This window comes from Paenibacillus sp. P46E (assembly GCF_001909095.1).
Lineage (GTDB): Bacteria > Bacillota > Bacilli > Paenibacillales > Paenibacillaceae > Paenibacillus_AQ > Paenibacillus_AQ helianthi.
Map to the genome: position 1 here is coordinate 57,672 of NZ_LVYZ01000036.1, position 57,671 is coordinate 115,342.

Below are 57,671 nucleotides of genomic sequence, written 5' to 3' on the forward strand. Positions count from 1 at the left end.
CCAGCGCCAGGACATTCGGGCAAGCGGTTACGCCGGAACCGCAGTAGACGATGATCTCGGCATCCTTGTCCAGCTCAGCAAAATGCTCCTGCAGCTGCTCAGTGCTCTTGAAGCTTCCATCTTCATTTTGTGTGTTTTTCCAGAAGAAGTTCACCGCGCCGGGGATATGGCCGGCTTTCTTGTCCATCGTCTCATTCTGGCCGTGATAGCGGTCATTGGCTCGGGAGTCAATCAGAATAGGGAGGACGGGGGACGAATCCGCAGTTGAAGACGGATCGTGCACTGCAGCATCAATCGTCCGTTCAGATATCCGGCGCACCTCCTCAACACCAACCAGCATCTGGACCTGAACCTTTGGCACAAAAGTACTCGGAACGCGCACCGGCTGATGAACCGTGACCGGGAACTTCTCGGTTTTCCAGGCACTGAATCCGCCTTCCAGTATATATACTTGTTCATGCCCCAGATAACGAAGCAGCCACCAGAACCGCGCAGCGTTCATTCCGTTCTCATCATCGTAGGCAACAACACGTGAATCGTTACCTATCCCGAGTTTGGCCAGTCGTGCAGCAAGCACCTCCGGGTCGGGTAGAGGGTGGCGTCCACCGTGCTCCCCTAACGGGCTGGACAGATCCAGCTCCAAATCGAGATAAATGGCACCCGGAATATGCTCCTGCTTATAACACTCCCGACCAGCATCTGGTTTACCGAGCGTAAACCGGCAATCTACAATTGTCTGCTCTGGCTCATATAGCCTTGCCAGCAGCCATCGTTTGGAAACAGTTGCGTCCATAGGTATCCCATCCTTTGTGTATATCAATATGGAATTTATTATAGCGGAAAAATCAGAGGAGCCTCAAGGTAAGCTCCAAATATTCTATTTCCGGTCCACAAACTGAGCTTCGACGGCAGCGGTTGCCGGCAGTAGTCCCATGATCAGTGAAGTAAGTGTTTTTTGGCGATTTGACATAACCAGACACTGATTTTACAATTGCCCTTGAACTGATTAATATTTTTCAACTGAAAATACGGCCCATAGATTTGTGCAACATCGGCCACATCTTCACCACCTTACATATAAGGCCTGCTCATGGGAGATTCGTTACACAACAATTAAGAGAGGGGCATCAGCCTATGGAGAAAATGATAAGCCAGGCCTGGCCGGCATGGAGCGGAACGCTGAGGAAGCGGAGCGGCGGCTGGAACAATACAACCTATTTTGTGGAAAATAGTGCTCACCGTGCCGTACTCCGCATCTATGATACGCACAGGGATAGAGACAAAATAAAATTTGAGCATGCCGTGCTGCAAAAACTGGGGGGGTTAGATTTACCTTTCAAAGTGCCAGTACCGATCTGCACCCCAGCTGGAGAAACAGTAGTTCAGCTGAAGGATGCGGACGGCAAATTCGCCTGCCTGTTCAAATATATCGACGGAGATTCACCGGCGGAAGAGGAGAACGGTTATTTTGAATCCTTCGGGCAGGCTGCGGGTGGGTTATCTACTGTACTGTCTGACATCAATCCTGAGCTGGCTCCAGTGTACAAGCCTTATTATGAGCTGAGGCAGGCTTATCCACTGTGCACCACAGAAGTAATCCATGAGCTCTGTCTGAAGCCGCCAGTACCGTTTGCAGATCTTGCTCCAGAGCTGAACATGCTGTACGAAGCCTATGACAACATCGCGGGTTCGTTGACCGAACTGCAAGAGCTGCCACATCAACTGGTACATGGGGACCTGAATGCTTCCAATCTGCTGGTAGAAACAACCGATCACCGGCAAGTAGCCGCGCTGATCGATTTTGAATTCTGCACCTTCGATGTCCGGGCGATGGAGCCGGCGGTTATTCTGTCCGGGCTGCTGGGGCATGCGGAGGAAAAGGCAGCAGTCCGGGATTTTTGCCGGGGCTTCAGCCGCCAAATCATTCTCTCAGAAGCAGAAATTAAGGCTATCCCGGTGCTGATGATGCTTCGAAAAGTGGATGTTTTCCTTCATTTCGTCACCCGATATCTGGAGGGTACCGATGAAGTACCTGTGCTCCGGGAGCAGGTGAAACTACTGTCAGAAGACATCCTTCAGCTAACGGCGGAGACTTCGCTTATTCTTGAGATTCTAAGGAAAGAACAAGAGGGAGCTTGAAGCTGCTATCTTCTACTTTGAAGAATCTGTTTATAGGTTTCAATTGCCAGTACCCGTGAAGTTTTTAGATCAACAATCGCTTCAGGGCGGGGCAGGTGGATTTCTTTGTCCGACATATCTGTCAGCTCCGGCAGCCAGGTGCGGATATAACTTCCGCTTGGATCATGAGTCTGTGATTGGGTTACCGGATTCATAATTCTGAAGTACGGGGAGGCGTCAAAGCCGAGTGACGAACTCCACAGCCAGCCGCCCCGGTTCAGCACATTATCGTAATCGCTAAGCTTCAGGCGGAAGTACCGTTCTCCGTAAATAAACGGACAGCCCAGATTCTTGGTGAGGAACATCGCGGTAATCATCCGCAGGCGGTTCGGCATCCAACCTGTTTCGTTCAACTGGTGCATAGCCGCATCAATGACTGGAATACCTGTGTTTCCCTGGGACCAGGATTCAAAATGTCTGGTACCGAGACTAGTCAGATCAAAGACCTTCTCATAGTTGAAAAAATTAGCATCCAGGCGGGCCTGATGCAGGTAAAAATCCCGCCAGGCCAGCTGCCTCAGCCATTCTTCTCCTCCGCGCTCTCCTTCTGTCAATCTTGAATAAATCGTTCGAGCTGAAATCGCGCCTGTATTTAAATGACGGCTGATCCGGCTCGTACCATCCTCCGCATATTTATCGCGTCTCACCGTGTAATCCAGTAGATTCTCACTAAGAAAACGCTCGAGGATTCGATTCACATCCATATCTTTTGTCTGTAACGATAGTTGCCTTAGCAGGCGTTCAACCTCATCCGGAATCCTGAAGGTATCAACTATACCTTGCTCCAGGCAGGCCGTGTGTAGATCCTGTAAACCTGTGGAATAAGGTGGACGGAAACGTTCTGTGAGGAATGTGCGCCAGCGGCGGTAAAAGGGTGTAAAGACCTTGTATGGCTCCGTACGTCCGCTCCAATCCATGAAGTCATCCGGGTCACAGAGCATGTTGTCGGAATACGATTGAAAACGGATGTTAAGTGAGGATGCTATATCATTTAACTGCTTGTCCCTCTTCAATGCATATGGTGTGTAATCTGTATGCACCATTATTTGCTCAATGGGATGGGCCTGTACCAGCTTCTGGACGACCCTGTCAGGCTCTCCATACAGAATATGCAGCTTTTTATCTGCCAGGATGTAGTCTTGCTGCAGCTGAGCAACTTGCGTGAGAAAGTTAAGGCCGCTATGTTCCAGATACCGCTCCTTACGTAGCAGGAAAGGGTCAAGGATTAGTACATGCAAGCTGGCTACACCAGCAGAATGGATGGCATCAAAGGCTGGTAGATCAATCGTACGCAGATCTTTGCGGTGAATGAACAGTATCATAAGTGCGGATTCCTTTCTGAACGTGACTGATCTTTTGATCATAGCGGGGCCGTACAGCTTCTGCAAGCCAAACACGTTATTACCCGCAACTTGCTGAAAGATATCAATTTCCCCCATCAGAAGTACAGCCAGACTCCGGATATTAAGGCTGGAATAATTAGGCTTTACAAAACCTGAGAGTCAGTGTACTATTTAACTAACACACCGGTACAATAGAATATTCAACCGGAAACAATTGAATTCAAATACAGGAGGGTGCCATGAGTCAGATTGAATATTATGTTGAATCATCAGGTTTTGGGAACGCGCCGATCGTATTGCAGATGAATGGGGTTAGTAAGATTATCAAAGGGCAAGCCATAGTGAATAAGCTGTCTTTTGATATCCGTAAGGGAGAAATTGTCGGGCTGCTGGGACCTAACGGAGCCGGGAAAACAACCACCATCCGCATGATGACCGGTCTAATCCGTATGTCGGAAGGAGATGTGCTGGTTGACGGACACAGTATCCGCAATGACTTTAACAAGGCCATCGCCCACATTGGCGCGATCATCGAAAACCCTGAGTTCTATCCCCATCTGACGGGTTATGACAACCTGAAGCAATATCAGCGGATGAGTGACGGTATCACGGATGCACGGATTGATGAAGTGGTAGAGCTGGTCGGCCTGCAGGAAGCTATGGGCAAAAAGGTAAAAGCCTATTCCCTGGGGATGCGCCAACGGCTGGGGATCGCCCAAGCGCTGCTGCAAGCACCTAAGCTGCTCATCCTTGATGAACCCACAAACGGGCTGGACCCTGCGGGAATTCGTGAAATGCGTGAATATATGCGCACTATCGCTGAGGTGGAGGGCATATCGATACTGATTTCGAGTCATATGCTTGCGGAGATCGAACAAATCTGCCACCGTGCGGTTGTTATTCAGAATGGCCAACTGATCGCAGTAACTCCGCTGGGAGAAGAAGTGAAGGTTGGGGGCGAAATTCCCCTTGCCATCCGGGTAGATCAACTGGAAGCTGCTCTAACAGTTATCAGAGCACAGTCAGGAGTTCAGTTCATTCGAACGGATGAGGCGAATTCTGAAGTCCTGGTCAGTATGAAGGACAATGAAGTACCGGGGCTAGTGGCAGCTTTCAGTGAGGCGAGAGTAGGGGTCTACCGTATAACTGATAACAAACAGAGTCTTGAAGAAGAATTCCTCAAATGGACAGGAGGGAACCGCATTGCGTAAATTTAATAATCTGGTGTTGAACGAATGGCTCAAATTATCGAAGAAACGGACTTTCTTTGTAGCCTATGCTCTTTTAATCGTATTGCCGTTTTTGGTAGGGTATATTGTGCATTCCGTTGCGGCAGAGCTTTTTGCTTCCGGGCCAGCGTTTGCGGCGGAAATGATGATGCCGACGGCTATTGGCCAAGTGCTGAGTATTCTGGTCATTATCGGGACAGCGGGTATAGTCACCAAGGAATACAGTCAGGGCACGATCAAATTCCTGCTGATTCGTGCGCGTAGCCGAACCGCCATCCTGGCCTCTAAATATTTGACCGTCCTGTTGTACGCACTCAGCCTGACAATAGTAACTACTGTAGCAGTTTATGCTTCTGGCAGCGTGTGGTTTGGAATGAATGGAGATCACCTGGGCATTGGTGATGTTCTCACTTCCGTGCTCTACAACAGCGTGTATCTGGTGATGTACACTGCGCTGGCTTTTATGATTGGAATATTGACTACCTCTACTGGCGTAACCATAGGAAGCACGATGTTTGCTATTACAATTAGTAATTTGGTCATTTTCCGCGATTTCTACAAATACGTATTATTTCCCAACATGAATCTGGCTGCGTATGAAGGAGGAGGAGCACCGATTCCAGGAATGACGCTGCACTTCTCCATTCTGGTGCTGTCCGTATACTTCGTGCTGTTTCTTCTGGCGGGATTTATGGTGTTCAGACGAAGGGACGTTGCTTGATGACCATAGAATTTGACAACAATCAGCCGATTTATCTCCAGATCATGAATTATATGAAAGGGGAGATCGTTACCGGAAAGCTCAAGCCGGGCGACAAAATCCCCTCCGTACGTGAATTGGCCGCTGAACTGCAGATTAATCCGAATACGGTGCAAAGAACCTTTCAGGAACTGGAGCGTGAAGAAATCGTGGAAACCCGGCGTGGGATGGGCAGATATGTGACCGGTAATGAACAGACTATTCTTACGATAAAAAAAGAGATGGCGCAGGATGTGTTGGAACGATTTTTCCGCGGCATGCAGGAGCTGGGCTTTCAGAGTGAAGAGATCCTGACGGCTGTAGCAGAAAATATTGCTTCAAGGACTAAATCATAGGGGGATTATTTCAGTGGACAGGATACTTCAAGTTGAAAATGTGACCAAAAAATACGGTTCTAAGCATGCCCTGAATGGGGTCTCCTTGGAACTTGGCGCCGGTAAAATCGTCGGCCTGCTCGGCAGCAATGGTAGTGGGAAAACTACACTGATGAAGCTGATTGCCGGTCTTGCCCAGCCAACTTCGGGGAAGATTTCTGTGTTGGGTGTTCCGGTGGGAGAAGCGAGTAAATCGCTGGTGTCTTTCATGCCAGACTGTCCCTTAACAGAATCATGGATGAAGGTGGGAGACGCACTTAAGTTTCAGCAGGACTTCTATCCGGACTTTGATCTAGGCAAAGCAAAGAACATGCTGGAATTCATGAAATTAAGGGAAAGTGACAAGGTCAGTACCTTGTCCAAGGGAATGAGTGAACGCCTGCAGCTGACCATGGTGCTCTCGCGCAGAGCCAGCTTATATATTCTGGATGAGCCAATCGGCGGAGTTGACCCAGTGGCTCGGACAAAAATACTTAATGCGCTAATGGAGTTCTACGAGGAAGACAGTACGATTCTGCTATCCACCCATCTTGTGACTGACATTGAGCGAATATTTGATGAAGTGATCTTTATCAAAGAGGGTGAGCTCGTCCTGCATAGCGAAGTAGAGGATCTCAGGCTTCAGCGGGGGAAAAGTATCGATGAGCTGTTCAGAGAGGTGTATGCAGAATGCTGAAGCTGATGAAATATGACTTGAAACGCAGACAGGAGCGGATCCTCGCTTTCTTCGTCATTATGCTGCTTGTCCAGGCTGGAATATGGATTTCGAACAGCTCTATGGGGGTTGATCTGCTCTCCTATAATATGATGGCATATGGCGTTTTTGGTTGTACCCTGCTGCTCTTTGCCTTTTTCAGCTATGTCCGTTACTTAAAATCATATGCCAGAAGGCTTGTGCCGGTAGGTACTATACAGAATGTTATCTCACCGCTATTGCTCAACTGGATCCTGCTGCTGCTGGTGACGGGTCTTGCCGCGATTCATCTAGGTCTATATATTCTGGTATACTCCTCTGATTTTCTACCGGTGAATTTCTGGCAGGTGGCCTCTTGGTGCATATTCAATCTCCTGTGGACCGCCGGATTTGAACTGATCCTCTTAATGTTTGCCGTCACCACAGCGAAAAGCCTTCGCGTAAAGGGGACAATCTGGATTGCTATCGCTGTTTTTGCAGTGATCGAGAACGGAATAAGCTTTATTGAGAATCAGTTTTGGGGAAGCTACATTAGTGCACTGAATAACGCATTCCAGTTTAAGGTTTATGAGGCCTCTGCAATACGTTCCGGACTGAAATTACCCGATATCGGAACTAATTACTGGGCTCTGATCTTCGAGGCTGCTGTTGGAGCCATACTGATTTATGTAATGAAGCTGTTGATCCAGAAAAGGATTGAAGATTAAATTCATAGGTTCCGGAATTATCAAAATGCAATACAATGGAGCGAAAGTATGGCCCTGGGCTGTGCTTTCGCTTTTGCGTATGTATACTTCAGCTACCTCAGTTCCAGAGAACTGACACCGCGCATACCTTAAAAAGACGTCCTCCTTGTGGAGGGCATCTAAGATGATGAGCCTGCTATAATCCTTGTACTCTGCGGGTATTGGTCCAGATTTCCAATTCACGCATCAGCTGCTCTTCTTCGTCTTCCTGTAAATCGAGACGGATTCCGTACTGGAACTGGCCCAGTCCAAACATCCATCCCCAACGCACGCTTCCTTCGAATTGCAGCTTGTCTTCCGCGAGCTGAAAGTGAATGATCAGCTTCGTATCACCAGAGGTAAAGCGGAGATTTAGCGAGGTGCGCACCTTGCAGCCTGAACGGCTAAGGTCAAGCAGCACTCCTTCTGTTAATTTTCCGGCACCTGGACCGGAATTACTCGCGGGAAGTTCCAGCCAACATTCTATGGGCTGGTTCATCACGTATCGGAACGGTTCTTTTCTGCTGGAGTCGTCCATTTGTACCTCCGCTGTTTTTTTTGCTATTATATCGAACTGCAATGATCTGGGCAATCTACTAAAGTGCTATTTTTAAAAGAAAAGATTTAAATTTTCTGAACACTAACAGAAATACCCTCAGCCTCAGTTGAAAGAGGGAGGGTATTCAGAAGTGAAAAAGGCACTATGCAGGGCAATTTAGTGGATTACAGATTGTAAAGGGAAGACATGCAGTCAACGAACATCTTGTTGTATTCAGACCGTGACAGGTCCCGTGATGAAGAGATATCTCTGCCCAGGAATTCAAACCAGGTGATTTCAGTGCTATCCTTTTTATAGAAAAATCTTTCATGCTCCATAGAAAAAACGGCATTGTCATATGATGGGACATGCTCATACCTGAGCTCGGTACCCTGCTTCTCGGAAATTAAGGTAGCCAGAAGGATAAGCATCTTGAACGGATCATCATACATTTCAAATTGTTCTGACATCAGTGGTCACTCCTTGGGATGGTTGATGAGCAGATTATACTACAGCCTGGTTATGTAAGCATTATCATTCAGGCAACAGAGTATTATTTTGCTATAAGCAATCAGATAAATGAAGAATGAGAGTCATAACCAAAATATGTATTTAATAATTATATATTATTTTCAGAATGAATGTGACCGATACATAAATATCGACTATATTCGACAAAGATTGTTGCCTTATTTTTACGGATGCTGCAATCCAGGCACCTCAAGGAGAGAATGAAATGTTTTTAAACCTGCGTACACTACTATCCAGCGCTTTTGCCGTAATGATTATTCTATTAACCATGTTGTTAAGCTACGTCATAGGGAATCAGTCTACCCGGTCTGTCGAGCTTAGTATCGGAGGTTCCCTTGCTGCAGAGGCCTATCAGATGTCCGAGAAACTGGATCATTTCATGTGGTCGCGGACTGGAGAGGTAGAGGTGCTCAGCAAACTTAATGCTTTTCAGGTACCCGTGGACAAAAAGGAAGCAGACGGCTTATTGAACCAATTAAAAAGCAGTCTGCCTGTGTTCACCTGGGTTGGATTTCTGGATTCGAAAGGGAATGTGCTCTCATCTACAGACAATATCCTGCTCAGTCAGAATATAAGCCAGCGTCCCGTGTTTCAGGAGGGTTCAAAAGGAACATATATCGGGGATGTACACGATGCCGTTTTATTGTCGAAGCTTTTGCCGAACCCAAATGGTGAAGCCTTGCAGTTTGTGGATATAAGTGTACCTGTACAAACCGGGGAAGGCCTGGTGACAGGTGTGCTGGCGGCACATTTAAGCTGGGAATGGTCCAGAGAAGTAGAGAGATCCATAGTCACTCCGCTCAAGGAGCGTCTAAAGGATGTAGAGGTTTTTGTTGTTAGTCAAAAAAATGACACCATCCTTTTGGGCCCCAAGGAACTGGTAGGTAAGAAAATGACGGATGAAACTTTGCAAAAAGCACGAACCGGAGTTAACTCCTGGACGGTAGAATCTTACGGCAGAAATAATCAATCCTATTTGACCGGTTATGCTTATGGTGACGGGTATCAGAACTATCCCGGTTTGGGCTGGTCTGTGATTATCCGGCAACCTGCAGATGTGGCGTTTGCCTCTGTACATCAACTAGAGCGTAATATCGCGTACAGTGGATTGGTTGCGGCAGTTCTATTTGCTGTTATGGGCTGGTTCGTGGCAGGGTGGATTGTACGGCCGCTGAATAATATCACAAAGACAGCTGATTTGCTCAGCACTGGAGCCAAGGTGGAGATCCCTGCCTCAACCCGGTTCAAAGATGTGGCTGTCCTGTCGGAATCCTTGCGGAATTTAGTCAACCACTTGACCAAGACGGAGAATAAACTGAGCTATATGGCGGATATGGCGCTTCATGACAATCTTACCGGTCTGCCGAATCGGACCGCGCTGGATGAGTTTCTGGCCCATGCCGTCAACAAGGCCAAACAAAACCGGAGTACACTAAGCTTTTTATATCTGGATCTGGATGGCTTTAAAAAAGTGAACGATACCTTGGGACATGCTACAGGCGATGCGTTGCTGCAGGAGGTGGCATTCCGGCTACTCGATTGTACGAGGGATAATGAAATTGTAGCCCGCTTGGGCGGCGATGAATTTGTAGTGATTCTTCATACTTCTGCGATTAAACCCATGCAGGAAGCTGAGATTGTGGCTTCGCGGATTATAAGCAAGATAAATCTGCCCATTATCATTCAAGATGAAAATATCCATGTAGGGTGCAGCGTGGGGGCTGCAGTATGGTACCCGGATGGGGCAGACACCATTGAAACGCTGCGTCTGGCTGACGAAGCTTTATATATCTCCAAACGCAGCGGAAAAAACCGGATTACTTTTGAGGCAGCCTGCTGATTATGGACTTAGCATTAACAGAACATTTTTAAATGGGTCAAAAGAACTATTGAATCGGGTATGAGGAAAGGGTTGCTTCTTCCAGCGATAAGCTTGAACTGGCGGATAAGTTAGGTCAGCGTAATCTTTTACGCGGTTTGGACCACCACTTAATCCATAGAAATCCTTCGTCGTCTCGAAAAAGTTTAACCCCAACCCAGCTTAGAGGTGTCCAAAATTCTTTGAAATAATATGAAGGCATAGGATAATAGACCCTCCTTAGTAGTTAATTATTACTATATTACTGTAAAAATATGAAATTCACAAGAACTATATGTTTAATATTACCAGTCCTATTCTTACTTCTATATTACAGGGTGCTGCAAAAAAACGCGGGAGCTGATGCTCCGGCGTTTTTTTGCATTCAAATCTATTAAAAACAAAACATCCATAGGGAGCAGCACAAGCAGATTATCTTAAAGCGCATTTTATATAGAGAAAGGATGTGATGAGATGACCGAGAAGGAATTTATTGCTGCCATTGCCCCCTTTACTATCGCTGATATGCGCCGAAGCCGTATCGCAGCCTCCTTGACGATCGCACAGGCAGCGCTCGAATCCGGCTGGGGAAGTAGTGGATTGACGGTCAGGGCCAACAATCTGTTCGGGATCAAAGGCAGGGGTCCAGCCGGAAGCATCACGATACAGACAACAGAATATCAGAACGGGAAAGCTGTGCAGGTGTCTGCAGCTTTTCGTGCCTATAATAACTGGGGAGAATCGGTTGCGGATCACTCTGCACTGATTCTGGACGGTGTTTCGTGGAACCGGAATCTGTATAGCAAGGTGATTGGTGTAGGGGGAGCCGACGCTGCAAAAGAGATCGCTGCGGCAGGTTATGCCACGGATCCCGGTTACGCTTCGAAGCTAATTCAAATTATGAATGCCAATAATCTGTTTCAATATGATGAGATGGAGGATGATGAGATGTCGGCAGAGGATAGACAGAAGCTGGCCACTCTGGAAGTGCAGCTGCAGGAGCTTCAACAGCTTGTCAATGGACTGGGAACAAGCAGGGATATGCTAAAGACAGGAGTACAGGAGCAGGGTCAGACCATTAAAGATCTGATTGAACGGCTGGCAGCCATAGAAGGACGTTCAACCATGAATGTTCCGGAATGGGCACAATTGGCCGTCAGCGCCGCAACGGCTGCGAGACTATTGGATACCCCTTCCCAAGGCAGTTATGACTTCTACAGAACGCTCACCGTATTATACCGGGCAGGCCTCCTCACAGCCAAGAAGGAGGGTTGATGAACATGGTGAACGAGGCGCTGAATAATGTTCTTGCGTTTGCTTCAGTGTTGGCTGTTTTTGTTCTCGCGTTGGTTCAACTGGTCAAGACCACCGTGAACCTGCCACGAAACCTGGTTCCTGCCGTAGGGCTCGTGATTGGCCTGTTTGTCGGAGCTGTAGCTTACCCGTTTACCGAAATGAATCTGATTCTGCGTCTTTGGGCAGGCGGACTTGCCGGATTGTCCGCAACCGGACTTTTCGAGCTTGCATTCAATAAGAGGGACGGTTCAACTAAAGAATGAATCCAGCTTATCATTTAGGCCTTGCTCACAGGCTAGTAGACCAAGCAATAGATAGCGTTCCGAAATACAATAAGGTAGGAAAGGAGGTGCTCATATGGGAACTTATTTGGATGCAAGAACTTCACAGAATGCCAGTACTGCCAATTCCATTGCCATCCCGATTCTTGTGATCAATACGCCTCAATTATTCGGTCAGATTGGCCTGATTACTGAAGGAATTACGACGAATCCCCGGGTACTGCTAAAGGGAACTGTATCTGTCCAGCTTCCACTGGCTCTGGTTGGTATTACGATAACGATTGTCCGAGGGACATTGCCTACAGACCCGGTAGTATACTCAGCGACCTCCACCTTTAGCTTAAGTGTCCTGGCACCACAGGTAATTGCATTCTCTGCCGCTGATTTCTTACCACCGGTTACACCTCAACTTACGTATACTGCATTTGTCTCCTCCAATCTTCTAGGTACAATTCGTGTCGGACCGGAGAGCTTTGACGGAATTCTGGTATCGGATTAATGATCGGAAACCCCGCCTTTTGAAAAATTCACAAGCAGCGGCCTAAAAATAAACCGTTTAGCCCAATCTGTACGGGGTTCGGGGACATATTCTGTTGTGTAGTGATCAAATTGGAGGAGGTAATCTCATGGGTGCAGATTGTGGGTATGGCGGTAATGTGGGTGGCGCTAATGTTGGCCCTGTTGTAAGTCCTTTTACTTCGACAGGTGCGATTCTGGTGCTTTACATCCTTCTGGTTATTATTTTGAGTGCTTGCTTCATCTAAGTACAGGAAATGGGCGCGATCTTCGGGCAGAAATGCCGGGTCGCGCTTCTTTTACTAGTTGTGAAGGACAAGCCAGTGTAAATATAGAGGAGTAGTGTAGAATAAGAAGGGTACAGTTTTGATTGTGAAATTTATTATTTATGAGAGTGGTGAAGATATGGAAGAGAAAGAAAGAACTTATATCGTACTGAAACTGATTGAAGCGGGTGTACCTCTGGAGAAGGAGGCCCTGGATTTGGGTGAGGAGGATTTTAATGAAAGAATAGAGGAGATTTTTGATGACCGGCTGGTAGAGAATATCATCTTCACAAGGTCCGGCAACAGGCTGCTTGGCGTCAACACACAAGGTGTGAGATTGACCCGGCGTGGCAAAGATTTTATTTTCCTGAAGGAGAGCGGCAGGATGTGAGTAAATAGAAGGTGAATTCCAACAAGTAAATGTAACCATTTACCATCTAGTTCGTATTAGAAAAGGATGTGATATCAGAAAGGAGATAATAACATGAGAAACAAATTATCTTTCATATTGGCTTGCGTGCTGCTGGTGGGTGTATGGTCTTGGTCGGCACCGGCGGCACATGGAGCAGCACTTAAAATGACATTTAGTGTAAACAATGAAGTACTGAAGTTTCCCGTGAATGCGGCTCCGTTTGCAAAAGGTAATACGGTATTGGTTCCTATCCGTAAGGTTGGTGAAGCGTTGAGTCTGGAAGTTCATTACATAAAGAAACAAAAAGTTCTTCAACTAAGCCGTAACGGCCAACAGATTACGCTGAAACTTGGTGCCAATGAAGCCATATTGAATGGGAAGGATAAGTTTGTGATTGAAGAAAAAGCCGTGCTTCAAGGCAATCTTATTTATGCTCCGATATCCTTGCTGACTGCTATGGGGTTAGTGGTCTCATATGATTCACCCTTGGCTCAAGTTACTGTACATACTCCACAGGTTTTTGCTGAGAAAGTAACAGGACTGCTGGCCTCGAATCAGCATGAGGTGTTATGGCGGCAGTTTTTAAATGAGTCAAGCCAAAAGGCCATTACTGTTACCAAGCTTCAGGAAGTTTGGCAAGGCATAACCGATACCTATGGCGAGTACCTAAAGATTGGTTCAGTAACAAGCCATCAAGTGAATCATGATCTGACAATTACCTGCACAGCCATTTTTCCAAAAGGGAATTTGACTATAACGATAACCACAGACAGCTCCGGAAAAATTAAGGGACTTTGGTTTGCCCCTGCTGCTGCAGCAACACCATCTAAAGCTCCGGAGCTTAAGCTTCCTGATGGAGTAACCGAGGAAGAGGTGATTGTTGATGCCGGATCATCACATCCGCTTAAAGGGTTGCTGACGCTCCCCAATCATACGACACAACCTTTGGCTTCTGTAGTGCTTGTTCAGGGTTCAGGAGCTTCAGACCGTGACGAAACAGTATTCGCTTATAAGCCTTTCCGGGATATAGCCTATGGACTTGCCAAACAAGGCATCGCAGTGCTTCGTTACGATAAACGGAATTATTCTTATCCGGAGCAGTTTATGGGAGCTGCAGCTGCAACCGTTAGTGTTAAGGATGAAACAGTTGATGATGCAATTGCTGCAGCTAAGATGCTAAAGGCTGACAAAAGAATGAATCCCGCACAGGTATATCTCGTTGGTCATAGCCTTGGAGGTATGCTGGCCCCGAGAATTGATGCTGACGGCGGTAATTTTGCAGGACTAATCCTGCTGGCGGGTTCGCCGCGCAGTTTACTTGAGATTATTTACGATCAGAATATGGCGTCTATCCAAAATTTATCAGACACTGATCCGCGTAAGGCACAAACCATTGCAGCAATCGAAACCGAACGCTCCAAAGGAAAAGGACTCACTGCTATGACCTTAGAGCAATCTAAGGCAGCACCTAGTGTATTTGGTGTTCCGGCTTATTATTTTAAAGAGATGGATATGTACCCTTCGGCCGAGTTGGCTCGCAACCTTACCAAACCGGTGCTAGTACTACAGGGTGCCGATGATTTTCAGGTCTATCCGGACAAAGACTTTCCGCAGTGGAAGGATGTTCTAAAAGGGAATCCTGCAGCTTCTTTTAAGCTGTACCCAGGTCTTAATCATTTCTTCGTGAATGATGAAGGGAAAGATGCGGGAACCGCAGCGGGTTATAACAAACCAGGAATGGTAGATGCTCAGGTCATCACGGATATGGGGCAATGGATTTTGAATTTGTAATTGGGCTAGGACGATGAATCTGCCGCCGGGGAACGTTTAGGCTATAGGTGAATATCCTGTAACTAAGTGTTCCTAATTTTGAAAAAGGCGGTGCCACCGTGAATTATCAACCGTATTTTGCTCCTAATTTCCAGATATCCAACCGGCTTCTGTCCCGCAATGACGAAATGGTCCTCCAATTGATCCAGCAGTCAATTCAAGGAGAACGGAATGATGAGCTTTTTTATGACTTCCTTATTAAATTGGCTCCTACAAGGGAAGAACAAGAGATTATTGCAGGCATCCGCGATGATGAGAGAAAGCACCGGAGCATGTTCAAGACGCTTTACACACAGTTGACCGGAATGGCCCCCAAGGTTTCAGATGAAGGGACAGAACCATTGCCGGCCAGTTATCTGGAAGGTATTGAAAAGGCACTGATCGGCGAACTCAAAGCATTTGAAAAGTATCGCAAGCTTTATTTGCATATCAATCCCCAGTACCGGGACTGGATCTTCGAGATCATGACGGATGAGATTAAGCATGCCAGCTACTACAATTGGCTGTACGCCAAAAATAAGTAATCAAGACAGCAAAACAGCACCTGACAGGGTGCTGTTTTACTGTGTAAAGACTTTTATTCTGACATAATACGGATGTGGAAATAAATAAATTGTGTACGCATCCTCAGGAACAGATATATAATTAATGTAATGAATGAAAATAGAGCAGGCGGTGTTGAAAGTTGTCTTGGGAGCCGGCAGGATTTATGTTTTTCTCGATTATAGAAACGATAGGCGTATATTATTTGGTTATGGCGCTCTTCCGTTTCAAGCCCGGTGATTTTATCTGGGAAGCTTTAATCGTAAGTCTATTGATCAATTTGCAAAGTTACATACTTAGAAATGAACTCTCATTAGCTTACTTAGTACCATTAATTACGGTGTTGATTTTTATCTTTTTCTTTTCAGTTGTTGTCAAGATCCCACTGGTATGGTCATTGATCACAACAATTCTTGGATATGCAATCTATGCTTTTTTGCAAACCGGTTTAGCGTTTCTTTTATTTGGTTCCATCGATGCTGCCCAGGCCAGCCTGTCCAATGGTTATCTTTTGCAATTTTCCTCAGGACTGATAAGTGTAGTTCTCTCCATCTGGCTATACAAGATTGGTTGGGGGTTTAAATTCGATTTTGAGCGGCTCCGCTTTAAATTCGAGGACATTCTAATTATCGTGCTGATAGTTGTATTTCTGGGACTGTTATCTGTCATCGTCTACTACGAGCAATTGTTCATTCTCATAGCATTTTTTGCAGTCACAGTCATATTCTTGTTATATTATGCTGTTTCGAAAGAGCGGGGGAAGTAACGGGCAGAAATTCCTTGGCTTTTTCTATCCTACCGGATGAAGCGGGGTGAAGCAGAAGTGAAAGGTTTCCTGAAAAAGGCATGTCACCGCATCAATTACCGGATGGCTTCTTTGCTGGCTCTTACAGCAATGTTCATAGTAACTACAGACAGTATCCTTTTCATATATAAAGGTGAGACACCGGAAGAATTGCTCAAGTAGCTTGGAGGCATAACATGGACACCATAAGTGTAACTAGAGATATTGAGGGGAAGACGGGCCTTATAACTGTTAGAATTGATGAGATCATCTACCTGGGGACGGACAGCCGCACTGCGATTTTGTTGCTGCACACGTTGGACTCCGTTTATTTTACAGCGGGGACTTTAAAATATTGGACTCAAGTCCTCAACGCCTCAGGCTATTGCTTTCTGCTCGCTGACCGGAACAATAGCATTAATATACGGAGGATCGTAGAAATCAACAAGCTGCTGAAAGTAGCCTACTTCGAACCCGAGTCGGAGAGGAATAAAGCTTCAAAATACAGCACCATGTCCAAAAGCGGCCTTAAAGAGGTGCTTCTGGTTATAACAGAGCTGGATTCAACAGTTGTTTTCACATGAAAGGCTGCCTCTGTGGCGGATTTTTTTTTGTTTTTTTATTTGGGGAAACTGTAATATCGAAGTGAGCTAGAATATAAAAATCGGGCGCCCCTTTCGGAGCGCCCTTTCATGGGAGAGGAGAAACCGGACGAAGAGCTTATGGGGAAACGTAAGCCTGCTCCGCGGTTGTCTACGACATCTTGCAATGCCGATAATTACATGATGGCCCTGAATGTCCAATTTTATACACGAGCAGTCCGAAAAAATTAGCCGCCTCAATAAGACACCTGCAGACATTTTTTTATTTCAATAGACAATTGTGGTACTATAGGCTTGGACTTATGCCCTAAACGGCATAACTAACAGAGACATAAGAGCAGGTGAATAGTGGTGAGAGTTGTATCGGGAAGTGCAAAGGGCAGACCCCTGAAAAGTGTTCCGGGTAGCGGAACGCGGCCTACAACTGACAAGGTCAAGGAAGCAATGTTCAGTATGATCGGCCCTTATTTTGAGGGAGGTACCGCGCTGGATTTATTCGCAGGAACGGGCGGGCTCGGAATTGAAGCCTTGAGCAGGGGGATGGATCAGGCTGTTTTTGTGGATATGGAACAGAAAAGCATTGATACGGTGCGCGCAAATCTGAAAGCGGCCAAGGTGGAAGAGCATGCAGAGGTATACCGCAATGAAGCGGGCAGAGCGCTAAGTGCGCTGGAGAAACGGGGGCGTTCGTTCGATCTTGTCTTCCTGGACCCTCCATACAGGCTGAAGCATGGGGATGAACTGATGCTGGCTATGGTTCAAAAGGGACTGCTGCGCCAAGATGCGGTGATTGTACTAGAACATGAGTCAGGCTATGAATATCCGGAGGATATTCCGGGATTCCATAGAACACGGCAAGCTGTATATGGAGAGACGACAGTCTCTATTTATAAGTATGAGGCTGCCTCCCAAGAAGTACAGGAGAGCAGCAAGGAGGGTAATAATGAGTCTGCAGATTAGAAAAGAACGTGTCGCCATTTATCCGGGAACGTTTGATCCGGTAACGATGGGGCATATGGATATTATTAACCGTGCAGCCAAACAGTTCGACAGGCTGATTGTTGCCGTCCTTAACAACTTAAGCAAGAATCCGTTGTTTTCTGTAGAAGAACGTACCGATCTGCTCCGGCAGGCCACCCGGGACATTCCCAATGTGGAAGTAGACAGCTTCCGTGATCTGCTGGTCAATTATGTCCGGCAAAAGGATGCCCAGGTGATCGTCCGCGGCATCCGAACGGTTACCGATTTTGAATATGAGCTGCAGAATGCCTCGATCAATCATAATCTGGACCCCGATGCAGAAACCATTTTCATGATGACTAATCCCAAATATTCCTACTTAAGCTCGAGTGTCGTGAAGGAGATTGCACACTTCGGCGGGAACGTCTCCGACTTTGTGACGCCTGAGGTAGAGCAAGCCATGAATCTCAAATTTAAGCGGATGGACGGCGGAATGAAGCCATAATATAAACAGCTGCAGACAGAGTTAATAATAGGAGCAGGATCAGTGCCTCCAAAGCCGCTAACTGTGGAATTGAGCGCCAGACCGTTACAGGACTTAGCGTGACAGCAGGCAGGTGTTCGTCTGTCGCATTTATTACAGGCTGCACATTCGTCTGAAGATTAAGCAGCGGTTTCCACAGGAGAAGCGTGAATAAAAATGCGTATGCGCCGTGCAGCAATCGAATGGCAGCATAAGACAGATAACGCACGCCGGCTTGTTTAAGCAGAGTCAGCGCTTGGAGTTGTCCGCAGATACCGCTCCAGGCCAGAGCTGCCGATAACCAGGCAGCTGTGAGCGTGTTCATAGAATTGAGGGCAGGAAGGGCTGTTGTTCCTGCAGTAAGCGCATAAGACCCCAGATGTATTTCAAGCAGACTTGAAACCAGTGCTTGTGGAAGCTGTGGGAGCGCTGAAGCCGCTATATGGATTACAACTGCGAAGATGATCATATAGCCGCCTACGATCATCAGGTTCTGTACGGAAGAACCCACCGATTCACCAAGCAGTCTTCCGAAGCTGCGTCCATCCTGTGCACGTGCGCCCGCAGCAGCGCGATAAACGCGTGTCAGCAGAGAGGCTTTTTTACGGTGTGCCTGTTCCTGGATTGCGGTTGATTGGTGCTGAGAGCGTCCGGCAAACAGAGCAGAGGTACAGCCGGCGGATAACCCGGCTAGCCAGTGAATGGCCAGTAGCGCGTATCCGGAAGCGGGACTGTGCAGAAAAGCTGCGCCTACAACGATCAGCACAGTCACCGGGCTGGCATAATGCGCCAGGGAGGCCAGCCTTCCTGCCTCCTTGTCCGTAATCCGGCCCTGCTTATGCAACTGCATAACTGCTCCTGCTCCGGCGGGGAAGCCTGCGGTCATTCCCAGAGCAAGTGTCCATCCGCTGGCTCCAGGCAACCGGAATACTCGCTTCATCAGGGGTTCAAGCATTACACCGAAGCCGTGGACTGCTCCGGAAGCTGTAAGCATCTCCGAGAGGATCAGAAAAGGGAGCAGGGCCGGGAAGACGAGTGTCCACCATAACTTAAGACCTTGCAGAGAGGCCGCGAAAGAGGACTCCGGTGCAGATACGATTGCAATAGCCAGCAGAATGGCAGCTGCCCCTCCGGCGAATGGAGCGGCACCTGAGGTTATTCGTTGTATTTTTATAGGACTCATTTTGAGCATCACCTCTTCATAGCTTAGGACATAGGCAAAAAGACTGTTATCAATTTATGCAGAGAAGACAACCGTCATGCCTCGGTCCAACCTGCCGCTTCACAAGATCATTCGATGTGTATAGTCCAGTGTTGAGGGAAAGAAGGGAAAAGCAGTGAGGCAACTGAAACGCCGGGTAGGATTCCGTGCCACAGCCTACTTGTTCACATTTGTGGTGATTCTGTATGTTGCTGTATTTATGAATACGCCCTATATTGTCTATCAACCCGGCAGCGCCTCTGAGGTAGCGCCAATGATTCAGGTTCAGAATGCAGATAAGGATGAAAAGGGAACTTTTATGATGACCACAGTATCTGCGAGCTATGCGAATGTTGCACTTCTGGTAGCCTCAGTGTTCAATTCTAATGCTGAGGTTGTGCTGAAGGAGACCCGGCTGGGAGATAAGACGGAACAGGAGTATGCGGCTGAGCAAGTATATTACATGAACAGTTCGCAGTCCTATGCCGTACAGGCGGCTTATCATGCGGCGGACATTCCTTATAAAGATGTGGTGGATTATCTGTATGTATTCTCAGTACCAGTGACGGGCAACCAGGAACAGTTCAAGCCCGGTGATAAAATCATCAGTGTAGAGGGGCAGACTATTCCTGATCCGGATGCGTTATCCAAGCTTCTTTCGACCAGAAAGATTGGTGATCCCGCAGTTGTTGTGCTGCAGAGGGAAGGTAAAGAAGTAAAGGAAACGATCAAGCTGGTAGAAGTCAAGAATCAGCAGACTGGAGTGGCGAAGCCGGGTCTTGGGGTAGTGATCGGAGCGGTACAAAAGGTAAAGCCTGAGATGGAAGGCAAAAAGGTAAGCTTTGTGGATACAGATGTAGGCGGGCCTTCGGCCGGTTTGATGTTTACTATGGAGATATATAACCAATTGACTCCCGGGGATTTGACCAAAGGCCATCGGGTTGCGGGTACGGGCACTATTGATCCGGACGGAAAAGTGGGGGCAATTGGCGGAGTTAAACATAAGATCGTTGCAGCTGACCGGAAAGGGGCGGAGATCTTTTTCGTGCCTGTTCAAAATTATGAGGAAGCCAAGGCGAAGGCTGATAAAATTGGCACGGACATGAAGCTTGTACCGGTATCGACCCTTGCCGATGCACTGAAGTATATGCAGGAGCTGCCGGTCAAATCCTGACCGGAGGCTCCAGATAGTCGCTGTAAAGATCTGTTCGCAAGGGGTTACTGAATGCTCCTGCATAAGCGGCAGCTGCTTGCAGATCTCTTTCGAGCATTGGATGAGAGAACTGCGCCGGACTAGTCACAACCGGCCAGGAGGCACGGTGCTTTATCTGCTTCAGCAACGGGCGTCCGCTTTCCCTGAAGCCGAGGACCCGGATGTAACCGGGCCCCTTCGCGAGGATAGCCGGCGCCATTTCTTCCTTGCTGTGGTTCAGAAGGGAATGAATCAGTAAACGCTGCAGCCTGGTGCGTGTATAACGCTTGCTTTTCAGTGCCTCCAGTACTGCGGATACAGTGAAGCTCTGAAGAGTAGGCAAAATCCGCAGCAACCGGTTTTCCAGGCCTTCATTCATGTCCTGAAGGATTTGCAGCTCTGCCTGTGTTCTAGTGGTGAGCAGGTGGCGGAGCTGAATCCTGAAGCTTTCCAGATTCAACGGGCCTCTGCCTGCCGCATGCTCTCTTTCAAGGATGGACATGCTATAATCCGGCATGTAAGATGCAGGTGATCCGCCTTCTGAGAGCGCCTGGCGTATTGCTGTGGCACTTGCGATTCCCGACCCGCTCAGCAGCGGGTCGTGGAAGCCTGCGCCGGTGCGCGGCACAGTGAGGGGCCTGATTGCGCTGCTAAGTCGCCGCAGCGCGATCAGATAGTGCAGGCCGAGGCTGTTGTTCGGCTGGCGCAACAGCCCGGCCGCATCGAAACTTCTCTCCTCTCCCGGGAGAGAAGCTTCCCAGACGGATGCCGCTGCTGCGCTGTATGCGGCGGGGAAGCTCGCTCCGAGTGCCATGCGGCGGCGGATCTCGCTCTTAAGCGCGCTGCTTTCTGTGGCCAGAAATTCGGCCAGCGGCTGCAGCACGCTCAAAGTGCCGGCTTCGGAGCCGAAGCACAAGCTGTCCACGACCCCGGTCGCTTCCAGCAGAGATACTGCTCCGAAGGCGAACCACTCTGCCGGCTGGACGGCATACGCCACCGGCAGCTCGATCACGACGTCGGCGCCCATAAGGAGCGCCATCTCCGTACGGGCACGCTTGCTTACCGCCGCCGGTTCGCCGCGCTGGGTGAAGGGCCCGCTCATGATCACAATGGAGTGATCTGCCCCGGACAGCCGCTTGGCCTCTTCAAAGTGGTGGACATGTCCGTTATGTAAAGGGTTGTACTCTGCAATAATGCCTACTGTAGTCACTATCATTTCACCTCATATTCTTGATCATTAGGATTCTAGATTAGTTATATCATAATTTGATCTGACCGCTGAAACAATATAAAGGGAAAATGGTTGACAAAGTTAGGTAATACTAGGTATAATAAATTTTGTTTGTTTGGAGTGATGAATATGAAGATTCACTTTCGCAAATTGGCTAATGCCGACGAGCCTCTGCACATTCAGGAAACGCTGGATGTAACCGAGCTTGTCAAAGGGCGAAAGGATATACTTGCTGTTGCACCACTTTCAGTGGACCTTAAAGCGCTGCCCGCAGACACCGATTGTGTGAATGTGGTGGGGAAATTGAATGGGAATGTGGACATGTTATGTGCACGTTGCCTTACAGAGGTTAACAGTGAATTGAACATTCCTTTTGCTGAGACTTTCAAATGGCTTAAGCAGCCGCTTCTTCCCCAAGATGAAGATGAGGAACTCATTTACGTCGAGGATGAGATTGTGGATCTTGTCCCGTTTGTGGAGGAAAATTTCGTACTGCACTTACCGGATTCGGTATTGTGCAAGGCAGACTGTCTTGGTCTTTGTCAGAAATGCGGACAAAATTTGAACGAAGGCACCTGCAGTTGCGACAACACAGTGATCGATCCTAGACTCGCTGCGTTGAAAGGATTCTTTACCAAGCAAGATGACTAAGAACAAATCCCGGGTGATAACGGGTTAAAACAGAATTAGGAGGTGTAACACAATGGCAGTACCTCAACGGAGAACGTCCAAAACACGCCGTGACAAACGCCGCACCCACTTCAAACTGGTTGTGCCGGGCATGGTGAAATGTGAACAATGCGGAGAGCTGAAACTGGCTCACCACGTATGCAAAGTTTGCGGAACTTACAAAGCTAGAGAGATCATCAAACAATAGTCTCTAACGAAAGGTAGCACTTCATCAGTTGGTGAGGTGCTATTTTTTTTGAAAACATACGATTATATAGGCTTGCGTAAACAAGTCTGGAAGTCAACGCTTTATTTTTGCTTCGGCATGCTTTATACTACATATTAGTACCTGGTTCTAAATATATTCTTTAGATGTACAGCAATGATGATAGCGGCCATCCCAGGCCGGATGCTATTTTTAAAATATAAGGATTCTATGCTATGTCACCCATTACCCTTATATTTCCTGCTGGAACGGAGCCTGTCCATTTCATGGGCGCTGTAGCCGTTTCCGCTTGGCATGTGCCAGGAGGTGAGCCGCCATAGAGCGGATGTCCAAGAAAGAGCGTCAGCAGAAGCTGCTGCAGATCATAGACGGCAACCCTTTTGTGACTGATCGGGAACTGACCCGGCAGCTCAAGGTGAGCATACAGACGATCCGGCTGGACCGGATGGAGTTAGGGATTCCCGAGCTGCGTGAGCGGATGAAGCAGATGGCAGAGCACTCTTATGATCAGGTGCGATCTTTGCCTGCAGATGAAGTGGTCGGTGATATTGTAGATCTGCAGCTGGACCGGAGCGGGATTTCCATTTTTGAAATCCGTGAGGAACATGTATTCTCCAGAAACGGAATCGCACGTGGACACTATGTATTTGCCCAAGCCAATTCATTGGCGGTAGCCATTATCAATGACGAGATAGCCCTGACGGCTTCGGCAGATATTCGTTTTGTCCGAATGGTCCGGCTACATGAGAAATGTATTGCCAAAGCGCAGGTGCGTTCACTCGCAGGCCGAAACGGCAAAGCGGAAGTGGACGTATTTACCTATGTCGGTGAAGAATTGGTTTTTCAGGGCCATTTCATAGTGTACCGGTCCGCAATTGAAGAATACAGCGAAGGGGGAAACCGCAGTGCTGATCGCCATTGATGCGATGGGTGGGGACAATGCTCCTGAATGTAATGTCGAAGGTGCGTTATCCGCAGCTGCAGAGTGGAGTGACACGCAGATTGTGCTCGTCGGCAATGAAGCCATACTTGAGCCGCTGTTGAAGAATAAGCCGTCCAATGTAACTGTACGCCATGCAGCGGACGTCATTGGTTCTGATGAAGAGCCGGTAAAGGCGGTCCGCCGTAAAAAGGATTCGTCCATGGTCGTTGCAGGCCGTATGGTTCGCGAAGGTGAAGCCGACGCCATGATCTCGTCCGGGAATACGGGAGCGTTGATGACAACGGGGCTGCTGGTGGTGGGAAGAATGCAGGGGATTGAACGCCCTGCCCTGGCGCCAATGATTCCAACCCTGGATGATGTCGGTGTTCTAGCACTTGATCTGGGTGCGAATATGGATGCCAAGCCCCAGCATCTGGTGCAATATGCGCTAATGGGCAGTATTTACCGCAACAAAGTACATGGCATTGCTAAACCGCGCGTGGGTCTGCTGAATGTAGGCACTGAGCCTGGGAAAGGCAATGAGCTGACGAAGGAAGCTTACCCGCTGCTTGAAGCGCTGCAGGGGATTCATTTTGTCGGCAATGTAGAAGCACGGGATGTGCTCTCCGGTAACTGCGATGTACTCGTATGTGACGGATTTGCAGGGAATATACTATTGAAGTCTCTGGAAGGTACAGCGGGTGCGATGTTCTCTCTGCTGAAGGAACAGTTCAGTAAGTCTCTGAAGACAAAGCTGGGGGCGGCTATCCTGATGCCTGAACTCAGAAGCCTTAAGGGGAAAATGGATTATAAAGAGCATGGCGGGGCACCGTTGCTCGGTCTCAGCGGGTTGGTTGTAAAAGGGCATGGCTCCTCTGACGGAAATGCTGTTAAGAATGCAGTCAGACAAGCACGAATTGCTTTGCAAGCGGATTTGGTATCCAGTATATCCAAGGAAATCAGCGGGAAGTGAGTGAGGACATGAAACAATTGCGTCCGGTAGGAATAATTGGGACAGGGAAATATGTGCCTGAGAAAATATTAACCAACAGTGATCTGGAGAAGATCGTCGAAACTAACGATGAATGGATTGTCAGCCGCACGGGCATCCGGGAACGGCACATTGCCGCGCCGCATGAAGCGACCTCGGATCTTGCATACGAAGCAGCGCTCAGAGCACTGGATTCAGCGGGAATGAAAGCAGAAGATCTCGATCTGATTATTATCGCTACGGTAACGCCGGATAGTGCATTTCCGTCCACAGCCTGCATCCTTCAGGACAAGCTGGGTGCAAAAGGCGCGGCGGCATTTGATTTGTCGGCGGCTTGTTCGGGCTTCGTATACAGCTTGGCTACGGCAACCGGATTTATCCAGAACGGAATGTACAACAATGCTCTTATTATCGGTGCAGATACCCTGTCACGTATCACAGATTACACGGACCGTAATACCTGTGTTCTCTTCGGTGATGGTGCAGGAGCCGTTATTCTCGGGGAAGTGCCGGAAGGAAGAGGATTCCAGTCTTTTGATCTCGGTGCTGAGGGCTCCGGCGGAAGTCTGCTGAAGATGGAAGCGGGTGGCTCCCGGCTCCCGGCTTCACAGCAAACTGTAGAAGATAAAAAACATTTCATTTACATGAACGGCCGTGAGGTTTTCAAATTTGCAGTACGGATTATGGGTTCAGCTACGGAACGAGTGCTTACCAAAGCAGGAATCTCCAAAGAAGATATCGATCTGTTTGTACCGCATCAGGCGAATATCCGCATCATTCAATCTGCGATGCAGCGTTTGGATCTGCCGCCGGAGAAATGCGTAATCAATGTCGATAAATACGCAAACACTTCTGCAGCATCGATCCCGCTTGCACTGGTTGAGGCAGCGGAAGAAGGCCGAATGAAAGAAGGCGACACCGTGCTGATGGTAGGTTTCGGTGGAGGTCTTACATGGGGCGCTTCTGTCCTGATCTGGTAATGCCACAGGTCCTATAATATAGAAGGAAGTGGCGGCAGAACGGCCGGAGCAGGCTGGATGCCTCACTGTTCAACGAGAAGGAGTTCAGACTGATGGGTAAAATTGCGTTTGTTTTTCCTGGCCAGGGTGCACAGGCTGTAGGGATGGGTAAGGATGTATATGATGCTCTTCCGCATAGCCGTGCGGTGTTCGAAAAGGGCGACGAAGTGCTTGGATTTCCGCTCAGCCGGCTTGTGTTTGAGGGGCCGGACAGTGATCTGAAGCAGACTGTTAATACACAGCCCGCACTTGTTACAACTAGTGTAGCTTACCTGGAGGCGCTGCGGGAACACGGGGTGAATCCTGATTATGTTGCAGGACACAGCCTTGGGGAGTATAGTGCCCTTGTAGCTGCCGGTGTATTGTCTTATGAGGATGCGGTGAGTCTGGTGCGTCTGCGTGGACGCTTCATGGAAGAAGCGGTTCCCGGCGGACAAGGGGCAATGGCAGCTGTTCTTGGGGCGGAACGTGAAGCCTTAACTGAACTCTGCCGCCAGATATCGGATGCAGGTCATGTCGTGGAGCTGGCCAACGTGAACTGCCCCGGTCAAATCGTTGTCTCCGGTTCCAAGGCGGGCGTTGAAGAAGTGGTGCAGCGAGTCAAGGAGATCGGCGGTAAACGGGCCATTCCTCTTGAGGTAAGCGGACCGTTTCATTCTTCCCTGATGAAGGAAGCTGCTGAACGCCTGGCTGTTGAACTTGGAAAAGTGACCTTTAACACGCCTTCTGTACCGGTGATTGTCAATGTGAACGCGACAGCGGTCACAGAACCGGATGAGATCCGCGAACTTTTGGTTCGGCAGGTGTTTTCTCCTGTGCTGTGGCAGGATAGTATAGAGTGGCTAATTGCAGCTGGAGTGGATACCTTTGTGGAGATTGGTTCAGGCAATGTGCTTGCAGGATTAATCCGCAAGATTGATAAGACGGTTAAGGTTGTTAATATCAATAGTCTGGAAAGTGTACAGACAGGCTGGTAATTCCGGTATAGTCAAACGATGTGGAATGGATGAAAGGGGAATAGGGCATGTTCTCAGCATTAAAAGGCCAGACGGCTCTCGTCACAGGCGGGTCGCGTGGCATTGGCCGGAGTATTGCGCTTGCGCTTGCGGAGTATGGTGTGAAAGTAGCCGTGAATTATTCCGGTAATGAAGCGGCTGCTCAAGAGACCGTCGCTCGTATCGTCGAACTTGGCTCAGAAGGGATTGCCCTGAAGGGCGATGTCGGCAACAGCCAGCAAGCGGATGCCTTGGTGAAAGAGGTTATTAACACCTGGGGCAAGATTGATATTCTGGTCAATAATGCCGGTATCACCCGGGATAATCTGATCATGCGTATGAAGGAAGAAGAGTTTGACCAGGTGATCGAGACGAATCTGAAAGGCGTGTTCAACTGTCTGAAATCAGCTACTCGCCCGATGATGAAGCAACGTTACGGCAGAATTATCAATATTTCTTCGGTTATCGGTGTGATTGGGAATGCAGGGCAGTTGAACTACTCAGCAGCCAAAGCAGGTATTATTGGAATGACCAAGTCAGCGGCACGCGAGTTGTCCTCACGGGGCATCACTGTGAACTGCATTGCCCCGGGCTTTATTGATACCGAAATGACGCACCAGTTGTCCGATGAAGTCCGCAGCGAGTACGAGAAGGGGATTCCCCTTGCGCGTCTTGGGCGGCCGGAGGACATTGCCATGACGGTTGTATTTCTGGCCTCGGAAGGGGCGGCCTACATGACAGGCCAGACACTTCATGTGGATGGCGGAATGTACATGTAAGGCCAACTAAGCTGTAAAGTCTACAGTGGATGAGAATTGGGGCGGCCGGAAAGCGTTTTTTGAGCTCTATGGTATTTTGACTTCATATCTCGTATAATACCAAAAGAGGAGGTGAACCGGATGTCCGATGTATTGGAGCGTGTAAAACGCATTGTCATCGACCGCTTAGGTGCCGATGAAGCTGAGGTAACATTAGAAGCGTCTTTCAAAGATGATTTAGGTGCTGATTCTCTTGATGTAGTAGAATTGGTTATGGAATTGGAAGATGAATTCGACATGGAAATCTCTGATGAAGATGCAGAGAAGATTACGACCGTGGGTGAAGTTGTGAAGTACATACAATCTCATACCTAGAGTCATATGATTGAGAGTCCCGTTCCTACAGAGGGCGGGACTTCTCCTCATTTTAGAGCATTTATGCAATACCAAAGGATGCCATAAGCACCTTTACGGGGAAAATAACTGGACCGCGCATGGAATGACCCTGCGGCGATTGAAGTTTATATAGTTTTTTATAACAAGAAGATACAGCCTACAGATGGGGTGATTGCGTTTGAGTCATAGAGTGGTTGTTACAGGTATGGGCGTGATGACGTCGCTGGGTACGGATTTGGACACGTTCTGGGATCATTTGATGAGCGGCAAATCCGGAGTTTCGACGGTAGACGCTTTTGATGTCAGTGAATACACGACCAGAATAGCGGCATCTATTAAAGACTTTGATCCAGAGGCGCGCTTTGGGCGTAAGGAAGCACGCAAGATGGACCGTTTTGTCCAGTTTGCAGTCGCAGCAGGTGAAGACGCGCTCAAGGACAGCGGACTTGTGATCGGTGAGGATATTGATGCGGAACGGATCGGCGTGTCTGTGGGTTCCGGTATTGGCGGACTCGGCACTTGGGAAGACAATCATAATCTTCTCTTGGAAAAAGGCCCCAAACGGGTTAGCCCGTTCTTCATTCCAATGATGATTGCCAACATGGGATCTGGTCAACTGTCGATTAGTTTAGGTGCCAAGGGCCCGAATACTACAACAGTTACAGCCTGTGCAACAGGTAGCCATTCCATTGGAGAGTCTTTCCGACTGATCCAGCGCGGAGATGCGGATGCGATGATCTGTGGCGGTTCGGAAGCCACCATTCGTCCAACGGGCATGGCAGGTTTTTGTGCGATGAGAGCGATGTCGACACGCAACGATGAGCCTGAAAAAGCCAGCCGCCCGTTTGATATCGACCGCGACGGGTTTGTTATGGGTGAGGGAGCCGGGATTTTGATTCTCGAATCACTCGAGCATGCCGAGAAACGCGGTGCCAAGATTTATGCCGAGGTCATTGGATATGGTCTCAGCGCAGATGCCCACCATATGACAGAGCCTGATCCGGATGGTGCTGCCCGTTGCATCAAGATGGCGATCCGGGATGCCGGAATTGCTCCTGAAGAGATTGATTATATCAATGCTCATGGAACCTCTACACCTGTAGGTGATAAGTCGGAAACAACCGCTGTGAAAATGGCTCTCGGTGAGCATGCATATAAGGTCGCGATTAGTTCCACCAAATCCATGACAGGCCACTTGCTTGGTGCTGCCGGCGGTGTGGAAGCCATAATTTGTGGATTGTCTCTGCAAAAAGGTGTGATTGCACCTACTATTAATTTGGACAACCCCGACCCGGAATGCGATTTGGATTATGTTCCGAATGTTCCGCGCAAAGCGGACCTGAACATCGTTATGTCGAATTCTTTCGGTTTCGGTGGACATAACGCGACGATAATTCTCAAAAAATATAATCAGTAAGGGAGACAGTGCAGTGAAAGGAGACCTGAAGCAGTTACAGAGCCAACTTCAAATCCAATTTCACGATGCTGTACTTCTGAAGCAGGCCTTTACCCATGCATCCTATGTGAATGAACACCGTTTTAACCAGCACCATGACAACGAGCGTCTTGAATTTCTGGGCGATGCAGTACTGGAGCTTACGGTGTCTGAATATCTGTACAATCTGCTTCCGGACAGACCTGAAGGTGAGTTAACCAAGCTGCGGGCTGCAATTGTATGTGAGCCCTCCTTGGTCAGATTCGCAGAGAGTCTGGGCTTTGGACGCTATGTATTGCTGGGTAAAGGGGAAGAACTTACGGGCGGCAGAACCCGCCCGGCCTTGTTGGCTGATGTGTTCGAATCCTTCGTGGGAGCGCTTTATCTGGACCAAGGGCTGGAAACAGCACGGCGGTTTCTGGATAATCACGTATTTCCGTTAGTGGAGACGGATGGTAAGCTGCAAATGCAGATGAGCGATTTCAAGACGGAGCTTCAGGAGCTGATTCAGCATCACGGAATGGGTACGCTGGAATACCGGATTATAGAAGAACGCGGACCGGCACATGAACGGGAATTCGTCTCTGAGGTCTATATGGCTGGCCGGTCCCTTGGGAGAGGCAGTGGACGCTCCAAGAAAGAAGCGGAGCAGCAGGCAGCAGCTGCGGCACTATTGCAGTTGAAGGAAGATGGCGCTTAGTTCCTGGCTGAATGGTAAGGTTTTGCTTTTTGGAAATCCTTGAACTTATTAATTGACTTCAGGACTGCCCCACATAGTGGGAGTCCAGCGGAGGAGAGCAGCAATGGTCTGAATGCCGGCGTACAGGCGGAGGTCAGACTTTTGCTGCTCTTTTTCGAGAAAGAAACTGGAATGCTTTGAATATGAAGGCCTTACAAATTAGAGATATAGCCTGTGAACAGCTCATAATGAAGAGCTATTTTAGGCGGTGAAACGCTATGGTATAATGGGGCAGAGGTGAATAACAGGGTATGTTTTTGAAACGGATTGAATTAGCTGGCTTTAAATCATTTGCCGACAAAACGGAAATGGAATTTGTTCGCGGAATTACAGCTGTAGTCGGCCCGAACGGCAGCGGCAAAAGTAATATTTCCGACGGCATCCGCTGGGTGCTGGGTGAACAAAGCGCCAAATCACTGCGCGGCGGGAAGATGGAAGATATCATTTTTGCCGGAAGTGATGCGCGTAAAGCCGTGAATTACGGGGAAGTCTCACTGACACTGGATAATGAGGATCATGCATTGCCTCTTGATTTCAGTGAGGTGACTGTAACACGCCGTGTACACCGCAGCGGGGACAGCGAATACTTAATTAATAAACAGGCATGCCGGCTAAAGGATATCACAGAACTTTTTATGGATACCGGCATCGGTCGCGAGGCTTATTCAATTATTGGACAAGGCCGGATTGAAGAAATTCTCAGTACCCGTTCCGAGGATCGCCGCGGTATATTTGAAGAAGCCTCTGGAATTGTAAAATATAAATCACGTAAAAAAGATGCAGGACGCAAGCTTGATGAAACAGAGCAGAATCTGCTGCGCATTCATGATCTCATCAGTGAGCTGGAAGATCAGGTGGGACCGCTGAAGGACCAGTCTGAGAAGGCGATCCGTTACAAGGAACTTCGGGAGCAGCTCAAACAATTGGAGATTGCTGTGTATGTTCACCAGATTGAAGGGATACATACGGCGTGGAAGGAAGGCAATGACCGGCTGGAAGTGCTCCGTAACGAACAGCTCCAGCTGTCTACAGTTGTATCAGCGCATGACGCTAAGCTCGAAAGTGGACGTGCTGAGCTGCGGACATTGGAAGACGAAGTGGAGAAGCTGCAGGAACAGCTGCTGCGATATAGCGAATCGAATGAGAAAAGCGAAGGCTACGGTGAGCTGCTAAAAGAGCGTAGACGGAACTTGGAGAGCAACCGGGAACAGCTGATGACTACGCTTGGTTCTGTTGGCGAACGCTCAGCCGACCGTCAGCGGGAGCTTGCAGAGCTGGAGCATAAGCTTCAGCAATCCCGGTTGTCGCTCGAGGAGCTGCGTAAGCAGCTGCAAGACGAGGAGTCCAGGTTGGAGGGTGTTGCCGGAGGTATTAGCCAGAGCAAAGAAGAGAAGCTGAAGAGCGCTCTGCTGGAACTGATGAATCTAATGGCCCAGGCCCGGAATGAAATCCGTTATGCGGATCAGCAAAAAGAAAGCCTGGAGCGCAGAATGAGCCGCAGCCAGGAAGAGAGTGGTAAATGGACTGCGAAGCTGGAGGAATTGATTACCGCCCAGAGTGGGCTGAAGGATAGAATTGCCGGCCTTGGTAACGAAATTGGTGCGCTCCGTAATGCTTATATCACCGAAAGCGAACAGACCAGCAAACGCCAGAAGCTGCTGGAAGAGACGCAAGGCGGACTCCGTAAATGGGAGCAGAAACGCGAAGCCCAGGTATCCCGACATGAGACCATGAAGGAAATGCAGGATGATTTTGACGGATTCATGCTTGGGGTAAAAGAAGTGCTTAAGGGTGCACGCAAAGGGCAGCTTAGCGGTGTGCATGGCGCTGTCGCGGAGCTGATCTCCGTTCCCGAGAAGCTGGAGATGGCAGTGGAAACCGCACTGGGTGCTTCACTCCAGCATGTGGTTATGGATAACGAAGCCGTATCCCGGCAAGCCATTGCTTTTCTGAAGCAGCGTCAGTTGGGACGTGCGACTTTTCTGCCGCTGGATGTTATCCGTCCACGGCAGATTGGCGGAAGTGACCGCGCAATGGTTGAAGGAGCGGAAGGTTTTGTCGGAATCGGCTCCGAGCTGGTGGGATTCGAGGATAAATACGCCAGTATAGTCGGAAGCTTGCTGGGTAATGTGGTTATCGCCGAGAGCCTGGAGCAGGCCAACCGTATCGCTGCCAAGTGCCAATACCGCTACCGGGTGGTGACCTTGGAAGGCGATGTTGTCAACGCGGGTGGTTCCATGACCGGGGGCAGTCAGCATAAGAAGAATAACAGTCTGCTAAGCCGCAAACGCCAGCTTGATCAGCTCTTCAGCGAGATTGAAGAGAGTGAGCGGCAAATTGCCAAGCTGAAGCAGGGTATCAGCCGGTTGCGGGAGGAGCAGGAAACAGCTTCACAGAAGCTGGAAGAGCTTCGTCACGGTGGTGATGAGAAACGTCTTGAGGAGCAGCGTGTCTCCGGTGATTTGAAACAGCTTGAGCAGGAGCTTCGCCATGTGCAGGAGCAGGTCGATGGAGCGGGTGCCGAACGCAGCGGTTTTGAGAGCGAAGTGAAGGCACTGGATGAAAGCCGCAAGCATGCGGTTTCGGAGCTTGAACGGCTGGAGAAGGAAGAGAAAGAGGCCCATGAGGCGATCCGTAATGCGGAATCGGCACGCAAGGCAAATGAATCGGCAAAAGAAGAGCTGCAAAGCAAGCTGACCGGAATGAAGGTAACGGAGGGCAAGCTGGACCAGGAGATTTTCTCTCTGGAAGAGCAGCTGCGGCGCATGAGACAGGATGCGGGATCACAGGATAAAGAATTGCGCCACAGCCGCAGCCTGCTGATCACGATTGAGCAGGATCTGGAAGAAAACACAAGAGAAGCTGTGAAACAGAAGGAAGACCTGAACAATTTCCGCCTGAAAAAAGAAGAGACTGCGGGCAAGCTGGATCTGGCCCGGGCAGACCGTGCGGCCTTGACACGGAAGCTGGAGCTTGCGGAAGGTGAAACTAAGGATCAGCGTCAGGCCTTGAAGGCAGTCGATGATAAGCTGAGGTCAACTGAGGTTGCTGTAGGACGTTTGGATGTTGAACTGGATAATATCCTGCGCAAGCTGAGTGATGATTACGAGCTGAGCTATGAACTGGCCAAGCAGCGTTATCCAGTACCAGAGGATGTGCCTGCTGCCCAGCTGGAGGTTCAGCGTCTCAAACGCAGCATTTCTGCACTGGGAGAGGTCAACCTCGGAGCGATTGAGGAATATCAGCGTGTACATGAGCGCTATACCTTCCTCAGCGGTCAAAAGGATGATCTGGTGGAAGCCAAGACTACGCTGTACCACGTTATTCATGAGATGGAAGAAGAGATGTCCAAACGTTTCAAACAGACCTTCGATGCCATCCGCCGTGAATTTGGCACCGTATTCTCGAAGCTGTTCGGCGGAGGCAGAGCAGATCTTATGCTGCTGGACCCAGAACATATGCTGGATACAGGCATTGATATCGTGGCCCAGCCTCCAGGTAAAAAACTGCAAAATCTGCAGCTGCTATCCGGAGGAGAACGGGCACTGACCGCCATGGCACTGCTGTTCGCCATCCTTCAAGTCAAACCGGTTCCGTTCTGCGTACTGGATGAGGTCGAAGCTGCACTGGATGAAGCCAATGTGGTACGCTTTGCCCAGTATCTGCGTGAATTCTCGGAGCAGACACAGTTTATTGTCGTCACCCACCGTAAAGGAACCATGGAAGAAGCAGATGTACTCTATGGGGTTACGATGGAAGAGGGCGGCGTATCCAAACTGGTTTCGGTGAAGCTGGAGGATGAAGAAGCGGAGATCGCTTAGGCAGGCAGATGCTTCCGATATGAGTTTGTACGAAGTAAATGCAGGAAGTAAGGCTATACAAACTTTTAGGAGGAACCATATGAGCTTTTTTCGAAAATTAAAAGAAAGCATCTCCGGCAAAACGGAGAGTGTAACGAAACAGTTCCGCGACGGTCTCGAGAAAACCCGTAAAGGGTTCGTGGAGAAGGTATCTGACCTCATCATCCGCCGCAAAAAGATCGATGAAGAGTTCTATGAGGAATTGGAAGAAATTCTGATTGGTGCTGATGTCGGAGTCAATACGGTGATGACGCTGGTTGAGGAGTTAAGAGCGGAAGTGAAGCAGAAGCGCATTGAGGATGCTTCCGAACTGCAGCCGATTTTGTCCCGGAAGCTGATGGAACTGCTGCGCGGAGATGATGACAACAGTCTGAAAGAGAACCCTGACGGGATTACTGTCATTCTGTTCGTCGGCGTAAACGGAGTCGGCAAGACGACTACTATTGGAAAGCTCGCACACCGTTATAAGCAGGAAGGTAAAAAGGTTCTGCTTGCGGCTGGCGATACCTTCCGTGCGGGTGCAATAGAACAGCTTGAAGTTTGGGGACAGCGCGCCGGTGTGGATGTCATTAAGCAGCAGGCGGGTTCAGACCCGGCGGCGGTCATGTTTGATGCTGTTCAAGCTGCCAAGCAGCGGAACGTGGATATACTGATCTGCGACACAGCAGGCAGACTGCAGAACAAAAGCAACCTCATGGAAGAGCTCAATAAAATCTTCCGTGTCATCCAGCGGGAGATTCCGAGCGCCCCGCATGAGGTGCTGATGGTTCTGGACGCTACTACCGGACAGAATGCATTAACGCAGGCCAAGCTTTTTGGAGAAAAGAGCGGTGTAACCGGCCTGGTGCTTACCAAGCTGGACGGAACAGCCAAAGGCGGGATTGTTGTCGCTATCCGCCAAGAAATGAACTTGCCTGTTAAGCTTGTGGGACTGGGAGAGAAGATGGAGGACTTGCAGCCATTTGATTCTACCCAATTCGTACACGCCCTCTTTGCCGGAATGATTGCTGAAGAGGAACCGGACGAAGAGCAGGAATAAACCGGTACCTTATAAAATAATACGAGACTTGGCGCCATGAGCGGCTGTGCTTTTAATAGGAGCAACAGCTGCTCTTTTTTTGTGGTTATAACTATAAAAATTCAACATATGAAAAATTCATAATAGTACTGCTTGTCAACTCTCCCGCATACAATTCTATGTAATCCTCAAACGCATTCCCCTATTCAGCACTCCCTTGAGAAAGGAAGCGATTCCACAATTTCCAGGATGGGTTATAAACTCCATTTTGCTGTTATATATATTGACATGAACATTGGCATTTACGTATTATTAAGGTATATTTCAATATTTTCATCTTTTCACTTCAAAAATAAGGTCGGTTTGTTAACAAACATTACACATTATATTAATCCGAAAGGAGTCGGGCTCATGTCCAAACTTGATCCTCTGCCCGGGCTGTCTCCGTATCCGCTGCAACATTTTTATGATGAAATGTATGCCGATGAACGAAGCGTCCGGCCGCATTACAAACATGTGAACCGCATGTTTTCCGGGATGAGCCCCGAAGAGCTGCAGGGTAAACAGAATCTCATGCAGCGTCGGATGATGGAAGAGGGAATTACTTTTACACTGTACAATCCTGCACAGGATCACCCCATGGAGCGTACAATTCCCTTTGATATGATTCCGCGGATTATCCCCAAACTGGAGTGGGAAAGGCTGGAAGCCGGTATCGTTCAGCGTATTACGGCTTTGAATCTGTTCATTCACGACATCTATCATGAGCAATACATTGTCAAAGACGGAATTGTACCGAGACGTATGATCATCTCGAACTGTTACTTCCGGCCGGAGATGTCCGGAATGCGGGTACCCGGCGGAGCTTACATTACTACTTCGGGAATCGATCTGATCCGTCATCATGATGGTGAATATTACGTGCTTGAAGACAATTTACGGACACCCTCAGGATTTTCTTACCTTTTTAAAGGCAGATCTCTCATGAATCAGTTATTTCCTGAATTATCTTTTGCCAGCTCTATCCGCGATGTCGACCACAGTTTGAACCGGTTTCTATCCGTGCTGCGCAGTCTCTCACCGTCACGGACGAAGGACCCGGTCATTGCTCTGCTGACTCCGGGCGAATACAATTCAGCCTACTACGAGCATGCTTTTCTAGCCCAGCAAATGGGAATATACCTGGTGGAAGGCAGGGATTTGGTTGCCCAGGACCATAAGGTATATTTGAAGGAAATGAACGGTCTCAGACGTGTGGACGTCCTGTACCGCAGATTGGACGATGATTTCATAGATCCGCTGGCGTTTCAGCCGAATTCACTCCTGGGAGTTGCCGGGCTGATGAATGCCTACCGGGCAGGGAATATTGCCATAGCTAATGCACCGGGAACCGGAGTAGCTGATGACAAAGCGATGTATGTATACGTACCGGATATGATCCGGTATTATCTGAACGAAGAACCAATCCTGGGAAATGTGCCTACTTATCTGCTGTCCCGTGCACAGGAACGCCAATATGTGCTGGATAATCTGCATGAGATGGTTGTCAAGGAAACCTCCTTGTCCGGAGGATACGGGATGCTGATTGGCAGTGAAGCGACCAAGGATGAGCTTGCCGATTTCCGTCTCAAGATTCTTGCCGATCCGGCCCGGTATATCGCCCAACCGATTATGTCACTGTCTAGAGCTCCAGTGCTTTCGGGTGGCAGCATGACGCCCCGGCATATTGATTTGAGGGCTTTTGTGCTCATGGGTGCCGACCGCAAACCGCATGTTATTCCGGGTGGTCTGACGCGGGTTGCCATGAAGGAAGGCTCGCTGGTGGTGAATTCATCACAGGGGGGCGGTGTGAAGGATACTTGGGTTATGGCTTAGTGTTCACAGCAGAACGCTTCAGAATGAACAAAGTGCAGCATCAATTCGTTTAATGAAGGAGTGGCTACGATGCTGAATCGCAATGCGGAGGCTTTGTTTTGGATTGGCCGGTATATGGAGCGGGCGGAGAATCATGCCCGGCTGATCGATGTGCATTATCATATACAACAGGAAGAGGACTTCCAGGCTGAAGGACATAAATGGTCACGGCTGATCGATGCGCTAGGTGTCAAAAATGAATATCAGCAGCAATTTGACAGCTATTGCGAGCAGGATGTCTTGTCCTTCATTACACTGGACCTTGGCAATACCAATTCAATATTCTCTTGTGTCCACCAGGCGAGAAATAATCTGCGGACGCTGAGACAGCATCTTCCCAGTGAGTTGTGGGATATGGTCAACAGTTTCAACTTGTGGCTCGGAGAACAATCCCTTGCGGATATTATGGTCGGACCTCATCAGTTCTATCAGCATGTCAAAGAGCGTGCTGCCATGTTCCTCGGTGCTGAGCAATCCGTTATGCTGAGAGCCAATGAGTGGCGCTTCATTGAGAGCGGACGCTTCCTGGAGCGGGCAGAGAATACAACACGTATTCTGCAGTCTGTTACGGTGTCCTGTAAGTCCAAAGATATCAATGCTATCTATACACAGCTGCAGGCGGTCCTCAAATCAGTGAGCGGATATCAAGCCTTCCGACGCTATTACGCCGATGCGATGTCCCCAGAGAGCATACTGGAGTTTTTGATTGTAAATGCGTATTTCCCCCGTTCGATCCGCTTTTCGTTCCACAAGCTGGAAGAGCATTTGGCTAAACTTGAGCTGGATACTTCCGAGAAGGGCTCCGGTCACGAGCGGGTAATCCGGCAGGCAGGCAAGATCAAGGCAGAGCTTGACTACATGGAGAAAGAAGAGATGTCCGGCGATCTGGTAGAGGATGTATTGCAGTCCTTGATGATCTCCTGCCAGAAGCTTGGTAAAACGATGGAAGGCGCCTTTTTTCGCCGTGAAGGAGTCTCCGTATGAAAATTCAGATCCATCATACAACCACATACAGCTACCCGGAGCCGGTTACGGACAGTGTCAATGAAATCCGCCTGACGCCGCGGACCAATTACCGTCAGTCCTGCTATCATCATGAGGTAGATGTATATCCACCAGCGAATCTGCTTACCTATGAGGATTTTTTCGGCAACCGGGTGCATGCCTATTCTGTGAATAAGCCCCATAGGGAGATGGTAATTCATACCAAGGCTACCGTGGTTACACTGGATAAGGCGCAGGGTGCCGATCTTCCGCATATTCCGTTAGAGGATCAGGTGAAGCTGCTCAACGATGATAAGTTCCAGAACCGGTATGTAGAGTTTATTTTACCTACCCGATATACCGAAGTAACACCAGAACTTGTCGAGTTTGCGTCACAGCATCCCTTTGATGAAGCGGAAGATATGTATGAATGGACCAAAAAGTTGTCGTCGACGATCTACGAACAGTTTACGTATGATCCTGAAGCGACCAGTGTTAATACTACCGTTAAAAAGGCATTAAAACTCAAACGAGGAGTGTGTCAGGATTATGCCCATCTGATGATCGCAGTCTGCCGTAGTGTGGGTTTGCCTTCGCGGTATGTCAGCGGATATCATTTTGTCGGTGATCTTCAGGGGGGGAATGCCGATTTCGAGCAGGCTTCGCATGCCTGGGTGGAGACACATATCCCCGGAACGGGATGGTTGGGCTTTGATCCGACGAATAATGTGGAAGTGAACTGGCGGTATATCAAGCTGGGACACGGCCGGGATTACAAGGATATCGTACCGGTAAAAGGTGTATACCGCGGTGTATCCGGTACGTTGACGGTCAAGGTGGATGTGCGCAAGCTGGAGAATTGAAGGAGTGAGGAGAGCCCTGCGGCAGCAGGGTTTTTTTGATTTCAACAGGGGCAGTTCAACCATTTCCTTGCTCTTTTTGGGATGTGACTAACAGATAGCGAATAGGTGGTTGTTTGCAGCTTCAATGTGCATGTTGCATCAAGTTTGTGCAAATTTTGCATAAAATGATTATAATCAAGGTCCATTTGGGTAATCTTGAAACAGAGCCACTAAGTTGGACGAATTGGAAAGGGAGTGTACATATGAGCCCGAATATAGCAAAAAAGCAGCGTTTCCTCGGTAAAACAGCCATAATTACAGGTGCGGGCTCTGGAATCGGGAGAGCGACGGCGATTCAAATGGCCCGTGAAGGTGCAAATGTAGCCTTGTTTGACCTGGTGAATGAACGTACCTCCGTCCTGGAGCAGAAGCTGAACAAACAACGAAAGGACTGTGCACTGGCTATCGATGTCGATACTTCGGATGCCGGGCGCATGGAAGAAGCAGTACGCAAGACGGTGGAGCATTTCGGAGGACTGGATATTGTTTTTGCCAATGCCGGAATCAATGGAGCGGTAGGTCCTATCGAAGAGCTGACCCTGGATGATTGGGAGCGTACGATGTCCGTGAATCTGACGGGAACCTTTCTTACGCTAAAATACAGCATTCCACATCTGAAAGAAAAAGGCAAAGGCAGCATCATCATTACGAGCTCCATCAACGGCAACAGCCGTTTTGCCAGCTTTGGCTGGTCACCCTATAGTACCACCAAAGCGGGGCAGGTTGCTTTTGCCAAGATGGCTGCTCTGGAGCTGGCGAAGTTCAAAATCCGTGTCAACGTCATCTGTCCGGGAGCCATCTCTACCAATATTGATGAAAGCACGGAATTTAATGAGGATGTAGAGGCCATAGTGATCCCGATTGAGTTCCCGGAAGGTGCGCAGCCGCTTGCTGATGGGCCGGGTAAACCGGAAAATGTGGCGGACCTGGTGTCTTTTCTCGCCTCGGACGACTCGATTCATATCACGGGAGCACAGATTGTGATTGATGGCGCAGAATCATTGCTCTCCTGATAAACTCACACAGTAGAATATAGTATCCCTGAGAACAAAAGAGCCTTATCCGATGATGGATAAAGCTCTTTTGTATTATGCATTTATTGTAATCTAATTTCAAAAGCGGTTCTGTGACCCAGGTTGTGTACAGTAACTGTACCGTCATGCAGCTCAATAATGCTCTTTACTATAGCAAGCCCCAGACCTGATCCATTGGTCTGTCCAAAGCGTGATTTATCAGCTGTATAAAATCTTTCAAATACAAAGGGTAAATCCTCATCCAGTATCGGTTCCCCATAGTTAATAATACGTACGAGCGCTTCATGATCAGCTTTACTTAACTCGATATCAAGGTATTTTCCTTCGCTTCCATACTTGATAGCATTGCTAATAAGGTTATCAAATACCCTTACTAAAAGAATCGGATCTGCATTAATCATGATTTTTTCATTGCTGTAGAATAGTCTATACTCCATCTCCGCCTCTGTTAGTGCAGGAATAAATCCAAGAATCACTTGCTCCAAAAGTTCTCCTAGATTGAGCTTGCTCTTATTGATGGTTAATTCCGAATTCGTGAGCTTTGAATATTCAAAAAGATTGTCAATTAGAACCTTGAGTTCATTACACTTTTGGAAGGTTATACCTGCATAGTGTCTTAAGCTTTCTTCATCCGCGTATTTGACATCCGCAATCAATTCCATATACCCGAGGATAGAGGTCAACGGTGTTCTTAAGTCATGCGATAAATTTGTGATCAAATCATTTTTTGTTTTTTCCCAGCTTTTTTCTTCTTCCATTAAAATCTTTAGTTTATAGACCATGCTATTAACAGTGGTGGCCAATTTTCCAAGCTCGTCAGAGCTTTTTACCGGAATGTTGACTTCTAAATTACCCTTAGAGATGGTTTCCAGTGTTTTCGTGATGTCTTCGAGATAAACGATGCTCTTTCTGGTCATCAGAAGAAGAAATCCAATCATCAGCAAGATAAGAACGACAAATAATAGCAGGGAAAATATAAATAAATGCTGCATGAAAAATACCGCGAAGGGGTGGTTTGTGGAGGCTACAATTAAGGCCATAAATATCAAAAGCATACATAAACCGGTCAAAGCAGCACTAGTGAAAAAAACGAGTATCAACTTATAGCGTATGGTGCCCCGTTTATTTTTCAATTTTGTAGCCAACTCCCCATACGGTTTCAATGATATGAGGAGTTTTTGGCGTTTTCTCAACTTTCTCCCTAAGTCTCCAAATATGAACCATGATCGTATTATTAGATTCATAATATTTTTCTTTCCATATCGCTTCAAATATTTGTTCCGCACTAAACACAGTGCCGGGACTACTGGCGAGTAATAATAGTATTTCATATTCTGTTGGGGTTAAATTGATCTCATGGTGGTCAGTAGAGACGGAATGATTATTTTTATTGATCACTAAACCTTTGATATGAATGACACTGTCCTCATTCTTTTGTTGGCTCGGTACATTTAAAATGATATAACGTCTTAACTGTGATTTGATCCGTGCAATCAGCTCCATTGGATTAAAGGGTTTGGATAAGTAATCATCTGCACCCAGTCCAAGCCCAAGAATCTTGTCCATATCCTGTGATTTGGCGCTTAGCATAATAATGGGCAGGTTCATGGTCTGCCTTATCCTTCTGCAGGTCTCCATTCCATCTATTCCTGGCATCATGATATCGAGCACAACCAGATCTATCTTCTGATGGTTCAGAATGTTAAGGCCCTCAGTTCCATCAAATGCTGTTAGCACCCGATACCCTTCATTAACAAGATAAATCTCAATTAACTCAACAATTTCCTGTTCATCATCAATAATTAGAATACTATATTGCTTCATAGTAGATCCCTTTCAAGTAACGTTCTGTAATATGACTATTATAGCCACAGGTAAAAGTTAACTCTATGTAATAGATCCGTGATTTTCAGAAGGTGTTACTTTTCGGAGGATAACAAGTCCATAAATAAATAAGGGCAGAGTAATCAGAATCGAGCTTACGGAGTTACTGACAGTCATAGTGATGTAGGTTTTGTTCAGACCTCCGCCAACCGCAATTTCTTGAAAGCTGCCAAAGATATCAAGTACACCATGAGCAAGCATTGCCGGAAAAATGCTCTTGTTCCTGATCACACAGGCTGCAAAAAACACTCCGATAAATATTCCATAAGTCATTTGTGTTAACGTAGCAAGCAATGAAGAGTGATGAAGAAAATAATGGATGATATGCGCGGAACCAAACAATACACTGGACATGATCATCACGGCATAACATCCTCTTCGGGTTGCCCCCCATTTACGCAGCATTACGGACAATACAGCACCGCGGCATAGCACCTCTTCAAATAATCCCGTGGACAGATAAGTTACGATAAACAAGACAATTACGACCGGTCTTGAGGTATCTATAACAATTTTGCCAAATATAAAATCTGACCCATTGAGTAATATTAACAAAATCATAGGCCAGTAAATCCACAATCCCTTCCAGTTCGGACGGGTAAATCCTGCACTCATCAATAACCCCCACCGTTTCAAAAGCCATATTATTGCAAAACTAACCAGTACCTGCTCAATGATCCCTGTTGCATATTCACTTGATTTCTGACCTAACAAAGACACAAACAAAGGATCTAAAGGTATGGACGTTAAGACAATCGTCACAACAATCATAATAATTGAAAACATTACAGGTCTAGCAAATGCATAAGTTTTTAACTTTTCCATCTAAAACTCTCCCTTGTAATAAAACTGGATACGACTCCATAAGTGTAGGCGTAAATATCCGCTGCGATTTAACTAATTCCTTAAGGAATTCTAACGGAAATCTTAACATTTCTTAGCTGCTGTCCGGTGAGATGAGTGGAACGTAGATGAACACTGCCACAAGCTAGGGCAGTTTTTTTGGTATTTTATAAACAATGTAATTAGATGATTGTAAAATAACAAACAAAATGATAATATGTCTATATATTAAGGTGAAAATGGGTGATTGGGTTGGCGGAAGGCAATGAATCGGTTAGTATTTCGGAAAAATTCTGGAATGCCTCTATTAGTGAGCTGAAGCAGGGATATCTTTTTGAGATGCGGGAGCATTCAGGTTACTATACTTGTCTGGTCTGTGGAGAGGAATTTGAGAAGGGCTTGATCTATAAGAAAGAGAGTCAATATTATGAAGCCGGCAAATATGCAGCACTTCATGTGGAACAGGCACATGGAGGGATGTTTCACTGGCTGCTGGGACTGGACAAGAAGCTTACCGGATTAACGGAGCTGCAGAAGGGGTTGCTGAATGCTTTTCGGCACAGCTTGAGTGATGGAGAAGCAGCCAAGGGACTGGGCATTGGCAGTACCTCTACCGTGCGCAATCACCGGTTTACTCTGCGGGAAAAGGTGAAGCAGGCGAAGCTGTTTCTCGCTGTAATGGAGCTTGTGGAAGAAAAGCCGGGGGCATCCTCGCCTTTTGTCAGTATCCCACGTTCCGCCGCCATGGTCGATGAGCGGTTTGCCATTACGGAGGAGGAGAATACCGAAATCCTGAATACCTACTTTAAAGAGGGATTGGAAGGTCCAATCTCGGAGTTTCCCAAGAAGCAGAAGCGAAAAGCAGCAATTCTCCGTCAGCTGATTAAGCGTTTTGAAACCGGACGCCAATATACAGAGAATGAGGTTAACACCATCCTGAAAGAGGCTTTTGCGGATTATGTTACGCTCCGGCGGTATTTGATTGATTATGGGCTGCTGGACCGTGAGCCAGATGGAAGCAGCTACTGGGTTAGTTTATAGATGAAGGAGAGAACAGCAAACATGGAAAAGTCAAAACGTAAAGAATTAGCCTATAACTACGCGCATTCCCACCGGCCGATGGGAGTGTACCGAATCGTCAACACCCTAAATGATAAGGCCTTTGTAGGCAGCAGCATTAATCTGGATGGAGTCTGGAATAAACATAAGTTCATGCTGGATATCGGAAAACATGACAATAAAGAGCTTCAGGCAGATTGGAAGGAACTCGGAGAGAAAGCATTTGTTTTTGAGATTCTGGAGCAGATTAAGCCTGAAGAGGATTTTGTGGCAGAGGTAACCGAACTCTCCAAATACCGCAAACAATTGCCCGATTTGGAGAGCAAATGGCTGGAGAAGCTGTCGCCTTACGGAGAACGCGGTTATCTAAAACAGAAATAAGGAACGGGTGATTTCACTCATCCTCTATGCTAAACTATAGGCAAACGGCAGTTATCGGCATGATATCTTGTTTGGAGCCTTGCAGCAGAGGAGGGAGAGAGGATATGACGATATTATCTTGGCTTGCGGAACAGAGGATACAGGAAGCGATGCGCAGTGGTGAGTTCGAGGATCTGCCGGGGCAAGGCAAACCTCTTCAGCTGGAGGATCTGTCCGGGGTGCCGGAGGATTTGCGGATGTCCTTCAAAATCATGAAGAACGCTGGTCTGCTCCCGGAAGAAGTCACGCTGCGCAAGGAATGTGTAACTCTGGAGACGCTGCTCGCGGCATGTCACAGCAATGGAAACACCAAGGATGGCGAACGAAAAGAGCTTAAATCCCAACTGACGCTGAAACGACTCCGCCTACAGGAGCTGATGGGGCAGCGCGGATTCGGGAACAGCAGCGCGTTCTCCGACTATGGAGACAAGATTCAGGAGCAGCTTACCCGGGAAGAATAATTGAATGGAGTTATCCGGCCGAAAGGGCAGGGTAGCTCTTTTTTTGTATGCAGAGAGCTTGAAATTTACTAGGGTTTCGCCCATCATATTAGGAATACTAGACAATAAGAATACATGGAGAGATTCGATGAAACAGCTTCCCATTGCACAGGTGCTCCCTGAGCTGAAAACCATATTGAACACTTCAACCGCTGCTGTTCTGCTAGCCGAGCCTGGCGCGGGGAAGACAACCGGTACACCGCCAGCTTTTTTAGAAGAGGTTTGGCTGGCCGGAAAAACCATACTTATGCTGGAGCCCAGAAGATTGGCCGCCCGGTCGGCAGCGAGCTACATGGCATCTTCCATGGGCGAAAGTGTCGGACAAACGGTAGGCTACCGTATGCGTAATGACACGAAAGTAGGCAAAAACACTCGTATTGTCGTTGTCACAGAAGGGGTATTGACCCGAATGCTGCAAAGCGATCCGTCGCTAGGCGATGTAGGGCTTGTGATCTTTGATGAATTTCATGAGCGCAGCCTTCATGCTGATCTGGGACTGGCGTTAACACTGGAAGCACAGGCTGTACTCCGCGAGGATCTGCGGATTCTGATCATGTCGGCAACACTGGACGGCGGCAGGGTATCGGCTCTGCTCGGAGGTGTGCCTGTTGTGGATTGTCCGGGCAGGGCCTTTCCGGTGGAAACAGTCTATCTGCCAGGCCCCGGAGACAGGCAGCTGGAGCAGCGAGCTGCAGCGGCAGTCCGCCGTGCACTTGCCGAACAGCCTGGAGATGTGCTGGTCTTCTTGCCTGGGGAGGCGGAAATCCGCCGCTCCGAGCGTGAACTGCAAAATGTTGCTCTCCCTCCTGGAACAGTGCTTCGTCCACTCTATGGGCAGCTGCCACAGGCACAGCAGGATGCCGCGGTGACAGCCTCAGTAACCGGAGAACGTAAAGTAGTTCTGGCGACTTCGATTGCTGAAACCAGCTTGACGATCGAAGGGGTACGCACGGTGATTGATACGGGGCTGCGGCGGACTCAGGTGTTCTCGCCGCGAACGGGCATGCCCCGGCTGACTACGGTGCCGGTCTCCAAGGCTTCTGCCGACCAGCGGCGGGGCCGAGCGGGACGTACCGCGCCGGGAGTATGCTACCGGCTGTGGAGCCAGGAGGAGCATGCCCGTCTTCCGGATGAGAATGTGCCGGAGATCATGGAGACCGACCTGGCGCAGCTGGCTCTGGAGCTGGCGTTGTGGGGGGCGCCTTCCCCGGTGGCGCTGCTCTGGCTGGATGCGCCGCCTGCCGCGCCCTATGCGCAGGGCTTAGCGCTGCTGCGCCAGCTCGGCGCGCTGGACGCCGGTGGCGCCATTACGCCGCACGGCCGCAGCATGGCCGCGCTGGGCGCGCACCCCCGCATCGCGCACATGCTGCTGCGCGCGGCAGAGCTGGGAGCAGCGCCGCTCGCCTGCCGGCTGGCGGCGCTGCTCCAGGAGCGGGACCTCTGGCGGGGTCCCGCGGCAATGGACAGCGACCTCACGCTGCGCGTGGAGGCGCTGCTGAGGTTCGAGCGCTCCGCTGCGGACAGCGGCGGAGCGGACCCGGCAGCTCTGCGCGCGGTGCAGCGCGAGAGCCGGAGCTTCCTGGCGCAGCTGCAGGCCGCGCCGGGTGCACTGCCGGACAACATCAGCCTGACCGGGCTTCTGTTGTCGTTCGCCTACCCCGACCGCATCGGGCAAAAACGCGGCGATGGCGCTTTTTTGCTCTCGGGTGGCCGGGGGGCGGCCATGAGAGAAGGGCAGCCGCTGACGCGTTCGCCCTATATTGTAGCGGCTGGCATCGATGACCGCGCCGGGCAGAGCCGGATTATGCTGGCCGCAGACCTGCCTGAAGCAGATCTGCTGAAGTATCACAAGAACAATATGATAGATGAGCGTGAAGTCTATTGGGATAATGATAGCGGAAGTGTACAGGCGCGCCGGCGGACCCTGCTGGGTGCATTGATCCTGAAGGAAACCTCGCATGAAAGACCAACCGCTGAAGAGGCAGAAGAGGTACTTCTTCGCGTAATAGAAGGCAAGGGGCTCGAACTGCTGCCCTGGGACAAAGGGACGGTCCAGCTGAGACAGCGGATGGTATTCCTGCATAGGCTGCGGGCAGATTTTCCGGATGTTTCGGAAGAAACATTGCTGTCCTCCCTTCCGGAATGGCTTCAGCCGTTTATTCAGGGGATGCGCAATCTCCGCGACCTGCAGCGGGTACCTGTATCCAGAGCGCTGGAGGGACTGCTGGATTGGAGCAGCCGGCAAAGACTGGATAAGGAAGCGCCGACGCATATCACCGTCCCCAGCGGTTCACGGATTCCGGTGGATTACAGTAACCCGGAGGCACCAGTGCTTGCAGTCAGGCTTCAAGAGTTGTTCGGCCAAGTAGATACACCAAGGATCGGGGGAGGCAAGGTTGCGGTACTGCTGCATCTGCTTTCTCCGGCAAGGAGACCCGTGCAGGTGACGGCGGACCTCGCCAGTTTTTGGCGCAGCACCTATTTTGAAGTCAAAAAAGATCTCAAAGGACGCTACCCCAAGCACTACTGGCCGGATGATCCGCTGCAGGCAGTTCCTACAAACCGTACACGCCCTTCAAAATAAACGTTCTTCCCTGCTTACATCGTCATTTCACTGAAAATGCTTACACCCTGTTTGGGACGTATGTGATCGGGTAATAATGTAGCGAACGACAATTACGAAGGAGGGCTTCAAGTGACCGACAAAATCATAGGTGTATTCAACACAGAACAAGAAGCGACCAGAGCAATTGAAGAGCTGCAGCGGCAAGGTGTAAGTAATGACGAGATCTCAGTGATCACACGTGACCGGGATGAACTCAAAAATATATCGGATGATACAGGAACCATGGCTCCAGAAGGTGTAGCAACCGGTGCTGCAACCGGAGGAGTAGTTGGCGGCATTACCGGACTTCTTGCAGGAATCGGGGCACTGGCCATTCCGGGGATAGGTCCTATTCTGGCGGCAGGCCCAATAGTGGCTACTCTTACAGGCGCAGCTATCGGCGCAGGTGCAGGCGGTCTCGTGGGTGGATTAATTGGACTCGGTATTCCTGAGGATGAAGCCAAAGAATATGAAGGCTACGTCGACAGCGGAAAAATCCTCGTCCTGGTGGATGATAATGGACGCGGACGTGATATCCACAGCGTATTTACGGGCAACCGCTCCTTGAATGCCAGCAGGTATAACAGCTTATATGGCGATGGTACGCTGAATGATCCCATTACAGACCGGGGAGCAACAAACCCGGATGTGATAAGGGATGATACGACAGTGGGTAATTCCATGGGCAACAGAGGATCAATGAACGCGGATGTCGACCCGGACCGCTACAACGGCAACCGGATGTAATCCAGCAAGGCTGCGAGAAGCTTTTTGAAGCCATTGGGCGAAGCAGAGGGTTAGCATAAATTCAAAAGACTGCATTTCAGAAAATATCTGAGGTGCAGTCTTTTTGAGTTGTCATTAGAAAATGAAATCTGATGAATACAAGGGGGAGGCAGGCCGGGAGAAGAACTGTAGGTCTTAATTGTCACCCTGTAAACCTAATTTCATCATATGAAAAATTCATAATAGAACAGCTAAACAAACCACACACTCTAGCATCTACGTTTTTACTCAAACTAATTCCGGTATTTATATCCTAGGTGAAGGTTTTAAAGGAAGGGGGTTATTTCGGATTTACCTATTGTGAAATCAGGGAAATAGTGTTTATACTGGAGTTGTACAGGAAGGATAAGGAAACTCATTATTAGGAGGTGTCCCATGGCGTTTATGATTGCCCAACGGGCTTTTATTAAGGTATATCTGATTACAATGGTTGAACAACATAAGGGGTATGGCTATCAAATGCTTGAGGATCTGCGGAGAGATTTCAAAACGCATGGTTATTCTCCTCCACAGAGTGAAATTTACCGTGCACTGCATGAACTGGTACAGCAAGGGATTCTATATCGGACTAAGCAGTTGAAAGGCAATGATCCCAAGGTGGATTTTCAGGAGATCGTCCTGTATCATTTCACCACAGATGGAGAGGAAAAAGCCAGATTGTATAAGAAGCAGGTTAAGACGGATCTGGACCGCTGTCTAGGAATTCTGAACAAAGCTGTTGCGGATAATTTCTAATCTTCAACGGATTAGACTTTAATCTCATGAACTACAACCTAAGTGATATTTCCAGGTTGCTTTTACCCTGTTATAATGATTACTGCCAGACGAAACGCTATATACTTGGAGGTAACTTACATGGATGAACACATGAAACGCAGACTGGATAAGCAGAGAAAGCTGTTCAGCCAGTTAGGCATTACACTTGACGCTCTCACCATACATGAGAAAGAATTCAGTATGAAGCTTCGCGGCTATGATGCCGAAGAGGTAGACACGTTTCTGGATAGCGTGATCAAGGATTATGAGCGCTTCTATGCTACAATAGCTGATTTGATGGATAAATGGCAGGAGCAGCAGATTGAGCTTCGCGAAATGAAGGACAAAGCCCAAAAAGCAGAAGCTGTACCGGTACCCGCACCGGTCATCCGGGGGATTGATCCGATGGACCTGGAAGATGTGATCCTGAAGCTGGAAGCCAACGTAAAACAATTAAAGGACAGGCTGCCCCGGAGCGAAAGTTATCTATAACAGCGTTTTAAAGCAAATGGCCCCCTTGTTATCTGATTTGCCAGCATTTACAATTATAGAATAACTTGTGTAAATGAATTATATATTGGAATGTCAGATGGAGGTTGAACCATTGCATGATAAGCGAGGTTTACGCCTGAAGATCCGCGGGAAAATTGCTCTCGGTTATGCCATGATCCTGCTAATGCTGGGATTGTTTCTGCTGGTAGTATCCGGTAGGATTAATGACTTGGAGAAAGAAACTGTTTTTCTGAGCGAGCATGATATGAGGTTGCATGAGCTTACTTATCAGATTGAAAAAAATGTGCTGGACATGGAGACCGGTCAGCGGGGTTATGCCCTTACTGGAGACTCCAGCTATTTGGCTCCTTATGATAGCGGGACTACCGAGTGGAAGATTAATTACACTAAATTAGTTAGTATGATTAAGGATAATCCTGATCAGCTATTGAACTTGAACGATATCCAAGCGAATATTGTTGAATGGATCGAAAAATCGGGACAATATGTAGTTGATCTAAAACGCAATGGGCAGAATCAGGATGTGAACGCTTATTTTCGTAATGACAGCGGCAAGCTGATCGTTGATTCTATACGCTCACAGTTAGAGTACTTCCGGGATAACGAGCGCAAGCATACCAGCGAAAGTATCACCAGTTTGAAAGATAGCAACAATAAGCTTTTGCTGACCATGTATGTTCTCTGGACATTGGTTGCGTTCTTGGCAGCTCTTGTGACCTACCTGATCTCTGCCAGTATTGTCAATCCGCTCCTTAGCGTCATACAGGCGATCCGTAGTATTGCAGGCGGAGGGAATATGTCCGATCGGATTACAGTGAAGACCCTGGATGAAATCTATGATCTGGGGAATGCCACAAATGAACTTTTGGATACTGTGCAGCGGGACCGCTGGAGCAGTGAACAGGTATCTGAAATGTCTATAGCACTTCAGGAAACGACGGATTTGTCAGTAGTGTGCAGAACATTTGTGAACAGATTGTCCTTTATGCTGGAGATGCAGTACGGAGTCATTTATGTTCTGGGTGAGAATGATCAATTGGAACGGAAGTATTCTTATGCCGGTTCGGAGAATCAGGAGTTCGGGAGCGCGAAGACAATCATCCGCCTGGGTGAAGGCCTCATTGGCCAGTGTGCAATCGATAAAAGGATGAACCGGATTGAGAATTTACCAGAAGGTTACATAAGCATTAACTCCGGTCTCGGAAGATCCGCACCCCAATTTGCTGTTATTGCTCCTGTTTTGTTCGAGAACAAAACTGTTGCCGTTCTGGAAGTGGCTTCACTTACCAAATGGGCTCCATACCATCTTGAGCTGTTTAACGAGTTGCTGAAAATGCTGGGGGTCACCTTGAATTCTGTTTTGACGCGTATGGAGATTCAGCATTTGTATAAAGAATCTCAAGCTATGAACGAAGAACTGCAGATTCAATCTGAGGAGCTTCAGGTTCAGTCTGAAGAATTGCAGGTACAAACTGAGGAATTACAGAATCATACACAGGAATTGCTGACTATAAACCGGGAGCTGGAGGATCAGAAGGCCGTTGCCGAGAATGCTGCAGTTCAACTGGAGAAGTATAATGAACAATTGGAGCTTAGTTCACGCTACAAATCTGAATTTTTAGCCAATATGTCTCACGAGCTGCGCACACCGCTTAATAGTATGCTTATTCTTTCACAACTGCTTGCAGAGAACCGCAATGAGTCCCTGTCGGAAGAAGAACTGAGTTATGCAGCGGTCATTCATTCGTCCGGCAGCGAGTTGCTGTCAATGATCAACGATATTCTGGATTTGTCCAAAGTAGAAGCAGGCAAAATGACGGTAGAACGGGATGCCGTTAACCTTACTGAACTGCCATCCCTGCTGAAGGGATATTTCAACAAAATTGCTGAGCAGAAGAATATAGACTTCAAGGTAACACTTCAGGATAATGTTCCTGATTTATTCTTTACAGACGAAATGAGATTGCATCAAATCCTGAGGAACCTGCTTTCCAATGCTTTTAAATTTACGGTGAAGGGTTTCGTAGAGGTGATTATTCACCGGGTTGAACCTCTAACGGAATCGCAGCTTCTTACAACTGAACCTGTAATCGCCTTTGCGGTAAAAGATAGTGGTATTGGTGTCTCGGAAGCGAACCGGGAGATCATCTTTGAAGCTTTCCGTCAGGCTGACGGCTCTACAGCACGAAAATTTGGCGGTACAGGCTTGGGATTGTCCATATCCCTTCAGCTTGCCAGACTGCTAGGCGGCACTATAACGCTTGATAGCACAGAGGGGACGGGTAGCACCTTTACGTTGTATCTCCCTTGCCGTGAAGAAGATGACGGGTTCGATACCGTTATTTCAGATGTCTGGAGTACCCCGGCTGCCGCTGCTTCGGAATGGGGAGTACAGCAGAAGATGCCTGTTAAGAAGGACAGTACACCATTCGAAAGAGATTATTTGAAGCTGCATGAGAAAACTGTACTGATCGTAGATGATGATATCCGCAACATCTATGCCCTTGAAAAAGGGCTGGAGCCCTATGACATGAAAATTCTTACTGCTCAATCTGGATTCGAATGCCTGCAAATAGTCAGAGAACAGCCTGAAGTGGATATTGTGCTTCTGGATATTATGATGCCGAACCTGGACGGTTATGATACCCTTTCGATTATCCGTGACGAATTGAAGTTTCCTGAACTTCCCATTATTGCGATTTCAGCCAAAACGATGAAGGAAGACCGTGAGAAATGTCTGGCTGCAGGAGCCTCGGATTTTATTAGCAAGCCTGTGGTGATTAAGGATGTGGTTACACGGATGTGCCGATTGTTGGATGGATTTGACTTTTCAAAAACCCATTGACGGAAGTATAGGTTTGATTTATTATGGTTCTATAAATGATCATTTATATGCAAGCGGCGTGTTACCTTTAAGGGCATGAGCCAAGAATTGATCTCATTCATATGAGTCTTTCTTGGCTCTTTTTGATGCAAAAAAATCTGACAATGAATGGAAAGGAGGGGGACCTTGGCCAAGGAAAATGAGCAATTTGAGGTACTGCGGGTGATCGGCAATAACGTAGTGATGGTGCAAGGAGGCCGAAAGGGTAAAGAATATGTGATTATTGGCAAAGGGATTGGATTTGCGGTGAAAGATTCAGGAATCATTGATGCGAATGACCAGCGGATTGAGAAATTATTCCGGCTGGAGGATCGTGAGGAATGGAGTCAATATCAGATTCTGCTTGAAGATATAGATCCCAAAGTGATGAGAATTACGGATGATATTATTGCGGATATTGCCCTTGAATTTTCCGGCAAGTTGAATGACAAGATCTATTTGGCGCTCCCCAGCCATATCCAGTTCACCATTTACCGTCTCCGGAACGGAATGGACATTGTCAACCCGTTCCTTCAGGAGACCAAGATGTCCTTTCCTAAGGAATTTGAGATCGCTTACAGGGCTGCAGAAAAAATCAGCGCGGAGTTCCAGGTTCAGATTCCAGAAGACGAAGTGGGATTTCTAACTTATCACGTATATTCTGCGGTCAGTAATGTGCCGGTTGGCCAGTTGGTGAAAGCCTCAAATATCGTCAGCGAGTTGCTGGATATGATTCGGGAAGAACGTCAGCTAACCTTTGCACATGGCAGTATGAACCACATTCGGCTGATGATTCATCTAAGATTTACGATTGAACGGATTCTGCAGGGTTCGCTCATCGACAATCCGTTCGTAAAGCATATTCAGAAAGAATACAAAGAGGAATACAAGCTGGCCCAAAAAATGGGCAAGGTCATGCAGGAATCCCTGGGTGCAGAAGTTCCGGAAGAAGAAATCTGCTTCCTCGCTATGCATTTGCGGCGTTTGTTCCAGACCTTAGACAAACAGCAACAGTGAGGAGAGAGAAGCAATGTTTGCTAAATGGAAATCGAAAAAAGAAAAGTGCCCTACTGAAGTGAAGACACTGGAGATTTATGCTCCGGTAAGCGGCAAGGCCGTTCCATTATCAGGTGTGCCGGATGAAACCTTCGCAGGTGGACATATGGGAAAAGGAATAGCTATAGAACCTAGTGAGGGGAGATTAATGGCCCCTTTTGACGGAAAAATCGCCCATGTGGTCAAATCCAATCATGCCGTGATTATTGAACATTCATCCGGACTCCAGTTGCTGCTGCATATCGGAGTGGATACCGTAAGCCTGAAAGGGAGCGGATTCATCAGTCATATTACCATCGGGGATGAAGTAAAAGCAGGGCAGACACTGATTGAATTTGATACCGCTTTCATACAGGCGGCAGGCTATCAGACCATAACACCTATTATTGTAACCAGCAACGGAGAAACGGATTTTGAAATGGATTACCAATATGGTCCGGCTGCTGCCGGCAAAGACATTATTCTGACTGTGGCATCCAGGTAATTAAGCATACAGGTTCATGTTTAGCGAAGTAAAATACGAGACAAGGGGATGATTGGAATGTTGGCTTTTCTGCAAAAATTGGGTAAGTCATTAATGCTTCCGGTAGCTACACTGCCGGCGGCGGCGATATTGCAAGGATTAGGATTGCTCGATTATGAAAAGGATTTACATTTAGGCAGTGCCATTGGAGGTTTTCTGAATCAGTATATTGCCCCCTTTCTGAACGCTGGTGCAGGCGCCATCTTTGGAAATTTGGCATTGATCTTTGCTGTTGGTGTTGCTATCGGTTTTGCAGGAGATGCCGTAGCTGCCTTGTCCGCATTGATTGCCTATATGGTACTTACGAAAATATTGGGTATTGTACCGGCCACCTTCGGTTTCATTGGAGATGATGTTGTACTGGATATGGGCGTGCTTGGCGGTATTTTTGCCGGGGCGTGGGCAGCTTTCCTGTACAAAAAATATCATAATGTCAAAATGCCGGATTGGCTTGGATTCTTTGCCGGCAAACGTTTTGTTCCGATTATAACAGCTGCATCGACTATGGTCCTGGCTGTCCTGATCGGTATGATCTGGAGTCCGGTGCAGGATGTAATCAGTAATTTCGGTAACTGGGTTGTAAGTCTTGGCGCTTTTGGGGCATTCGTCTTCGGTACAGCAAACCGTCTGCTTGTTCCCATCGGTCTGCATCATGTAATTAACACCATTGCCTGGTTTCAGCTTGGTGATTACACAAATGCTGCCGGGGAGGTTATCCATGGTGATGTATGGCGTTTCCTAGCAGGTGATAAAAGCGCAGGGATGTTCACAACGGGCTTCTTCCCAATTATGATGTTCGCTTTGCCGGGGGCTGCATTGGCCTTTATCCATACAGCAAAACCTGAAAAAAAGAAAATGGTGGCCTCGATATTTATTGGTTCAGCTATCGCCTCCATCCTTACCGGTATTACCGAACCCTTGGAGTTCTCTTTCATGTTCGTCGCACCGCTTTTGTACTTGGTGCATGCGCTTTTAACCGGTCTTTCCATGGCCTTAATGTATTTTCTGGATGTAAGACTTGGATTTAGTTTCTCTGCGGGTTTGATTGATTACCTGACGAATCTAAAGCTTTCCACCAATGCCTGGGTCCTGCTTCCGGTCGGACTTGCGTTCTTCGTACTATATTATGTCTTGTTCCGCTTTGTTATTGTGAAGTTCAATTTGAAAACACCAGGGCGTGAGGATGATGCTGATGACGAAATCCTGGAGGCTGATGTGAGTGGAGCAAAAATCTCCGCATCCTCCAGAGCAGTCAAAATCCTGGAGAATATCGGCGGACCGTCCAACATCCGCAACATTGATGCCTGTATTACACGATTGCGGCTGATTGTGAATGATGAGAAAGCAGTTAAAGACGCCGCGCTGAAGCAACTTGGTGCATCGGGGGTAATGAGATTGGGTCAGGGTGCGGTGCAAATCGTATTTGGACCGCAATCGGAGCAAATCAAGGATGACATCAAGAAACTCCTGTAAAAATAGGGTGTTTTAAACGTCAATGTATTGTTGGGTTTCATTTTCTTCATCATCATGTTTTCCATGATCAGATATAAACCAAGAACCCGCACAACCACAATGGTTATGCGGGTTCTTAGTAATTTCAGGATCGGGGATATTCTTAAAGTGAATTCGAACGTTGTCACTGGCGGTTCTCTTCTTACGTTCCGTCGCATGAGCATGAGTAAATCTCTCCACGGATGGAAATAGGTATAAATAATCTTTACATTGTATGTAAAATAATTCCTGGTCATAATCAAAGAGAAATACATTATTTATTTATCCACTTTCCATTAAACGATGAAAGGATGATATTAGATGATTAAATATGACAGATTTGTCCACCTGCTTTGTTTCTTGGAGGGTGACTATAATTTAACCCTCCTATAAAAAATGGAGGTAAACCTGTGAATAGAGAGTTTATCGCAAAACATTGGTATGCTAGTGTGTTTGAACAGTTTGAAAACCAAACTCACGACGTGGATTTTCTGCTGAAAGTACTTACTGAGCAAACAGACAATCAACCACTAAATATACTTGAAGTTGCCTGTGGTGGTGGTAGGATCTGTGTTCCTCTAGCAAAGGCGAATCATTTTGTTACAGGCTTTGATACCGATGAACATATGCTCCTGCGATGTTATCGCCGGATGTCGGGTTTAACGAATATTCGCTGTTACCAAGCTGATGCAGTAATTGCCGGATGGGGTGTCGGTTATGATGTCGTAGTCATGGCAGGTAATGTCCTGATTAACATTGAATGCGAGATCGATTACAAAGATGCACAAAAGACTCTTATTAATAATGCTGCGGCCGCGCTTCGCACGGGTGGACATTTTTATATTGATTTTGACCTTCAATATGATCCAGCAGCCCGGTTCAATAGGCTGAACGTGAGTAGCTCTTTCATAGGGACAGACGAATTGGGTACGACAGGCCAAAGTGTTAGCTATGGGAGTGTGTATGACCCTATAACCCAGATTTGTACGGGAACTGGTCACTGGGAGCTCACCACAAATAGCGGTGAGCAGATCATTTTACCAAAGCGTTGGTATAAGCACATTCCTACGTTAACGCAAGTTTACGATTGGCTATCAGATGCCGGGTTTACCATTGAGTGTACCTATCAAAATTATACCGGTGACCCGATTCCGGAGCCGAATGTTGAAGCTACAAATCGCGCTATTCTATGGGCAAGGAAGTTATAAATAAAACAAGATCAAAGAAAGGGTCATTCCTAACGGATGGCCCTAAAAGCTTGCCGTTACAGACAGTGCAGGGAATCGTATCACAAATAGTAACACGTTTATATAAGCTTAATTCTGACCCTATAAGATCAAACTCGCAAGACAATGAATCCCCTTCTCAATGGATGCTTCATCTACTTGTGCAAACCCCAACACCCATCCCTTTCGTTTGCTCTCCAAACAATAGGGTCCAAGCGGGTATATACGTATCCCCTGTTGAAGGGCTAACGTTGTGACGGTTTCTTCGTCGTATGACTCTTCAGCTTCTAGTAACATATGCAATCCTGTTTCTACTCCACTTAGTGTGAAACGCTCTCCTAAACCACTAGCCATAATAGCCTTGGTCATCGCTTCGTGTCTTCGCCGGTACACATTTCTGGCTCTTCTCATATGGCGCATAAAATGCCCATTCTTGATGAAGTGGGTTAGCGTTAGCTGATCCATAATCGGCAGATGACGGTAGGTCAGCTCCTGTACCTTAGGCAGCTGGGCAATGGCCTTCACAGATCCAACGATAGCTGAAATACGAATACCTGGAGCAATCATTTTTGAAAAGCTCATCAGGTACAAGGTATTCTGAGATGCTTGGCTAAACAGCGTTGGAAGTGGTTCTCCACGATATCGAAATTCACTATCATAATCATCTTCAATGACCCACAATTGATCTTTAGTGGCCTTATGCAGCAATTGTTGCCTGCGTGGCTCCGACATAACAACTCCGACGGCGCACTGGTGTGAAGGTGTCACAAAGATTAGTTTGGATTGGGGATGAATACGCTCAACCACAAGACCATATTCATCAACGGGAACAGGGACTACATTCATACGCCGATATTTCATCGCCATCCAGGCAGCTGGAAAACCAGGATCTTCTACTGAGACAGTATCCCCATCTGCTAAAAGCGACTGTGCGATTAAGTCAATGCTATGCTGAGCTCCAGAGGTTAACAGAATCTGATTGGTTTGGATATGAATTCCACGTTCAAGGGACAAATACCGCTGGATTTGCTCACGTAATGGTGTGAACCCATAGGGATCACCGTAAGCCCAGTTTGATAAATCCATTTCAGCGGATGCATGAATGAGTGATTGTCGCCAATTTTTTTGAAATTGCTCATCCAAATAGGGTTCGTGTGGATTAAAGTCAATATCCACTTTCAACTGTTCTTTGCCTCTGAACCAGCCATGTAGCTGATCAACCGCTGAGTTCAACAAGGGAAGTGAGGGGGGAATGGGGCCATCTGTTATTATTTCCTTCGTTGACTCGGTGAATAGATTCCATGTACTAACTCGCGTTCCTCCTCTGCGAGATGTAACCGTATAGCCTCGACTTAGCAACTCTTCATAGACGATCTGTATCGTTGAGCGAGAGACACCTACCATGTGAGCGAGTTCG

At 48.0% G+C, this 57,671-nt stretch carries 57 protein-coding genes (2 of these 57 cut by a window edge); 47 read left to right on the forward strand and 10 right to left on the reverse strand.

Features of this window, described 5'->3' with window-relative positions:
• Positions 1 to 793, reverse strand: partial view of a sulfurtransferase gene (locus A3849_RS12210; RefSeq protein WP_074111668.1) — the 5' portion only. The gene continues 95 nt to the left of window position 1, outside the view; 793 of the gene's 888 nt are visible here — the first part of the coding sequence; the start codon lies at positions 791 to 793; its stop codon lies beyond the left edge, outside the window.
• Positions 794 to 1,134: 341 nt separating this feature from the next.
• Here A3849_RS12210 and A3849_RS12215 point away from each other — a divergent pair, with 341 nt between their 5' ends.
• Positions 1,135 to 2,139, forward strand: a complete 1,005-nt coding sequence (locus tag A3849_RS12215; protein WP_074111669.1) for a phosphotransferase — start codon at positions 1,135 to 1,137, stop codon at positions 2,137 to 2,139.
• Positions 2,140 to 2,144: 5 nt separating this feature from the next.
• Here the strand turns inward: A3849_RS12215 and A3849_RS12220 are convergent, their stop codons facing one another.
• On the reverse strand, positions 2,145 to 3,617 hold the full coding sequence (locus A3849_RS12220) for a cryptochrome/photolyase family protein (protein ID WP_256700750.1): 1,473 nt from the start codon (positions 3,615 to 3,617) through the stop codon (positions 2,145 to 2,147).
• A gap of 143 nt (positions 3,618 to 3,760) precedes the next feature.
• On the opposite strand from A3849_RS12220, the gene A3849_RS12225 reads away from it, so the two are divergent.
• The 5 genes from A3849_RS12225 to A3849_RS12245 are packed head-to-tail and all read left to right on the forward strand — an operon-like array spanning position 3,761 to position 7,285.
• Positions 3,761 to 4,732, forward strand: a complete 972-nt coding sequence (locus tag A3849_RS12225) for an ABC transporter ATP-binding protein (RefSeq protein WP_074111670.1) — start codon at positions 3,761 to 3,763, stop codon at positions 4,730 to 4,732.
• Entirely contained in the window at positions 4,725 to 5,471 is a 747-nt protein-coding gene (locus A3849_RS12230; RefSeq protein WP_074111671.1) for an ABC transporter permease, read from the forward strand. The genes A3849_RS12225 and A3849_RS12230 overlap by 8 nt, the downstream gene beginning before the upstream one ends.
• Entirely contained in the window at positions 5,471 to 5,845 is a 375-nt protein-coding gene (locus A3849_RS12235) for a GntR family transcriptional regulator (protein WP_074106336.1), read from the forward strand. The genes A3849_RS12230 and A3849_RS12235 overlap by 1 nt, the downstream gene beginning before the upstream one ends.
• Before the next feature lie 13 nt (positions 5,846 to 5,858).
• Positions 5,859 to 6,560 carry an ABC transporter ATP-binding protein gene (locus A3849_RS12240; RefSeq protein ID WP_074083581.1) on the forward strand — a complete coding sequence of 234 codons (702 nt, stop codon included), beginning with the start codon at positions 5,859 to 5,861 and terminating at the stop codon, positions 6,558 to 6,560.
• The gene (locus A3849_RS12245; RefSeq protein WP_074111672.1) at positions 6,554 to 7,285 is read left to right on the forward strand and encodes a hypothetical protein; all 732 of its coding nucleotides are present in this window, start codon (positions 6,554 to 6,556) and stop codon (positions 7,283 to 7,285) included. Before A3849_RS12240 ends, A3849_RS12245 begins: the two co-directional genes overlap by 7 nt.
• Positions 7,286 to 7,460: 175 nt before the next feature.
• Here the strand turns inward: A3849_RS12245 and A3849_RS12250 are convergent, their stop codons facing one another.
• Positions 7,461 to 7,841, reverse strand: a complete 381-nt coding sequence (locus A3849_RS12250; RefSeq protein ID WP_074111673.1) for a PilZ domain-containing protein — start codon at positions 7,839 to 7,841, stop codon at positions 7,461 to 7,463.
• Between the two features lie 185 nt (positions 7,842 to 8,026).
• Positions 8,027 to 8,311 carry a hypothetical protein gene (locus A3849_RS12255; protein WP_074111674.1) on the reverse strand — a complete coding sequence of 95 codons (285 nt, stop codon included), beginning with the start codon at positions 8,309 to 8,311 and terminating at the stop codon, positions 8,027 to 8,029.
• Positions 8,312 to 8,577: 266 nt separating this feature from the next.
• Here A3849_RS12255 and A3849_RS12260 point away from each other — a divergent pair, with 266 nt between their 5' ends.
• From A3849_RS12260 to coaD, 12 genes are all read left to right on the forward strand, one after another.
• Complete coding sequence (locus A3849_RS12260) at positions 8,578 to 10,212, forward strand: diguanylate cyclase domain-containing protein (RefSeq protein WP_074111675.1); 1,635 nt, start codon at positions 8,578 to 8,580, stop codon at positions 10,210 to 10,212.
• A 492-nt stretch (positions 10,213 to 10,704) separates the two neighbouring features.
• Positions 10,705 to 11,505 (forward strand): glycoside hydrolase family 73 protein, encoded by an 801-nt coding sequence (locus A3849_RS12265; RefSeq protein ID WP_074111676.1) that lies wholly within the window; start codon positions 10,705 to 10,707, stop codon positions 11,503 to 11,505.
• A 5-nt stretch (positions 11,506 to 11,510) separates the two neighbouring features.
• A complete protein-coding gene (locus A3849_RS12270) occupies positions 11,511 to 11,789 on the forward strand; it encodes a holin (RefSeq protein ID WP_074111728.1) in 279 nt (92 codons plus the stop codon).
• A gap of 94 nt (positions 11,790 to 11,883) precedes the next feature.
• The gene (locus A3849_RS12275; protein WP_074111677.1) at positions 11,884 to 12,306 is read left to right on the forward strand and encodes a hypothetical protein; all 423 of its coding nucleotides are present in this window, start codon (positions 11,884 to 11,886) and stop codon (positions 12,304 to 12,306) included.
• A gap of 127 nt (positions 12,307 to 12,433) precedes the next feature.
• Complete coding sequence (locus tag A3849_RS32845; protein ID WP_167374602.1) at positions 12,434 to 12,571, forward strand: hypothetical protein; 138 nt, start codon at positions 12,434 to 12,436, stop codon at positions 12,569 to 12,571.
• A gap of 118 nt (positions 12,572 to 12,689) precedes the next feature.
• On the forward strand, positions 12,690 to 12,980 hold the full coding sequence (locus A3849_RS12280; RefSeq protein ID WP_074111678.1) for a hypothetical protein: 291 nt from the start codon (positions 12,690 to 12,692) through the stop codon (positions 12,978 to 12,980).
• A gap of 93 nt (positions 12,981 to 13,073) precedes the next feature.
• Entirely contained in the window at positions 13,074 to 14,792 is a 1,719-nt protein-coding gene (locus tag A3849_RS32055) for an alpha/beta fold hydrolase (RefSeq protein WP_083613473.1), read from the forward strand.
• 98 nt (positions 14,793 to 14,890) lie between these two features.
• On the forward strand, positions 14,891 to 15,355 hold the full coding sequence (locus tag A3849_RS12300; protein ID WP_074111679.1) for a ferritin-like domain-containing protein: 465 nt from the start codon (positions 14,891 to 14,893) through the stop codon (positions 15,353 to 15,355).
• A 161-nt stretch (positions 15,356 to 15,516) separates the two neighbouring features.
• Complete coding sequence (locus tag A3849_RS12305; protein ID WP_143191796.1) at positions 15,517 to 16,140, forward strand: hypothetical protein; 624 nt, start codon at positions 15,517 to 15,519, stop codon at positions 16,138 to 16,140.
• Positions 16,141 to 16,355: 215 nt separating this feature from the next.
• The gene (locus A3849_RS12310; RefSeq protein WP_074111681.1) at positions 16,356 to 16,742 is read left to right on the forward strand and encodes a LytTR family transcriptional regulator DNA-binding domain-containing protein; all 387 of its coding nucleotides are present in this window, start codon (positions 16,356 to 16,358) and stop codon (positions 16,740 to 16,742) included.
• A gap of 369 nt (positions 16,743 to 17,111) precedes the next feature.
• Positions 17,112 to 17,720 carry a 16S rRNA (guanine(966)-N(2))-methyltransferase RsmD gene (rsmD, locus tag A3849_RS12315; protein ID WP_074111682.1) on the forward strand — a complete coding sequence of 203 codons (609 nt, stop codon included), beginning with the start codon at positions 17,112 to 17,114 and terminating at the stop codon, positions 17,718 to 17,720.
• Complete coding sequence (gene coaD / locus A3849_RS12320; RefSeq protein WP_083613474.1) at positions 17,704 to 18,225, forward strand: pantetheine-phosphate adenylyltransferase; 522 nt, start codon at positions 17,704 to 17,706, stop codon at positions 18,223 to 18,225. The genes rsmD and coaD overlap by 17 nt, the downstream gene beginning before the upstream one ends.
• Here the strand turns inward: coaD and A3849_RS12325 are convergent.
• Complete coding sequence (locus tag A3849_RS12325) at positions 18,194 to 19,426, reverse strand: nucleoside recognition domain-containing protein (RefSeq protein WP_074111684.1); 1,233 nt, start codon at positions 19,424 to 19,426, stop codon at positions 18,194 to 18,196. The two genes, coaD and A3849_RS12325, sit on opposite strands and share 32 nt — an antisense overlap.
• A 154-nt stretch (positions 19,427 to 19,580) precedes the next feature.
• Between A3849_RS12325 and A3849_RS12330 the strand changes: the two genes are divergently transcribed.
• Positions 19,581 to 20,618: a SepM family pheromone-processing serine protease gene (locus tag A3849_RS12330; protein WP_074111685.1), complete on the forward strand. Its 1,038-nt coding sequence runs from the start codon at positions 19,581 to 19,583 to the stop codon at positions 20,616 to 20,618.
• Here A3849_RS12330 and A3849_RS12335 read toward each other — a convergent pair.
• Entirely contained in the window at positions 20,608 to 21,846 is a 1,239-nt protein-coding gene (locus A3849_RS12335; protein WP_074111686.1) for a nucleotidyltransferase, read from the reverse strand. The genes A3849_RS12330 and A3849_RS12335 overlap by 11 nt on opposite strands.
• 150 nt (positions 21,847 to 21,996) lie before the next feature.
• Here A3849_RS12335 and A3849_RS12340 point away from each other — a divergent pair, with 150 nt between their 5' ends.
• The 16 genes from A3849_RS12340 to A3849_RS12415 all read left to right on the forward strand — a co-directional run bounded on the left by A3849_RS12340 (position 21,997) and on the right by A3849_RS12415 (position 39,708).
• On the forward strand, positions 21,997 to 22,518 hold the full coding sequence (locus A3849_RS12340; protein WP_074111687.1) for a YceD family protein: 522 nt from the start codon (positions 21,997 to 21,999) through the stop codon (positions 22,516 to 22,518).
• 52 nt (positions 22,519 to 22,570) lie between these two features.
• Positions 22,571 to 22,744 carry a 50S ribosomal protein L32 gene (gene rpmF / locus A3849_RS12345; RefSeq protein ID WP_019911234.1) on the forward strand — a complete coding sequence of 58 codons (174 nt, stop codon included), beginning with the start codon at positions 22,571 to 22,573 and terminating at the stop codon, positions 22,742 to 22,744.
• 343 nt (positions 22,745 to 23,087) lie between these two features.
• Positions 23,088 to 23,684 (forward strand): transcription factor FapR, encoded by a 597-nt coding sequence (fapR, locus tag A3849_RS12350; RefSeq protein ID WP_074083564.1) that lies wholly within the window; start codon positions 23,088 to 23,090, stop codon positions 23,682 to 23,684.
• Complete coding sequence (plsX, locus tag A3849_RS12355) at positions 23,668 to 24,657, forward strand: phosphate acyltransferase PlsX (RefSeq protein ID WP_074111688.1); 990 nt, start codon at positions 23,668 to 23,670, stop codon at positions 24,655 to 24,657. The genes fapR and plsX overlap by 17 nt, the downstream gene beginning before the upstream one ends.
• An 8-nt stretch (positions 24,658 to 24,665) precedes the next feature.
• Positions 24,666 to 25,655 (forward strand): beta-ketoacyl-ACP synthase III, encoded by a 990-nt coding sequence (locus A3849_RS12360; RefSeq protein WP_143191797.1) that lies wholly within the window; start codon positions 24,666 to 24,668, stop codon positions 25,653 to 25,655.
• Positions 25,656 to 25,747: 92 nt separating this feature from the next.
• On the forward strand, positions 25,748 to 26,671 hold the full coding sequence (fabD, locus tag A3849_RS12365; protein ID WP_074111690.1) for an ACP S-malonyltransferase: 924 nt from the start codon (positions 25,748 to 25,750) through the stop codon (positions 26,669 to 26,671).
• 47 nt (positions 26,672 to 26,718) lie between these two features.
• Complete coding sequence (gene fabG, locus A3849_RS12370; protein WP_074111691.1) at positions 26,719 to 27,468, forward strand: 3-oxoacyl-[acyl-carrier-protein] reductase; 750 nt, start codon at positions 26,719 to 26,721, stop codon at positions 27,466 to 27,468.
• Positions 27,469 to 27,588: 120 nt separating this feature from the next.
• Positions 27,589 to 27,822 carry an acyl carrier protein gene (locus tag A3849_RS12375; protein WP_019911228.1) on the forward strand — a complete coding sequence of 78 codons (234 nt, stop codon included), beginning with the start codon at positions 27,589 to 27,591 and terminating at the stop codon, positions 27,820 to 27,822.
• Positions 27,823 to 28,021: 199 nt separating this feature from the next.
• Entirely contained in the window at positions 28,022 to 29,260 is a 1,239-nt protein-coding gene (fabF, locus tag A3849_RS12380; protein WP_074111692.1) for a beta-ketoacyl-ACP synthase II, read from the forward strand.
• A gap of 13 nt (positions 29,261 to 29,273) precedes the next feature.
• Positions 29,274 to 29,978 carry a ribonuclease III gene (gene rnc, locus A3849_RS12385; protein ID WP_074111693.1) on the forward strand — a complete coding sequence of 235 codons (705 nt, stop codon included), beginning with the start codon at positions 29,274 to 29,276 and terminating at the stop codon, positions 29,976 to 29,978.
• A gap of 290 nt (positions 29,979 to 30,268) precedes the next feature.
• On the forward strand, positions 30,269 to 33,838 hold the full coding sequence (gene smc, locus A3849_RS12390) for a chromosome segregation protein SMC (protein ID WP_074111694.1): 3,570 nt from the start codon (positions 30,269 to 30,271) through the stop codon (positions 33,836 to 33,838).
• A 79-nt stretch (positions 33,839 to 33,917) separates the two neighbouring features.
• Positions 33,918 to 34,916, forward strand: coding sequence for a signal recognition particle-docking protein FtsY (gene ftsY / locus A3849_RS12395; protein ID WP_218619232.1), 999 nt, complete (start codon positions 33,918 to 33,920; stop codon positions 34,914 to 34,916).
• A 390-nt stretch (positions 34,917 to 35,306) separates the two neighbouring features.
• Positions 35,307 to 36,770: a circularly permuted type 2 ATP-grasp protein gene (locus tag A3849_RS12400; RefSeq protein ID WP_074111695.1), complete on the forward strand. Its 1,464-nt coding sequence runs from the start codon at positions 35,307 to 35,309 to the stop codon at positions 36,768 to 36,770.
• Positions 36,771 to 36,839: 69 nt separating this feature from the next.
• Positions 36,840 to 37,793: an alpha-E domain-containing protein gene (locus tag A3849_RS12405; RefSeq protein WP_074111696.1), complete on the forward strand. Its 954-nt coding sequence runs from the start codon at positions 36,840 to 36,842 to the stop codon at positions 37,791 to 37,793.
• The gene (locus A3849_RS12410) at positions 37,790 to 38,656 is read left to right on the forward strand and encodes a transglutaminase family protein (RefSeq protein WP_074111697.1); all 867 of its coding nucleotides are present in this window, start codon (positions 37,790 to 37,792) and stop codon (positions 38,654 to 38,656) included. Before A3849_RS12405 ends, A3849_RS12410 begins: the two co-directional genes overlap by 4 nt.
• 242 nt (positions 38,657 to 38,898) lie before the next feature.
• Positions 38,899 to 39,708: an SDR family oxidoreductase gene (locus tag A3849_RS12415; RefSeq protein WP_074111698.1), complete on the forward strand. Its 810-nt coding sequence runs from the start codon at positions 38,899 to 38,901 to the stop codon at positions 39,706 to 39,708.
• Positions 39,709 to 39,791: 83 nt separating this feature from the next.
• Here A3849_RS12415 and A3849_RS12420 read toward each other — a convergent pair whose 3' ends face one another.
• From A3849_RS12420 to A3849_RS12430, 3 genes are all read right to left on the reverse strand, one after another.
• Complete coding sequence (locus tag A3849_RS12420; protein ID WP_074111699.1) at positions 39,792 to 40,862, reverse strand: sensor histidine kinase; 1,071 nt, start codon at positions 40,860 to 40,862, stop codon at positions 39,792 to 39,794.
• Positions 40,852 to 41,553 carry a response regulator transcription factor gene (locus A3849_RS12425; protein ID WP_074111700.1) on the reverse strand — a complete coding sequence of 234 codons (702 nt, stop codon included), beginning with the start codon at positions 41,551 to 41,553 and terminating at the stop codon, positions 40,852 to 40,854. Before A3849_RS12425 ends, A3849_RS12420 begins: the two co-directional genes overlap by 11 nt.
• A 63-nt stretch (positions 41,554 to 41,616) precedes the next feature.
• On the reverse strand, positions 41,617 to 42,438 hold the full coding sequence (locus A3849_RS12430) for a CPBP family intramembrane glutamic endopeptidase (RefSeq protein ID WP_074111701.1): 822 nt from the start codon (positions 42,436 to 42,438) through the stop codon (positions 41,617 to 41,619).
• 264 nt (positions 42,439 to 42,702) lie between these two features.
• Here A3849_RS12430 and A3849_RS12435 point away from each other — a divergent pair, with 264 nt between their 5' ends.
• The 12 genes from A3849_RS12435 to A3849_RS12490 all read left to right on the forward strand — a co-directional run bounded on the left by A3849_RS12435 (position 42,703) and on the right by A3849_RS12490 (position 56,236).
• The gene (locus A3849_RS12435) at positions 42,703 to 43,497 is read left to right on the forward strand and encodes a DUF2087 domain-containing protein (protein WP_074111731.1); all 795 of its coding nucleotides are present in this window, start codon (positions 42,703 to 42,705) and stop codon (positions 43,495 to 43,497) included.
• Between the two features lie 21 nt (positions 43,498 to 43,518).
• Positions 43,519 to 43,896, forward strand: a complete 378-nt coding sequence (locus tag A3849_RS12440; protein ID WP_074111702.1) for a GIY-YIG nuclease family protein — start codon at positions 43,519 to 43,521, stop codon at positions 43,894 to 43,896.
• A 104-nt stretch (positions 43,897 to 44,000) separates the two neighbouring features.
• Entirely contained in the window at positions 44,001 to 44,396 is a 396-nt protein-coding gene (locus tag A3849_RS12445) for a DnaJ family domain-containing protein (RefSeq protein WP_074111703.1), read from the forward strand.
• 127 nt (positions 44,397 to 44,523) lie between these two features.
• Positions 44,524 to 47,019, forward strand: coding sequence for an ATP-dependent helicase HrpB (gene hrpB, locus A3849_RS12450; RefSeq protein ID WP_074111704.1), 2,496 nt, complete (start codon positions 44,524 to 44,526; stop codon positions 47,017 to 47,019).
• A gap of 111 nt (positions 47,020 to 47,130) precedes the next feature.
• Positions 47,131 to 47,787: a general stress protein gene (locus tag A3849_RS12455; protein WP_074111705.1), complete on the forward strand. Its 657-nt coding sequence runs from the start codon at positions 47,131 to 47,133 to the stop codon at positions 47,785 to 47,787.
• A gap of 414 nt (positions 47,788 to 48,201) precedes the next feature.
• Positions 48,202 to 48,561 (forward strand): replication termination protein, encoded by a 360-nt coding sequence (locus A3849_RS12460; RefSeq protein ID WP_074111706.1) that lies wholly within the window; start codon positions 48,202 to 48,204, stop codon positions 48,559 to 48,561.
• 120 nt (positions 48,562 to 48,681) lie between these two features.
• The gene (locus A3849_RS12465; protein WP_074111707.1) at positions 48,682 to 49,074 is read left to right on the forward strand and encodes a DivIVA domain-containing protein; all 393 of its coding nucleotides are present in this window, start codon (positions 48,682 to 48,684) and stop codon (positions 49,072 to 49,074) included.
• A gap of 112 nt (positions 49,075 to 49,186) precedes the next feature.
• Entirely contained in the window at positions 49,187 to 51,940 is a 2,754-nt protein-coding gene (locus A3849_RS12470) for a CHASE3 domain-containing protein (RefSeq protein ID WP_178382668.1), read from the forward strand.
• Positions 51,941 to 52,105: 165 nt separating this feature from the next.
• A complete protein-coding gene (locus A3849_RS12475; RefSeq protein WP_256700751.1) occupies positions 52,106 to 52,975 on the forward strand; it encodes a PRD domain-containing protein in 870 nt (289 codons plus the stop codon).
• Between the two features lie 13 nt (positions 52,976 to 52,988).
• Positions 52,989 to 53,498: a PTS sugar transporter subunit IIA gene (locus A3849_RS12480; protein WP_074111709.1), complete on the forward strand. Its 510-nt coding sequence runs from the start codon at positions 52,989 to 52,991 to the stop codon at positions 53,496 to 53,498.
• A 57-nt stretch (positions 53,499 to 53,555) separates the two neighbouring features.
• On the forward strand, positions 53,556 to 55,010 hold the full coding sequence (locus tag A3849_RS12485) for a PTS transporter subunit EIIC (RefSeq protein WP_074111710.1): 1,455 nt from the start codon (positions 53,556 to 53,558) through the stop codon (positions 55,008 to 55,010).
• A gap of 428 nt (positions 55,011 to 55,438) precedes the next feature.
• Positions 55,439 to 56,236 carry a class I SAM-dependent methyltransferase gene (locus tag A3849_RS12490; protein WP_074111711.1) on the forward strand — a complete coding sequence of 266 codons (798 nt, stop codon included), beginning with the start codon at positions 55,439 to 55,441 and terminating at the stop codon, positions 56,234 to 56,236.
• A 120-nt stretch (positions 56,237 to 56,356) separates the two neighbouring features.
• Here the strand turns inward: A3849_RS12490 and pdxR are convergent, their stop codons facing one another.
• A protein-coding gene (pdxR, locus tag A3849_RS12495; RefSeq protein WP_074111712.1) for a MocR-like pyridoxine biosynthesis transcription factor PdxR crosses the window boundary here: on the reverse strand, positions 56,357 to 57,671 show its 3' portion. It continues 116 nt past the right edge of the window; only the last 1,315 of its 1,431 coding nucleotides appear in the window; its start codon lies beyond the right edge, outside the window; the stop codon is at positions 56,357 to 56,359.

Bases quoted from the DNA above. Each gene is read 5' to 3' on its own strand.
- A3849_RS12215 (WP_074111669.1), top strand. From the start codon at position 1,135: ATGGAGAAAATGATAAGCCAGGCCTGGCCGGCATGGAGCGGAACGCTG.
- A3849_RS12220 (WP_256700750.1), bottom strand. From the start codon at position 3,617: ATGGGGGAAATTGATATCTTTCAGCAAGTTGCGGGTAATAACGTGTTT.
- A3849_RS12225 (WP_074111670.1), top strand. From the start codon at position 3,761: ATGAGTCAGATTGAATATTATGTTGAATCATCAGGTTTTGGGAACGCG.
- A3849_RS12235 (WP_074106336.1), top strand. From the start codon at position 5,471: ATGACCATAGAATTTGACAACAATCAGCCGATTTATCTCCAGATCATG.
- A3849_RS12245 (WP_074111672.1), top strand. From the start codon at position 6,554: ATGCTGAAGCTGATGAAATATGACTTGAAACGCAGACAGGAGCGGATC.
- A3849_RS12250 (WP_074111673.1), bottom strand. From the start codon at position 7,841: ATGGACGACTCCAGCAGAAAAGAACCGTTCCGATACGTGATGAACCAG.
- A3849_RS12255 (WP_074111674.1), bottom strand. From the start codon at position 8,311: ATGTCAGAACAATTTGAAATGTATGATGATCCGTTCAAGATGCTTATC.
- A3849_RS12260 (WP_074111675.1), top strand. From the start codon at position 8,578: ATGTTTTTAAACCTGCGTACACTACTATCCAGCGCTTTTGCCGTAATG.
- A3849_RS12265 (WP_074111676.1), top strand. From the start codon at position 10,705: ATGACCGAGAAGGAATTTATTGCTGCCATTGCCCCCTTTACTATCGCT.
- A3849_RS12270 (WP_074111728.1), top strand. From the start codon at position 11,511: ATGGTGAACGAGGCGCTGAATAATGTTCTTGCGTTTGCTTCAGTGTTG.
- A3849_RS12275 (WP_074111677.1), top strand. From the start codon at position 11,884: ATGGGAACTTATTTGGATGCAAGAACTTCACAGAATGCCAGTACTGCC.
- A3849_RS32845 (WP_167374602.1), top strand. From the start codon at position 12,434: ATGGGTGCAGATTGTGGGTATGGCGGTAATGTGGGTGGCGCTAATGTT.
- A3849_RS32055 (WP_083613473.1), top strand. From the start codon at position 13,074: ATGAGAAACAAATTATCTTTCATATTGGCTTGCGTGCTGCTGGTGGGT.
- A3849_RS12310 (WP_074111681.1), top strand. From the start codon at position 16,356: ATGGACACCATAAGTGTAACTAGAGATATTGAGGGGAAGACGGGCCTT.
- coaD (WP_083613474.1), top strand. From the start codon at position 17,704: ATGAGTCTGCAGATTAGAAAAGAACGTGTCGCCATTTATCCGGGAACG.
- A3849_RS12325 (WP_074111684.1), bottom strand. From the start codon at position 19,426: ATGAGTCCTATAAAAATACAACGAATAACCTCAGGTGCCGCTCCATTC.
- A3849_RS12340 (WP_074111687.1), top strand. From the start codon at position 21,997: ATGAAGATTCACTTTCGCAAATTGGCTAATGCCGACGAGCCTCTGCAC.
- rpmF (WP_019911234.1), top strand. From the start codon at position 22,571: ATGGCAGTACCTCAACGGAGAACGTCCAAAACACGCCGTGACAAACGC.
- fapR (WP_074083564.1), top strand. From the start codon at position 23,088: ATGTCCAAGAAAGAGCGTCAGCAGAAGCTGCTGCAGATCATAGACGGC.
- A3849_RS12360 (WP_143191797.1), top strand. From the start codon at position 24,666: ATGAAACAATTGCGTCCGGTAGGAATAATTGGGACAGGGAAATATGTG.
- fabD (WP_074111690.1), top strand. From the start codon at position 25,748: ATGGGTAAAATTGCGTTTGTTTTTCCTGGCCAGGGTGCACAGGCTGTA.
- fabG (WP_074111691.1), top strand. From the start codon at position 26,719: ATGTTCTCAGCATTAAAAGGCCAGACGGCTCTCGTCACAGGCGGGTCG.
- A3849_RS12375 (WP_019911228.1), top strand. From the start codon at position 27,589: ATGTCCGATGTATTGGAGCGTGTAAAACGCATTGTCATCGACCGCTTA.
- smc (WP_074111694.1), top strand. From the start codon at position 30,269: ATGTTTTTGAAACGGATTGAATTAGCTGGCTTTAAATCATTTGCCGAC.
- ftsY (WP_218619232.1), top strand. From the start codon at position 33,918: ATGAGCTTTTTTCGAAAATTAAAAGAAAGCATCTCCGGCAAAACGGAG.
- A3849_RS12400 (WP_074111695.1), top strand. From the start codon at position 35,307: ATGTCCAAACTTGATCCTCTGCCCGGGCTGTCTCCGTATCCGCTGCAA.
- A3849_RS12405 (WP_074111696.1), top strand. From the start codon at position 36,840: ATGCTGAATCGCAATGCGGAGGCTTTGTTTTGGATTGGCCGGTATATG.
- A3849_RS12410 (WP_074111697.1), top strand. From the start codon at position 37,790: ATGAAAATTCAGATCCATCATACAACCACATACAGCTACCCGGAGCCG.
- A3849_RS12415 (WP_074111698.1), top strand. From the start codon at position 38,899: ATGAGCCCGAATATAGCAAAAAAGCAGCGTTTCCTCGGTAAAACAGCC.
- A3849_RS12425 (WP_074111700.1), bottom strand. From the start codon at position 41,553: ATGAAGCAATATAGTATTCTAATTATTGATGATGAACAGGAAATTGTT.
- A3849_RS12430 (WP_074111701.1), bottom strand. From the start codon at position 42,438: ATGGAAAAGTTAAAAACTTATGCATTTGCTAGACCTGTAATGTTTTCA.
- A3849_RS12440 (WP_074111702.1), top strand. From the start codon at position 43,519: ATGGAAAAGTCAAAACGTAAAGAATTAGCCTATAACTACGCGCATTCC.
- A3849_RS12445 (WP_074111703.1), top strand. From the start codon at position 44,001: ATGACGATATTATCTTGGCTTGCGGAACAGAGGATACAGGAAGCGATG.
- hrpB (WP_074111704.1), top strand. From the start codon at position 44,524: ATGAAACAGCTTCCCATTGCACAGGTGCTCCCTGAGCTGAAAACCATA.
- A3849_RS12460 (WP_074111706.1), top strand. From the start codon at position 48,202: ATGGCGTTTATGATTGCCCAACGGGCTTTTATTAAGGTATATCTGATT.
- A3849_RS12465 (WP_074111707.1), top strand. From the start codon at position 48,682: ATGGATGAACACATGAAACGCAGACTGGATAAGCAGAGAAAGCTGTTC.
- A3849_RS12480 (WP_074111709.1), top strand. From the start codon at position 52,989: ATGTTTGCTAAATGGAAATCGAAAAAAGAAAAGTGCCCTACTGAAGTG.
- A3849_RS12485 (WP_074111710.1), top strand. From the start codon at position 53,556: ATGTTGGCTTTTCTGCAAAAATTGGGTAAGTCATTAATGCTTCCGGTA.